We start from the raw sequence: 57,671 nt of genomic DNA on the forward strand, positions 1-57,671 counted from the left end.
TCGTGGAGCGCGGCACGCCCCAGACGCTCTTCACCCAGGCCGAGCACCCCTACACCCGCGCGCTGGTGGCCGCCGTGCCGCAGATCGTGCCCCGCCCTGCTCGCGTGGTCAGTGCGGGGGCCGCTTCGCTGCGCCCGGCCGGGCCGCGGGTGTAGTAAAAAGACTGCTGGCCGCCACGTGCGCGCGCACCCGCCGATCGCCTCCGGTCCGACGGGCCGCCGCCCGCCCGGCGCTCGGCCGGCCCGCCCCCTGGTTTGTTCCTTTTCGGAGATTCCGCCCATGCTGAACCGTCGCACCGTCCTCGCCACCGGCGCCCTGGCCACCGTGCCGCTCGCCACGTCCCTGCAGGCACTGGCCCAGGGCAAGAAGGACGCCGTCACCCTCGCCATGACGCTGGAGCCCCCGGGGCTGGACCCGACGGCCGGCGCGGCGTCGTCCATCGGCGAGATCACGCTCTACAACGTGTTCGAGCCCCTCACCAAGATCAATGCGGACGGCAGCGTCTCGCCGCTATTGGCCGAAAGCTGGGAGGTCTCGCCCGACCTCAAAACGTACACCTTCAAGCTGCGCGCGGGCGTCAAGTTCCACAACGGCGCGCCGTTCAACGCGGCGGCCGTGAAGTTCTCGTTCGACCGCGCCGCGGGCGACAAGAGCACCAACAAGGACAAGCGCACCTTCGCCAACCTCAGCACCCAAGCGGTGGACGACCTCACGGTGGTGGTGATCAACAAGGACATCGACCCCGACCTGCTCTTCGTACTGGGCCAGGCCACCGCGGTGATCGTGGAGCCCGGCAGCGCAGAGACGAATGCGACCAAGCCCGTCGGCACAGGCCCCTACAAGCTCGAGGCGTGGAGCAAGGGCGCATCGGTCACGCTGGCGCGCTGGGACGGCTACCGCACGGCGAACGCCGTGCACATCCGCCGCGCGACCTTCCGCTTCATTTCCGACCCTGCCGCGCAGGTCGCGGCGCTGATGGCGGGCGATGTGGATGCGTTCCCGCGCGTGACGCCGCGCAGCGTGGCGCAGTTCAAGGCGAACCCGCGTTTCCAGGTGATCGTGAGCGGGTCGCGCGCCAAGACCATCCTGGCCATCAACCAGCAGAAAAAACCGCTGGACGACGTGCGCGTGCGGCGCGCCATCGCTGCCGCCATCGACCGCAAGGCCGTCATCCAGGGCGCGGGCGATGGCCTGGGCGTGCCCATCGGCAGCCACTACGTGCCGGGCGCGTTCGGCTACCTGGACACCACGGGCATCAACCCCTTCGACCCTGAAAAAGCCAAGAAGCTGCTGGCCGAGGCCGGCGTGAAGACGCCGCTCGAGCTGACCATGACGCTGCCACCCACGCCCTACGCACGCCAGGGCGGCGAGGTCATCGCGGCGCAGCTGGCCAAGGTGGGCATCGTGGCCAAGCTGCAGAACGTGGAGTGGGCACAGTGGCTCAGCGGCACCTACGGCAACAAGAACTACGACCTCACGCTGATCTCGCACGTGGAGCCGTTCGACCTGGGCAACTTCGCCAAGCCCGACTACTACTGGGGCTACAACTCGCCGAAGTTCAACGCGCTGTACGAGCAGATCAAGAACGCCGCCCGCCCTGCAGACCGCGCCCGCCTGCTGGGCGATGCGCAGCGCCTGCTGGCCGAGGATTCCGTGCATGCCTTCCTGTACCAGCCGCAATGGGTGACGGTGGCCAACAAGAACCTGCGCGGGCTGTGGAAGGACATGCCGATCTTCGTGAACGACCTGTCGGCGATGTCCTGGGCCTGAGCGTGAACGAGCCCGCCATGCCCCATGCCGCGACCGATTTGCACGACCTGCCCGCCCACGCACTGATCGACGCCTACCGCACCCGCCGCCTGTCCCCCGTGGAGGTCACGCAGTCGGTGCTGGACCACATCGCGCGGTGGGAGCCCCACCTGTGCGCCACCTACCTGCTGCGCCCCGACGCCGCGCTGGCGCAAGCCCGCGCGAGCGAAGCGCGCTGGCAGCGCGGCGCGCCGCAAGGCCCCCTGGACGGAGTGCCCGCCACCATCAAGGAAAACATCGCCACCCAGGGCGACCCCACGCCGCTGGGCACGGCCGCCACGGTGCTCACGCCCGCCGCGGCCGACGCCCCGCCGGCTGCACGCCTGCGCGAGGCCGGCGCCGTGGTCGTCGCCAAGACCACCATGCCGGACTACGGCATGCTGTCTTCGGGGCTGTCGAGCTTCCATGCGCTGGCGCGCAACCCGTGGAATTTATCCAAAGGGCCGGGCGGCTCCAGCGCGGGTGGTGGCGCGGCGGCCGCGGCGGGCTACGGGCCGCTGCACATCGGCACCGACATCGGCGGCTCGCTGCGCCTGCCCGCCAGCTGGTGCGGCATCTTCAGCCTCAAACCCAGCCTGGGCCGCATTCCCATCGATCCGCCATACACCGGGCGCGCCGCCGGCCCGATGACACGCACCGTGGCCGACGCCGCGCTGATGATGCAGGTGCTGAGCCAGCCGGACGTGCGCGATAGCATGGGCCTGCCCTTTCAGCCCATCGCCTGGAGCGACTTCGCGCGCGGGCCCGAGCGGCTGCGCGGGCTGCGCCTGGGGTTGCTGCTCGATGCGGGCTGCGGCCTGCCCGTCGATCCCGAAGTGCGCGCCGCCATCGAGCAGGCCGCGCGGTGGTTCGAGGCAGCCGGCGCACACGTCGAGCCCATGGCGCCCTTCATGACGCAGGGCATGCTCGACGGCATGGACCATTTCTGGCGCATGCGCTCTTACACCGATCTGCAGACGCTGCCCGAAGCGCGGCGCGCGCAAGTGCTGCCGTACATCCGGGCCTGGGCCGACAGCGCCGCGGGCCTGTCGGGCACCGCGGTGTTCCACGCCAGCCAGCAGTTCCACGTGACGCGGGTGGCCACGGTGCAGGCCTGCAGCGCGTTCGACTACGTGCTCTCGCCCGTGGCACCCATGCCGGCGTTCACGGCCGAGCTGCCATCGCCCACCAACGACCCGCTGCGCCCGCTGGAGCACATCGGTTTCACCGTGCCGTTCAACATGTCCGAGCAGCCGGCCGCGTCGGTGAACTGCGGGTACACGGCTGCGGGGCTGCCGATCGGCCTGCAGATCGCGGGCCCGCGCTTCGACGACCTGGGCGTGCTGCAGGTGGCCCATGCCTTCGAGCAGATCCGCGCGCCGCAGCGGCCATGGCCCCAGCCCCCCGGGGCATGAAGGCAGGCGCCCTCGTGCGCCGCCTTCAGCCCTCCTTGTTCCTTTCCGCCCCGCTTTCCTTCACCCCTTCGCTTCCCCGACACCACGGCCCGACCCTGCAAATGGACACCTTTCTTCTGGCGATCCTCATCGCCACCGGCACCTATGCCCTCAATGCGCGGCAGCAACGGCGCCGCATCGCGCTGCTGGCGCGCCACCTGGCCAACTACCAGATCGAAAAGCTCATGGAGAACCTCACCGAGGGCTACCTGCGTGCGCTGGGCGAGAGCGACCCGCAGCGGCGCGACCAGATCTGGAGCCTGCTGACCACCACCGAATCGCAACTGACGGACCAGTTCAACCGCTTCACCGCCGAGTTCTCGCGCGTGGACCCGGCCATGACCCGCGTGAGCCGCATCCCGGTGGCCGTGCCTTTCGCGCACCAGCTGTTCGCCTCGGCCTCGTTCGACATGCGCAAGGCCCTGCTGGTGCACGCCCAGGGCATCGCCCGCGCGGTGCGCAACGAAATGGGCCGCGACGCGCGCGACAAGGCCTTCACGCTGTCGGCCGAGCTGTTCCTGATGCAGCACACCTGCCACTGGTTCTGCAAGTCGAAGACCGTCGCCTCGGCCCGCATGATGGCGCGCCACCAGACGCCTTACGACCAGCTCGTGGCCTCCGTGGCGCCCGAAACGCGCAAGGCGTACCTGGCACTGGTCAACGGCTGAGGGCTGCGCCGCCAGAGCCGCAAGAGCCGCCGATGCCCGCCCCGTCGTCATCCACGAATCCTTCACCGGCTCAGGGCACAGCCACAGCGCTGGCGCCGCGCGCTGCGTGGGTGATGCTGCTGGCGCTGGTGTCGGGCTTTGCGCTCAGCCAGGCGTTTCGCACCGTCACCGCGATCATCGCCACCGGGCTGCGGGCCGAGTTCGGGCTGTCGGCCGCGGCGCTGGGCGCGTTCGCGGGGGCCTTCGCCTTCGCGTTCGGCACCATGCAGCTGTTCATGGGCATCGGCATCGACCTGTTCGGCGTGCGGCGCACGCTGCTGGCGGTGTTTCCGCTGGCGGTGGCGGGCGCGCTGCTTTCAGCGATGGCGCCGGGCTACGGCACGGTGCTGCTGGGGCAGATGCTGATCGGCGTGGGCTGCGCGCCGGCCTTTCTGGTGTGCACCGTGTTCATCGCGCGGCATTTTCCGGCCCACCGGTTCGCCGTGGTGTCGGGCGTGGCGATGGGCGTGGGCGGCCTGGGCATGCTGTTCACCGGCACGCCGCTGGCCTGGCTGGTGCAGCAGGCGTCCTGGCGCTGGGGGTTCGGCGTGCTGGCCGGCCTGGGCGCGCTGGCGTGGCTGCTGATCTTCTGGAAAGTGCACGAGCCCCGGCGGCCCGAGGACGGCGCACCGCGCGAATCCGTGGGCGCCGCCGTGCGCGGGTTCGCGGCCCTCTTCCTGCTGCCGCACACGGCGGGCATCGTGCTGCTGGCGCTGAACACCTATGCCTCGTTCCTGGCGCTGCGCGGCCTGTGGCTGGGGCCGCTGCTGATCGAGCGGCACGGCTTTTCGCTGGTGCAAAGCGGCAACGTGGCCGTGGTCGTGTCGCTGGTGTCGCTGTTCAGCCCCGCGCTGTTCGGCCGGCTCGACCCGGGCCCCACGCGGCGCAGGCGCTGGATCACCGGTTTCACCGTCGCGCTGGCGGCGCTGTTCGTGGCCATCGGGCTGCTGCACCAGGCGTGGCTGGACGTGGCCGGCGCCATCGGCGTGGGCCTGCTTTCGGGCTACATGGTGCTGCAGTACGCCGACGTGCGCTCGGCCTATCCCGCCGCGATGACCGGCCGCGCCATGGCCGTGTTCACCATGGCGATGTTCCTCGGCGTGGCGCTGATGCAGTGGCTCACCGGCGTGGCCGCCGCGGTGGCCCTGGCGCACGGGGCCGATCCCTACACCGCGGTGATGCTCAGCATCGCAGCGCTGCTGGTGGCGGGCGTGCTGGCCTTCATGCGGCTGCCGGCGCCGGCCCACTCTTGAGCCGATGCAGCGGCGCGGCTGCGACAGGGATATGAACCAAATCGGCTTCCAGCGCAATAAACACTAGGGAGGATTGCTATTAATACAATAGCAAACTACAACGAGCTGGCGCTGGACCCATCGCCCCGGTACAGCCAGGGAACGTCCAGCACCCGCTCGCCCAGCAGCCGCAGCGAAGCGTCGCGCGCCCAGCGCACCGGGCCGGTGGCGTGGAAGATCCGCCCGTTGCGCGTGGCGCGGGCCTGCACGCGGGCGTTGCGCTGCCAGCGGTTGAGGGCGTAGCGGCGCAGCCGCAGGGGCACTTCGAGGTCGTGCATGGCCAGCGCGCGCTGCAGTTCGGCGGCGTCTTCGATCGCCATGCCGGCGCCCTGTGCGAGATAGGGGCGCATGGGGTGGGCGGCATCGCCCAGCAGGGCCACCCGGCCGCGGGCCATGTCGTCGGCGGTGCGCACCGGCGGGCGGTCGCACAGCGGCCACAGCCGCCAGCCGCCGCCCGCGTCGGCGACGCCACGCATCGCCTGCTGCAGGGCGGGACAGGTGCCGCGCAGCGCGGATTCGAGGCCGGTGGCATTCGCGGCGTGGTCCCAGCTTTCCAGGTCGTCGGGCGCGGGGCCTTGCACGATCACCACCAGGTTCTGCAGTTCGCCGCGGCGCACGGGGTACTGCACGGCGTGCAGACGCGGGCCCAGCCATGCGGTGACCTGGCGGGTACGCAAGACGTCGGGCAAGGCCTGCTGGGGCACCAGCGCGCGGTAGGCAAGGTGGCCGGTCACTCGCGGGGGCACCGGCCCCAGCAGGCTGCTGCGCGTGCGGCTCCACAGGCCGTCGGCGCCGACGAGCGCATCGCCCTCCACCTCTTTGCCGCGGCTGGTGCGCACGGTGACGACGCCCTCGGCATCGGTGAAGCCGTCGATGGCGTGGGCGAGCGAAATCTGCGTGTCGGTGTATTTGGTGACGGCGGCGAGCAGCAGCCCGTGCAGGTCGGCGCGGTGGATGGTGGCGTAGGCCGCGCCGTAGCGCTCGACCGATGTGGCGCCCAGGGGCAGCACGGCCAGTTCGGCGCCGCTGAGCGCACTGCGCACCTGCAACCGCTCGGGGAACGCCGCCACCGACTGCAGCCGGTGCTGCAGGCCCCAGGCCTGCAACCGCCGCACGACGTTGGGGCCCAGTTGCACACCGGCCCCCACTTCGCTGAACGCCTCGGCGCGCTCGTACAGCCGCACGTCGCACCCCGCGCGGGACGCTCCCAACGCCGCCGCCAACCCGCCGATGCCGCCGCCGGCGACCAACACCTGTTGTTTCTGCATGCGGGCGATTGTGCCCGCCGCGCCGTGGCCGCTCTTCACGCCAGATCAAGAAACGCCGCCGCGGCCGGGCCGCTGTGGCGCAGCCGGTTCAAAGCGCGGGACGCACCGCCCGCTCAAGCACCGTAGCGGGCGCGGGGCGCCCGAAGAGATAGCCCTGGAACGCGTGGCAGCCGTGACGCTGCAAAAACTGCAGCTGGCCTGTCGTCTCCACGCCCTCGGCCACCACGTGCAGGTCCAGGCTTTGCGCCAGAGCGAGGATGGTGCGCACGATGGCCGCGTCGTTGGGGTCGGTGAGCACGTCGCGCACGAAGCCCTGGTCGATCTTGAGCTGGTCGATCGGCAGGCGTTTCAAGTAGCTGAGCGACGAGTAGCCGGTGCCGAAATCGTCCAGCGAAAAGCCCACGCCCTGCGCGCGCAGCAGCTCCATGCGCGTGATCACGTCTTCCACGTCGGTCAGCAGCAGGCTTTCGGTCAGTTCGATCTTGAAGAGCCGCGGCTGCGCCCCGCTCTCGCGCAGCGCATGCAGCACCTGGTGCACGAAGTCGGGCTGGCGGAACTGGCGCACGCTCACGTTGATCGACAGCACGAGCTGTGCGGTGGCGGCGCTGCGGCTCCACGCCACCAGTTGCTGGCAGCCGCGCTCCAGCACCCACTGGCCCAGCTGGACGATGAGCCCGCTCTGCTCGGCCACCGGAATGAACTCGCCGGGCGACACGATGCCGCGCTGCGGGTGCAGCCAGCGCACCAGCGCTTCGGCGCCTAGCATCTGCCCACGCCGGTCCACGATGGGTTGGTAGTGCAGCACCAGCTCGCCCGCCTGCAGGCCGCGGCGCAACTCGGCCTCCAGCACGGCCCGCGCGCTGACGGCGGCCTGCATCTCCGGGTCGAAAAAACGCACTGCGTTTCGGCCGGCGGCCTTGGCCTGGTACATCGCCATGTCGGCATGCTTGAGCAGGTCGTCCACGCTGCCTGCGGCCTCGCCGAAGAGCGTGAGGCCGATGCTGGGCGTGCTGTGGTGGCTGATGCCATCGAGCAGGTACGGCAGGCTCAATGCGGTGCCGATCTTGCGGGCCAGCTGCGACGCATCGGCACTGGCGGCCCACGACTCGGCGGGCAGCCCTTCGGCCAGCACCACGAATTCATCGCCGCCGAAACGCGCGACGGTGTCGCTCTGGCGCACGCAGGCCTGCAGGCGCTGCGCGACCTGCACGAGCAGGCGGTCGCCCATGTCGTGGCCCCGCGTGTCGTTCAGGTCCTTGAAGTTGTCCAGGTCGATGAACAGCAGCACGCCGTGCCGCCGCGTGCGGCCGACGGCGACGGTGGCGCGGTAGAGCCGGTCGATCAGCATGCGCCGGTTGGGCAGGCCGGTGAGCGCATCGAAGAAGGCGAGCCGCTCGATCTCGGCCTCGACTTGCTTGCGATCCGAGATGCTGCGGCCGACGCCGCGATAGCCCTGGAAAGTCCCCGCATCGTCGAACACCGGCACGCCGCTGATCGACACCCAGTAAGCCGTGCCATCCGCCGACAGCCGCCGCAGTTCGAGGTCGCGAAACGGCTCGCGTGCATCGAGCAGGCGGCGGTGTGCGACCCAGTCTTCATCGGCCATGTTGAGGGCGCCGATCTCCCAGCGGGTGCGCCCCACGACCTCGCCCGGCGCCATGGCCTGTGTGCTGCGCCCGCTCACGAAATGGATGAAACGGTACGCGGTGTCCTGCTCCCAGTACCAGTCGGACGACAAATCGCTCAAGCTGCGAAAACGCGCCTCGCTCACCCGCAGTTCAGCCTGGGTGCGGACGTGCTCGGTCACGTCGGTGAAGGTGCGCACCATGCCGCCGTCGGGCAGCGGGGCGGTGTGCACCTCCAGCGTGCGGCCACTGCGCGTTCGGCGCCAGTACACGTCGGGTGGCGGCAGTTCGCCGCCGCTTCGCACGTACGCCTGGCCCTGCCGGTCGACGAGCCCGGCGCCTTCGCCGAAATCGCCCCGCTCCATCTGAACGCGCTTGACCTGCATCGGCGTGGGCCGTGCTTCGAACAGCGCGCGCGGCAGGTCCAGCAGTTCCAGCAGGCGGTCGTTGTAGACGGTGATGCGGCCATCGGCACCGACGGTGTAGAGGCCCTGGCTCATGCTCGCCAGCGTGGTCTGCAGCAGGGCCCGCTGCGCACGCAACTCTTCGGCCCACGGCAGTGCGAATGCGATGGCGGTTGCGGCATCGGTGACGCCAGCAGGGACGGTCGGGCGCTGTTCGAGCAGCACAGCCAGGCGCTGCGCAAGTTCCGGAAGGTGGGCATTGCCATCGGCGCGCAGCACGTAGTCGCCGGGGCCGTGCCGCAGCGCGCGGGCGGCCAACGTTTCTTGCGCCGGCTCCAGGCAGAGCATCAGTGGCCGATCACGGGCCTTCGTCACCCAGCCGGGAAGGGATATGGCATCCCGGGGCAGGCACAGCACCAGCGCATCGCCGTCAAAAGCAGCAGGGGGTTGCAAGGGGCTGCCTGGGCGGTCCGCCAGGCCCGGCAGATCGCGCACGTCCCAGTCGGGCCAATGGCGCACCAGCCATTCCCGGTCCGCAGGTGCACTGGCCGCGAGCGAATCGATCCAACCGATGCGGGCACGGGCCATGCCGGTCCGCAACGGTAGCAGCGCGACGGGAGCCACCGGCATCGCGGGCATGGGCGCGTCGAGGGGCAAAGCGACGTTGCCCGTGGCGGGCGCCACCGTGTTGCCGTCTGCCGGATGGCCCGCAACCATGCCTGCCAAAGGCGCGGCAGGCACAGCGGGCACCGCGCTCATGCCGCAGTGACCTCGGCAGCGGCCTCGGGCAGATCGCCCGGAAGTTGCTGGTCGCGCTCGAACTGCGCCACGACGCTCGGCCGCCCGAACAGGTAGCCCTGAAAGCCTTCGCAGCCGTGCAGTTTCAGGAAGGCCAGTTGGCCCGTGGTTTCCACGCCCTCGGCGACCACCTGCAGATCGAGGCTCTTGGCCAGCGCGAGGATGGTGCGCACGATGGCGGCGTCGTTGGGATCGGTGAGCACATCGCGCACGAAGCTCTGGTCGATCTTGACCTGGTCCAGCGGCAGGCGCTTCAAATAGCTGAGCGACGAATAGCCCGTGCCGAAATCGTCCAGCGAAAAGCCCACGCCCTGCTTCTTGAGCTGGGCCATGCGCTGGATGGCGTCTTCGATGTCGCCCAGCAAGAGGCTTTCGGTCAGTTCGAGCTTGAGGCGCTGGGGGTTGGCGCCGGTGCGCTGCAGCGTCTCCAGCACCTCGGCCGCGAACGTGGGCTGGCGAAACTGCCGCGCACTCACATTGACGGCGATGGTCAGGCGCTCGGTGTCGGGGTGCCGTGCCCAGCGCACCAGTTGTTCGCAGGCCGACTGGAGCACGAAGCGCCCCAGCGGCAGGATGAGGCCGGTCTGCTCGGCCAGCGGAATGAAGTCGGCTGGGCTGATCATGCCGCGCTCGGGGTGGCGCCAGCGCACGAGGGCCTCGGCCCCGCACAACTGCGTGCGGTGGTCCACGATGGGCTGGTAATGCACGGCTAACTCTTGCCGCGCCAGGCCCTGGCGCAGATCGGCTTCGAGGTGCGAGCGCGCATGCACCTGGGCCTGCATCTCGGGGTCGAAGAAGCGCTGGGTGTTGCGCCCTTCCGCCTTGGCCTGGTACATGGCCAGATCGGCGCGTTTCAGCAGCTCGTCCACGCTGCGGGTCTGGTCGCCGAACAGCGTGATGCCGATGCTCGGCGTGCTGTAGTGCTGCTGCGTGCCCAGCATGAAGGGCTGGTTGAGTTGGGCCAGCAGTTTGTCGGCCACATGCTCGGCCTGGGCGGCCGCTTCGGTCAGATCGGCGTCGAGGTTCTCCAGCATGACCACGAATTCATCGCCGCCGAAGCGCGCCACGGTGTCGGTGGCCCGCACGCAGGACACCAGCCGCGTGGCCACCTGCGCCAGCAACTGGTCGCCCATGTCGTGGCCCAGCGTGTCGTTCAGATCCTTGAAGTTGTCCAGGTCGATGAACAGCAGCGCACCCAGTTGGCCGCTGCGCTGGCAGGCCGCGCTGGCGCGCTGCAGGCGGTCCAGCAGCAGGCGGCGGTTGGGCAGGCCGGTGAGGGCGTCGAAGAAGGCCAGCAGTTCGATCTGCTGCTCGGCCTTCTTGCGGTCGGTGATGTCGCGGCACACGCCCAGCAGCCCGGTGACATGGCCGTGCAGGTCGCGGATGGGCGTCTTGATGGTTTCGAAATACCCCTCGTACCCGTCTTCCTTGAAGGTGAGCGTTTCCTCATACACCAGGGGCTGCCACGCGGCCATGGCGCGCTGGTCGAGTTGGCGCACGCGCTGCGCCTCGGCAGCCGGCATGAGTTCGTCGTCGGACAGGCCGATGATGTCGCGCTCGCGCCGCCCGATGAAGCGCTCGAACACCGGGTTGCACGACAGGTAGCAGCCATTGGCGTCCTTGAGGAACACCACGTCGGGAATCGCGCTCACCAGGCTGGCCAGGCGGGTGCGCTGCTGCGTCAGTTCGAGCGCCATGCGCTTTTGCTCGGTCAGGTCGAATGCGAAGACCACCACCGCCACGGTGCGGCCATCGGCGGAGATTTCCGGCACCAGCGTGGTGTGCCAGAACTGGGCGCCATGGCTTTTGGGAATGCGGTGCTCGAACACCACCGTCTCGCCCTGCAGCGCGCGGTCGAAGTGCGGCTGGATGGGCTTCATCAGATCGTCCGCCAGCACATCCGCGATGCGCTGGCCTTGCAGTTCCTCGACGGTGCGCCGCAGCCAGTGCGCCTGAGACGGGTTGATATAGACGATGCGCAGGTCGCGGTCCAGGCGGGAGACGCCGCCCGGCAGATGCCTCAACAGGCTGGCCAGTTGCACTTCGTGCGCACGGCTCAGGTCCTGCGCCTCGCGCTGTTCGGTGACATCGGTGAGCACGCCGTCCCAGATCACGCGGCCCTTGTCGAGCGGACGCGGCGTGGAGCTCATGCGCATCCAGCGCCATTGGCCGTCTGCACGCCGCATGCGGACCACCGCCTCGCCGACCTCCATCGCGCGGTAGGAAGCCTCGTCGGACGCCGCGCAGGCCAGGCGGTCCTCGGGCGCCATCTGTTCGAAGAACAGCGTGGCGTCGTTCACCACGTCTTCGGCCGATATGCCGTTCAGCCGCTCGATGGCGTCGCCCATGTGCACGAAATGCCACCGGCCGTCCGCTTCGCGCACCCGCTGGTAGAGCACGCTGTCGGGCAGGTTACGGCCCAGCAACTGCAGCCGGCCTTCGCTTTCGCGCAGCCGCGCTTCTGCGTCCTGGACGCGCGCAAACGGCATGCGAATGCCCGCGATGAACACGGCCTGGAACATCAACGCATAGCCCAACACCCGCATCGCATGCGCGAACGTGTCCACGAAGAGTGGATGCAGGGGATAGATCAGCATGGAAAATTCCGCCACCGCCAGTGCGGTCGCCGCGCTGGCCATGATGCGGCGCCGTCCCGTGCCGCGAACGGCCGGCGCGCTGCGGTCCACCCGGTACATCGACCACGCGGCAAACGCCAGGACCGCGCCCAGCAGACCATTCGCTGCCATGGTGACCAGATCGTCGGACGCCAGGGCAAGCTGCTCCGGAAGGCCGCTGGAGGCAGACCACACCAGTATCAAAGACACTCCGGCAGACCCGACTGCCCACGCCCGGGCCGGGCCGCGCGCAGACACCCGCAGCGCGAACAGCAGCAAAGTCAGCGCCTCCACGGCATGGCCCATCCAGCCGAAATAGGCGGAGACGTCCTCGCGCGCCATGGAGCCCATGCTCTCCATCTGGTGGAGCAGGACCGCATGCAGGAAATTGCAGACCGCTGCCGTGGCCAGCCCCGCCACGAGCACGTTGGCGCGCCCCTGCTGGCTGTCGTCGAGCATGTGCAGCGACACCGCCACGGCCAGCAGGCCAATCAGCACCACCACCATGTCGAGAAAGGGCTCCAGGCCATGCAGCCCTTGCAGTCCTGGTCCCAGCAGCTGAACCACGGGCACGAGCAGTAATGCCAGCACCGCCACCACCAGCATCAGGGTGACCGCAGGCGCTTCCGACAAAAGCGCCCGCGCGATGGCTCGGGTGACCGGGCGGTGGGGTGGGGACGTCATGGGGGCGGGTTACCTCTGAGCGGGTTACCTGAACATATCGTCACAAGTGTATCGGGCCCACCGCCCAAATGGTCGGATAACCCCCGCTCAAGCACTCAGGAGTTGACGCAGCACGTAAGGCAGGATGCCGCCAGCGCGGTAATAGTCCACCTCGATCGGCGTGTCGATGCGCAGAGTGACCGTGACCTGCTGGCGCGAGCCGTCGGCACGCCGAATCGTCAGCAGCGCATCGCTTTGCGGCGTCAGGGCTGGGTCGGGAACCACGTCGATGGTCTCGTTGCCGGTCAGGCCCAGCGACTCCCAGGAATCGCCCGACTTGAACTGCAGCGGCAGAACGCCCATGCCCACCAGGTTGGAGCGGTGGATTCGCTCGAAACTCTTGGCGACGACCGCCTTGATGCCCAGCAACTGCGTGCCCTTGGCGGCCCAGTCGCGGCTGGAGCCGGTGCCGTATTCCTCGCCCGCAAAGATCACGGTGGGCGTCTCTTCGGCGATGTACTTCATGGCGGCATCGAAGATGAACATCTTCGTGCCCTGCAGCGGTCCGTCGTTCTGGAACAGGGTCACGCCGCCCTCTTCACGCGAGCCATCGGCGGTGGCTGGGATCATCAGGTTCTTGATGCGGACGTTGGCGAAGGTGCCACGCATCATCACGTCGTGGTTGCCGCGGCGTGCACCGTAGCTGTTGAAGTCCTGCTTCATCACGCCGTTGTGCAGCAGCCACTGCCCTGCCGGCGAGGTCTCCTTGATGGAGCCGGCGGGCGAGATGTGATCGGTGGTGATCGAGTCGCCGAAGAGCGCCATGATCCGCGCACCCACCACGGCTTCCGACGCCTTCGAGCCATCGGCACCGTCCGGCCGCGCCTGGGCTTCCAGCGTGAATTTCGCGAAGAACGGTGGCTCGGCGATGTAGGTGCTGGCAGGCCAGTTGTAGGTGTCGCCCGTCACGCCCTTGATGTTGTTCCACAGCGCGCCCGGATCGGTCTTGACCTTGCCGTAGTTGTCGCGGAAGGCCTTGCCGTTCATGGCGAAGCGCCTCAGCGCATTGATTTCATCACTCGTCGGCCAGATGTCGCCCAGGTACACATCGCGCCCGCCTTTGCCCTTGCCCACCGGCTGCGTCATCAGATCGCGCAGCACCGTGCCGGCGATGGCGTAGGCGACGACGAGCGGCGGGCTGGCCAGAAAGTTGGCCTTGATGTTGGGGTGGATGCGCGCCTCGAAATTGCGGTTGCCCGACAGCACGGCCGCGCACACCAGATCGTTGCTGGTGATGGCTTCGTTCAGCTCCGGTGCCAGATCGCCTGCGTTGCCGATACAGGTCGTGCAGCCGTAGCCAGCCAGCGCGAACCCGAGCTTTTCGAGGTACGGCAGCAGCCCGGTTTCGGTCAGGTATTCGGTCACGATGCGGGAGCCCGGTGCGAGCGAGGTCTTGATGTGCGGCTGCACCTTGAGCCCCGCTTCCACCGCTTTCTTGGCCAGCAGCCCGGCCGCGAGCAGCACGCTGGGGTTGGACGTGTTGGTGCAACTGGTGATGGCCGCAATCAGCACATCGCCGTTGCCGATGGTCGGGTCCGACCCCTTGGCAGGCAGGCGCACGGCGGCGTCTGCATGGGTGACGGCCAGAGGCGGCTTGTTGTGCTCCATCTCGACCAAAAAGCGCGGCCCGCCTGCCGGTGCGGGCTTTTCCGCCGGAACGGCTTCGCTCACCCCTTCGTCGCCCCGGTGGATGTGATGGCGCGTGTGCAGCAGTTCCGCCGGGCGGTTGAAGCCGTTCTCTCCCGCCGGCTTGCTGAACAACGAAACGAAGTCGCTGCTGACCTTGCCGAGTTCGATGCGGTCCTGCGGGCGCTTTGGTCCCGCCAGGCTGGGCGTGACATCGCCCAGGTTCAGGCGCACCACCTTGGAGTAGTCAATTTCGCCCGCCAGAGGCACCCCGAAAAGGCCCTGTGCGCGGAAGTAGGCTTCGAAAAACTCAATCTCGGCCTGCGTGCGCCCGGTGCCCCTGAAGTAATCGATCGTCTTCTCGTCGACGGGGAAAAAACCCATGGTCGCGCCATATTCAGGCGCCATGTTGCCGATCGTGGCGCGATCGGGCAGGGACAGCGTGCGCGTGCCCTCGCCGAAGAATTCCACGAACTTGCCCACCACCTTGTGCTGGCGAAGGATCTCGGTCACCGTCAGCACCAGGTCGGTGGCGGTGACACCCTCGCGCAACTGGCCGGTCAATTCGAACCCCACCACGTCCGGGGTCAGGAAATACACCGGCTGGCCCAGCATGGCCGCTTCGGCCTCGATACCACCCACGCCCCAGCCCACCACGCCGATGCCGTTGATCATCGTCGTGTGGCTATCGGTACCGACCAGCGTGTCGGGGTAGTAGACATCGCTGTCCCCCTTGTGCACGCCACGCGCCAGATATTCCAGATTGACCTGGTGGACGATGCCGAACCCTGGCGGCACCACGCCGAAAGTGTCGAAGGCTTGCATGCCCCACTTCATGAATTCGTAGCGCTCGCGGTTGCGCTGGAATTCGAGTTTCATGTTCAGGTCGAGCGCCTTTTTCGTGCCGTAGTAATCGACCATGATCGAATGGTCGACCACGAGGTCCACCGGCACCAGGGGCTCGATCTTCTTGGGCTTCTTGCCCAGGCGCTGCGCCACGCTGCGCATGGCCGCCAAATCGGCCAGCAAAGGCACGCCCGTGAAATCTTGCAGCACCACCCGGGATACGACGAAGGGAATCTCGTCCTTGCGATCGGCAACGGGCTGCCACCGCGATAGCTGTTCCACATGTTCCGCCGTGACCTTGCGGCCATCGCAATTGCGCAAAACCGACTCCAGCACGATCCGGATCGAAACCGGCAGGCGTTTTACCGACGGGAATTGTTTGGCCAGCGCCTGAAGCGAATAGAACTTTCCGCTTTTGCCGGACCCGGTCGTGAAACTCTTCAGGGTGGATGCGAAAGCGTGCCGGGGAACCTGGGGTGACATCGAGGCCATGTAGTGCTACTCCTGTGGGGACGAGAGCACCTATTCTGGCAGTCCTGCCTATCGATGCAATCGTGGGGTAATCAATGGCGAAAAGCGCTGACATCGAATGCTCCCACTGACGAAGATGGCTCTCGCCGTGATAGATGCCGTCCTACGCGATGGGAATGCTTTTGCAAGTAGCGCAAAAGCATATTCGCGAATCTTAAAAACCCCCGTCCAAATACCACTGCATGGAATTTCGCTTTTTATTTCCGAGCTATCTCTTGAATTCAATGCGCGATCACGGCTTGCCATAGCCATCATTAATCACGCCACTTCATGCATTCTCAGCGAGAGAGGAAAAGAACCGATATGCCTGCCGTGAAAGGACGCCGCTCCCAAATCCGGCCGATGAAGTATTCACAGCCATAAAAAAAGCCCGCCAAGGCGGGCTGTTACTGCCGATCAATGACCGGCACAGGGCGCAGGCAAGATGCCTCGCACGCCCTTCACACACAGGACTGAATCAAATGGCGAATTGCTCGCGGTCTTGGTTTTGAATCCACTTGGGAGCCTTGCCACGCCCCGTCCAGGTTTGTCCGGTGGCAGGGTCACGGTATTTGGGCGCGACCTTGACGCCGGCGCTGGCACTGCGAGCGCGCCCAGCAGGAAATACATCCTGAGCGGTCAAACCGTACTCGGCCACCAGATTGCGAACCTGATTGATGGCATCAGACAGTTCACGGCGGCGTGCTTCGCTGATTTGCTGCTCAAGTTCTTCACGTTGTTTCAGCAGGTCTTTGTAGCTAGAGCTCATGGTGATGTTGCGGTGATTAATATCGAAGGCTGCATTATAGGGAGCTTTCAATATCGTGCGGCGAAAAATATAAAAGCAATCTGACGATTCAATGGATCACCGAATTTTCCCATTCCACGGAACTCTGCCATCGGAGCCATATCGAAGAGCGCCGCCAGAACCTGAAGGGCTCAATTGCCGTGCCATTACCTCCATTCGATGGCACGCAGTCACAATGCGGGTTTACACACGTTGGGATGGCGATGGCGCTCTACTGCATCGGAGATATTCAAGGCTGCGACACGGCATTGCAGCGCCTTCTGGATCACATCGGTTTCTCGCCCAGCCGGGATACCGTGTATTTGTTGGGCGACCTGGTGAATCGGGGGCCAGCCTCCGCTGCGGTGCTGCGTCGCTGCATGCAAGCCGGAGACAGCCTGCGAAGCCTGCTGGGCAATCACGACCTGCACCTTCTGGCGGCAGCCCACGGTGCACGCAAGCCTTCCCGCCGCGACACCCTGGAGCAGGTCTTGCAAGCCTCAGACCGCGAAGCCCTGCTCGAATGGCTGAGGCAGCAACCGCTCGCCCGTAAACATGTGCTGGCAGGGGAGTCCCTGTACATGGTGCATGCTGGCGTACTGCCGTCGTGGTCGGCCGAGGATGCGCTTCGTTACGCGGGCGAGGTGCAGGATGTTCTGCGCGGACCGGATCTGCCCGCTTTTCTCCATGCGATGTACGGCAACACCCCCGACCGCTGGGATGATGCGCTGACCGGCACCAACCGCCTGCGCGTCATCGTGAATGCGCTCACGCGCCTGCGTTTCTGCACGCCGGAGGGGGTGATGGACTTCGAGAGCAGTGAAAGCGCCAGTTCAGCGCCGGCGGGCCTGGTTCCCTGGTTCGAGGCTCCGCGCAGGAAAACCCAGGGCACGCTGATAGCGTTCGGCCATTGGTCCACTTTGGGCTGGATGAACCGACCGGATCTGCTGGGGTTGGACACGGGGTGCGTCTGGGGAGGCTGCCTCAGCGCGGTGCGGTTCGGCAGCACGCTTTCAGAGCGGGAGCACTGCCATGTTCAATGCGAGGAAGCGCAAAAGCCTGGTGTTTGAAGGCTGGAGAAGGCGAACGCCGGCACGAAGCTGGCGCCGGCCTGTTCGCAAACTCTGCCTGTCTTTCCCTCAAGCCGATTCATCCCGGCCTGAAGGAAACCGATTCACTGGGAAGATGTTTCGGACTGTTCCTCGGCCTTGAACAGCGCCGCCACCTTGCGTTTGGGCTTGATGTTGGCCGAGATGCCGCTGCGTGCCGGCTGGGCCTTGGCTGCCGATTCCCAATGCGGTGCGGCATCCGCGGACGGGGCTTCGTACGGCTTGTCGAAGAAAGGATCGCGGGGCGCTGGCGCGGCGCGGTAGCTGCTGCGGGGCTCACGCGAATCGCCACTGCGCTCGCGGCGGGGGCCTTCACGTTGGCCGTCTTCCCGCCAGGCCCGTTGCCCGTCGTTGATGCGGCCGCGGGGCCGGTCTTCCTCGTACTCCAGGGCTTCGAGGTCGATCTTCTTCTTGATGAGCTTTTCGATGTCCGCGACCAAGCGCGTATCGCTGTTGGACACCAGCGTGACCGCCAGGCCGGAGGCTCCCGCACGGCCCGTACGGCCGATGCGGTGCACGTAATCTTCGGCATTGAACGGCACGTCGAAATTGAACACGGCCGGCACATCCTTGATGTCCAGCCCACGCGCGGCGACATCGGTGCACACCAGCAGATCGACTTCGCCCTGCTTGAAAGCGTCGAGCGCCTTCAGCCGCTCATCCTGGCTCTTGTCGCCGTGCAGCGCCGCGGTCTTGAGGCCTTCGCGTTCGAGGCTTCGCGCCAGTCGAGCGCAGCCCAGCTTGCTGTTCACGAAGATGAAAGCCTGCTTCAATCCGCGCGTCTTCAGAACCTGATGGATGGCGCGGCGTTTGTCGTCGTCGTTGGCGCTGTAAAAGCGCTGCTCCACCGTGGACGCCGTCTCGTTGGGGCGCGCCACTTCGATCGTGATGGGGTCTTGCAGATAGCTGCCTGCGAGGCGCTTGATCTCGGGCGAGAACGTGGCACTGAACAGCAGCGTGGTGCGCTGCTTGGGCAGGTAAGACAGGATGCGCTGCAGGTCCGGCAGAAAACCGATGTCCAGCATGCGGTCGGCTTCGTCCAGCACCACATATTCGACTTGGTTGAGCACCGCATTCTTGGCTTCGATGTGGTCCAGCAGCCGTCCGGGCGTGGCCACCAGCACTTCGACGCCTTTTTTCAGCTCCAGCGTCTGCGGCTTCATGTCCATGCCGCCGAACACCACCGTGCTGCGCAGCTTGGTGTACTTGGCGTACAGGGCCACTTGCTGGGCCACCTGGTCGGCCAATTCGCGCGTTGGCAGCAGCACCAGGGCGCGCACCGGGTGGCGTGCCGGAGAGGTGGAACTGTTTTCGTGCTTGAGCAGGCGTTGCAACAACGGCAAGGAGAACGCTGCCGTTTTTCCGGTGCCCGTCTGGGCGGCGCCCATCACGTCCTTGCCGGTCAGGACGACCGGGATGGCCTGCTCCTGGATGGGAGTCATGGACTCGTAGCCCATTTCGGCCACAGCGCGTGCCAGCGGTTCAGCCAGCGATAAATTGGAGAAAGAACTTGTCATTTAGCCCGCTATTGTCGCACCAGGGGCTGCAACAGGCGTTTTTTCGGGTAGGCGTTTGGCCGCGGCGCCAACCTTGCTATTCAATCAATAGCAACAAACGCTGGCTGAGTAAGCGCTGCAGCATTCCAGCACCGTTGCGCCAGCGCAGCAGTTGCTGCGCGCGCACTACAGACTGCGGGCCGAGAACGTGTCGCAAGCCTTCACGCTGCCGTTTTCCAGGCCGGTGTGGAACCACCGCTGGCGCTGGGCGCTGGTGCCGTGGGTGAAGCTGTCGGGCACCACCGCACCACCGCCGGCGCGCTGCAAGGCGTCGTCACCGATCTTGGCCGCCGCATTCATGGCTTCTTCGACGTCGCCTTGCTCCAAAATTTGCCGGGCGCTCTGTGCGTGGTGTGCCCAGACGCCGGCAAAGCAGTCGGCCTGCAGTTCCAGGCGGACCGACAACTGGTTGTATTGCACCTTGCTGACGCGGCCGCGCATCTCATCCACTTTGGCGCTGATGCCCATCAGGTTCTGCACGTGGTGACCGACCTCATGGGCGATCACGTAGGCTTGCGCAAAGTCCCCGGGGGCACCCAGGCGGTTCTTGAGGGTTTCGTAGAAGCCCAGGTCGATGTACACCTTGCGGTCGCCCGGGCAGTAGAACGGCCCCATGGCAGCTTGCCCGGTGCCGCAGGCTGTGGGCGTAGAGCCGCGGAACAGCACGAGTTTTGGGTCCTGATAGGCACTGCCGCTCTGGCGGAAGATACCCGTCCACACGTCTTCGGTATCGGCCAGAACGGTAGAGACGAAGCGCGCCATCTTGTCGTCCGCGGGTGGACGGTGCGCAGGGGCCTGTTGAACCTGGGCAGGGGCGCCCCCGCCACCGCTCAGCAATCCCAGGATCGTCAGGGGGTTGATGCCGAAGATCCAGCCGCCCAGCAGCGCGACCACGATGGTCCCGATCCCGATGCTGCGCCCACCGAACACCGGCATGCCGCCGCCCCCGCCTCCATCGCGGCGGTCCTCGACGTTGTCCGACTCGCGATTGCCTTCCCACTTCATACGGTTCTCCTGCGTGCCGATGCGGGCACAACGCGCCGGATATTACGCCCGTGCCGAGCGCCCGGCACATGGCGTGTTCTGCCGGAGCGCATCAAGGCTGCTGCTCGCCGAAGGCAGGGGCGTCTGCGGTGGCATAGGCTGTCGCGGGCGAAGCCTGCAGGCCCCTTGCCACCCAACTCGACTGGCGCTCCGCCGCATGCTGCACTTGCCCCTGCACCACCCAGCCCAGCGCAGCCAGCTGCCCCACGATCACGGCAGCGCCGAGAACGATGGGCCAAGGGCGCCGTGGAGCCGTATCGCGGACGGGAGGATGGAAATCGTCGTGCATGGAAAGCCTCTTGATGGGGATGAACTGGATGCTAGCCATGGCACTGCGGCCAAAAACCCGGTCAAGGGCGTGCCCGAGCGTAGGACGCCAGCGGTGGAGCCGCGTAGGGCTTGAACACACAGGGAGAACCGATGTACGCAGAGATTCAGCCCCGCGACAGGACCACTGCACCGGGTTCACCTCCGCCCTCGTGCACCTTTCAGATCAGCGGGAACACCAGTGCACGCTGGCGGCGGCTGGCTCGGCATCCTCGAAGTATTCGGAAAGCTCCTGCACCAGCGCCTGCAGAGCGCAACCCGGCATGGCTCGGGCTCGCTCGATCTGCTGCAGTGCGTAGCTGCGATCACCCAGCATCATGGCCGCGCTGATGCAGTGGCCCCGCGCGGCCATCTGCAGCAGGAACGCATCGAGCGTTTCAGCCGGCCAGTAACGGGACAAGCCTCCGGAGCCGTGCAGCACCTGCGAAAGGCCCGTGCGCTCGGCCTGAAAAGACGAAACAGCGTGTTGGATAGCGGGCATGGTGGACTCCTCGGAAGCGTTCTGCGCAACGTTTACAGCATCCAACCAGATGCAACACAGAACCTTGGGCGAATGGTAAGGAGCCCCGTTCAGGGAGGCTTGCAGCGAAAAAGCCGACGCGGTGTAGGACGCAGCCGCTGCGCCGAACACTGCCGATCAGGCCTTGGGCAGGGTCACCCCGCTCTGCCCCTGATACTTTCCACCCCGGTCTTTGTAACTCACGTCACAGACCTCGTCGCTTTCGAAGAAAAGCACCTGCGCGCACCCTTCACCCGCATAGATGCGGGCCGGCAACGGCGTGGTGTTGCTGAATTCGAGGGTGACATAACCCTCCCATTCGGGCTCGAACGGCGTGACGTTCACGATGATTCCGCAGCGGGCGTACGTGCTCTTGCCCAGGCAGATGGTCAGCACGTTGCGGGGAATGCGAAAGTACTCCACCGTGCGCGCCAGCGCGAAGCTGTTGGGAGGAATGATGCAGCTGTCGCCCTCGAAGTCGACGAAGCTCTTTTCGTCGAAATTCTTCGGGTCCACCACGGTGCTGTGGATGTTGGTGAACACCTTGAATTCCGGGGCGCAGCGGATGTCATAGCCATAGCTGCTGGTGCCGTAGCTGATGATCTTTCGGCCTTCGGCCTCGCGCACCTGGTTGGGCTCGAAGGGCTGGATCATTCCGGTCTGCTCCGCCATGCGGCGAATCCACTTGTCGCTTTTGATGCTCATTGCTCACTCCTGCTGGGCCGCCATTGTAGATAGAGCCTGCCATGCGGGACACTATATTTTTCATAGCTGCCCGCGCTTTACCAACGTGCGCCAGAGGCCTATTTGGCTTGAGAAATCACGGTGCGCTCGATGACGCGGTCGTCCCCCAGCACGATCATGGCGAACAGCAGTTCATCCAGATTGGCCGCCTGCGCGGTCTTGCGAGCCAGCAGCGGCGTGGCGCCCGGGTCAAGCACCACGAAGTCGGCCTCGCAGCCCGGCTGCAGGTTGCCGATCACGCCGGCCAGCCCCAGCGCGCGCGCTGCACCGGCCGTGTGCTGCCACCACAGGGCCTGGGGCGAGAGCGACAGGCCGGGCTTGGTCTGGCCTTCCCGCCCCACGTAGTAGGCGGCGAGCATGGTGTGAAACGGGCTGAAACTCGTGCCGCCGCCCACATCGCTCGCCAGCCCGTAGCGAAACCCGACCCGGTCGGCGCCCGCGTAGTCGAAGAAGCCGCTGCCCAGAAAGAGATTGCTGGTGGGGCTGACGGCGGCCACGGCCCCCGTGTCGCGCATCAAGGCGCGGTCGGCATCGTCGAAATGGATGCAGTGGGCGTACACGGCGCGCTCGCGCATCAGCCCGAAATCGTCGTACACCGCCAGATAGCTGCGCGCCGCAGGGAACAGCTCGCGGGCCCAGCGGATTTCGTCCTTGTTCTCGGCCACGTGCGACTGGATCCATACCTCGGGGTAGCGGGCGGCCAGTTCTCCCGCGCCGCGCAATTGGGCCTCTGTGCAGCTGGGCGCGAAGCGCGGCGTGATGGCATAGCTCAGCCGGTCCTTGCCGTGCCAGCGGCCGATCAACGCTTCGGTGTCCAGCAACGACTGCCGGGTTTCGTCGCGCACGCCGTCGGGCGAGTGGCGGTCCTGCAGCACCTTGCCGGCGATCAGGCGCAACCCGCGCGCCTGGGCCTCCTGCATCAGCGCATCCACAGAAGCCGGGTGCGAGGTCGCGAAGGTGAGCGCGGTGGTCACGCCGTTGCGCAGCAGTTCGTCGAGGAACACGGTGGCCACGCCCGCGGCATAGCCCGGGTCGTAAAAGCGCGATTCGTGGGGAAAGGTGTAGTTTTCAAGCCATGGCAGCAGGCCGTCGGCGGGCGAGCCGATCACGTCGGTCTGCGGGAAATGCACGTGCATGTCGACGAAACCCGGTGCGATGATGCGGCCGGGCCAGTGCACCACCGGCCACTGCGCGTACTGGGGGGCGAGTGTTTGCCAGGCGCCAGCGGCCAGCACACGCTGTCGCCCTTGGGCATCGGAACCGACGGCCAGCAGGCCATCTTCTTCATACAGGGCCGAATGGTCGTCGGCAAAACGCAGCAGGCCGGAGCGATAGATTTGCATGGCGGCAGCTTACCGCCGTGCAGCCCGCTTTTCATGCGCCGCAGCGCATGGGCGCCATACCGCTGGCGCTACACCGCCAGCCGGTCCCACTCCAAAGCGTCCAGGCGCTTCGCCGCTGGCGGGCCGGCAGGCATCCGGCCCAGTTGGCCCGCGACGCATTGGGCGTGCAGCGCCAGCCGCTCGATGGCGGACACGTAGAACAGCGCACCCTGCGTCAACGCGCCGATGGCGAACAGCCCTGGCTGGCCGGCCACCTGCAGGTTCTGCGCATCGACCGCGATTCCCCCGAATTCATGCTGGCGGATCAAGCCCCGGTCGATCAGGTTTTCAAGCAGTGGCGAGTCGATTCGCGCCAGATTGCCCGCCACGCCGGTCGCATCCAGAATGCCGTCGAGTTCCAGCGTTCCGCCCGCCATGGCTACGCAAAATCCCGGCCGCCCCACGGCCAGTTGGGTGGCCCGGTAGCCAGAATGGACCGTCAGCCGACCGCTTTCGAGCAACGCCTGGACCTTGCGCGCGTTGTCCAGCGGCATGGGATGCCGGTAGCTCATCCAAAGGCCCTGGTATTTGCGGAAGAAACGGCGCTTCTGGTCTGGCCGCAGGGCAGTCCAGCAGCGATCGATGTCGTCTTTGGTAGCGTCCAACTGCCATTGCCAGTCGCGCACGGACTGGGCCGCCGCGATTTCGCGGCCGATGCGCGCGAGCGGATCGCGGATCGTCATGAGGCCCGGGTATTCAGGCGCGTAGGGCCCGCTCTGGCGAAACCACCGCAAGAAGCCGCTCAGCGTGTCGCCGGCATAGCGTGGCCTCGGGCGGACCGGGGGCACGGCGGGCACGGCTCCGCGGACCAGCGGTAACTGGCCGGAATGGGAGTACATGTGAATGCGCTCCACGCCGAGCCGGCCCAGCAACAGCGCCATGTCGATGGCCGTGAGCTTGGTGCCCAGAATGCCGATGCGTGCGTTCCGCGGCAGCGCTGCCTTGATGGCGCCCAGGTCGTGGTAGGGGTTGGCGTGGTAGTGCGCAACGCCCGGGAATGGCGACCGTTTCTTCAAATGCCCCATCGCCAGCACGACCTGGTCCACCGGCCAGGCGTGGTGCGCAGTGGCCACCTGGAAACCGCTGGCTCCGCGCTCGATGTCGGTCACCGCCTGCGCGATGCGCACGAGCTTCACGCCGCGCGCGGCGAGCGCGTCTTCGGCCTGCCGGGCGATGTGCTGCAGATAGGCGCCCATGAGCGACCGGCGCACGTAGGTTCCCTGTGTCCCCTGTCCGCCCGCTGGCGCATTGCCCGCGCATTCCAGCCAGCGGTCGAACCCGTCGGGCTGGCCGACATTCACGCTCAGCAGGGACGACGCCATGTTGAGAATGAACTCGCCATCGTTGGTGTCCTGCCCATAGGGCAGGCCTGGACCGAACCCGCCCGCCTCGTCGAAAAGCAGCACCTCAGAAATCCCGGCGTGGTGGGCCGCGCGGCTCAGCGCCTGCGTGACGAGGGTGCCGCTGCAGCCGCCCCCGATGATTGCGATCCTAGCCATGGTCGTGGACCTCCCGGGAGGATGTCCGGGCGGATGCCGGGCCCCGATGCGGCGAATGCCGTGGCCGCCACATCACCCGCGCTCCATCGCTGTGGCAAGCACCGGCACGCGAACTCTCGGGGCCGAGGTGGCATGCGACGGCGCGCCGTGCTTTGCGAAATGCTGGCGCAGCAGCATGTCCGCGCGCAGCGAAGGGGCCGCGGTCTGCAGCAAAGCCACCAGTTCGATCAGAGACGCCGGAGCGCCCTCCAGATACCTGCGGATGGAATGACCATCGTGCAGTCGCACCGGGTCCTCCCGCAGCACCACACCTGACAGGCGGAGCAGCAGCTTTTTTTGTTCGCCCTTGCGCAGGATCCAGTGGGCTTCGGTATAGCGGAACGTTTCGTCGCCCCGGTGCGGGATCAAGGGCGCCAGGCTCCAGGTGCCGTTAACGCTGCCGCAGAGGTAGTCCGGCGTGGTGGTGCCCGCCACGCTGCGCACATCGTTCAGCGCCGTGACATCGACGATGGGCGTGCCCAGGACGGACAGGTTCACATCGCAGGCCGACGCGAACGACAGCGCGACGGCGCGGTTGAAAATTTCTTCCTGCTCCTGCACCGAATACCCCAGCCGCTGAAGGTCTGCCCGCGCGGCATTGTCGATTTGCTGGATCGTCGCGATGCCCGAGCTGTGCGCTAGAAAATGCAGCCGCGCCAGATCTTCGATGCCCTGGAACGACAGCCGACCCATCGGGCGCCCATCGCGGTTCAGCGGAAGGCCCGCCGCGTCGCGTTCCACCAGCCCTGCCGCGTTCCATGCCAGTGCCTGCGGCTGCGCGACGAGACGGGGCAACACCACGCGCTCGTAGATGAGGCGGGACGAATGGCTGACCACCTGCGCATGGACCTGCGTGTTCAGCGTGAACCGGTTGTGCAGCATGCTGGATTCGATCAGCACCGTGCCGCAGGCGTCGATGCCGGCATGGGCGATGCCCAGCACCTCGGCGGCCGGCTGCGTGCGCTCCAGGAACCGCGCGAAGGTAGCCGTGAGCCCGGTGGACAGCTTCAAACCCTCCGGGTAATGGGTGGTGGGCGTGCTGGGCAGAACGACCCACGCTCCGCGGGCCACCGCAGCCTGCACCGCTGCCATCTCCATGTCGGGCGCCATCGCCAGGGCCACGCTGCGCGGTGCATCGCGGTACATACGGATGCCTGCGATCTTGGCCTCGGCTTCAGCACCCGCCCCCGCACGCAATGCCACGGCACGCTCGTGAATGGCTTCGAACAGCACGGCCATGGCCGCGCTGTAGCCCGGATGGCTGCGCACCGCGGTGTGCACGATGTCGGTCCGGTCTTCGGTATAGCGGCACGGAATGGAGGTGAGGAACTCCAGAAACCGCAGGTCCTGACCCTTGAACTGCGCGGGGCGCACCTGATAGGCGTGCGGCGCCAGGCCTGAATCAGCGGCCATCGCCTGCAGCGCCGCATCCCACAGCCCGCCGGGACGCTGCTGGTCGGCCAGCAGTTCGCGCACGAAGTTCAGGGCCTGCAGCGGATAGACGTTTCGAAAGGCGCCCGCCCCTTCGGCCGGATATCGGTCTCGCTCTTCCACGAAGAAGCGCGCATACAGACCGTGGTCGCGCAGGGCCGCCAGCGCGAGGTCGCCCGCCGCTGCGACCTGCCGATCCGCGGGCAGACGGGCCGCATCGGCTTCCAGTGCCGCCAGAAACCGCCACTCCCGCGCCGCGTAGGCGGGCTGAAGCGGCGCCAGCGCAGCGAGCACCGGGCCAGCGATCGCTCTCGGACGGGCCAGGGGCTCCGTGGCCGCCAGCGGCTGCAGCCGCGCAATCGCCTCCTGCAGCAGTGCGACGTCCGGATGGGGCATGTCCAGCGCCATGCGCGCTTCCTCGGCGGTCAGCACGGTGGCGCCCAGGGCCTGCAATTGCTCTCGCACATAGCGCACCTGTTCCGCCGTGGTGCCGCGGCGCCAGCCACTGGCCATTTCCGGATCGGGCACGTTCAACGCGTCTTCCAGGCCCACCCGAACGCCGTCGAGGCCAAGAGCCACCGCCAGGCGTGCCAGCAGAACGATCATCGGGCCGGGCACCAGGGCCGACACCTTGGCGCCCGGGCATTCGCTGCGGATGCGGTCCACCACCGGCCGCAGCCATTGCACAGCCCGGGCCAGGGCCTGCTCGAAGGCTTCCGCGGAACCTTCGGCCAGCAAGCGCAGGATGTCTTTTCGCTCCGCCACGGGCAGCAAGGAGTCGTCCACCACGCCGCCCTGCGGCAGGCGCCGGTGCTGGTCCACGCCCACCACCAGCATGAACAGCACGGGCGAGCCCACCGATCGCAGGCTGGCTTGGTGCTCGCCCAGCGCGCCGTCCAGGATGGCGCTGTTGAACACTTCGACCTCCGGCCGCACCTTCGATTGCCGGCAGTGCGCGATCTGCGCCGCCAGGAAAGCCGGCGGGTTTTCATAGCCGCCGCCCGCCTGGAAGATCACCGGCCCCGGGCTTAAGGACCCCATTTCCGGCGCACGCTGCTGCGCGCCATAGGCCCGCAGGTGCACCCGGCGCACAGGACTTTCGAAATCGGCGGCACCGCCGCGCACGCTGGTGGACAGGTTGAGGATGGCCGCGGGCGCCAACTGGTGCAGCCGCGGCACGATGGCCGCGTACTGCGCCTCGTCGATGTGGTTGGACTGCCGTCCCAGGCGCACCGGGCTGTCCACGCCGGGCACTTGCACCGTCCGCTGGCCGCTGCAGTCCCGCGTGTGCAGGTGCACGATGGCGGCGCCTTCGCGCACCGCCGCCACACTGTGCGCGACGATGGCCTCCGGCGTGATGGGCAGGTGTGGCGATGCCGTGCGCCCGGGGTTCCAGCGGCCTTCGCCGCACTCCACCCAGCCGCGCCCGCGCAGCATCTCCAGCACCTGCGGCGCGTCATTCTCCAGCGCGGCCACCAGCGCAGGCGGCAGGTAGCTCTCGATGCGTTCCCCGCACCATTCCAGGTCGCCGCGGCCGGCCGCTGTCCAGCCCTGGGCGGTCAGCGTCAGCACGAGTTCGCGCGCAGTTTTCACCGAGGCGATGCAGCGCAAAACAGCGCCCGGCAGATGGCGGTGCACATCGGCATCGCCCGCGCGGCGCTCCTGAACGGATGGCGCATCGGCAGCGCCAGCCGGCACCTGGGCCTGCAGGCGGTCGCTCAACGCCAGGCCACCGGCGGGCACCGGCTCCCAACCATCGGCATCCAGATGGGCGGCCAAGCCATGGCCTTGCGCCTCTGCGGCCTTGATGGCGTAGCCGGGCAGAAATTTCGGTGCCTCGGCCAAGGCGTGCTGTGGAACGGCGCCCACTGGCGCAGCCGTGATGAATATTCGCATCGACCTTCCCCTTTTTTTTGTGGATTCGCCGGGGGCGCCACGCTGACAGGGCACTCCAGGCGACGCGCGCCGGGCTGGCACGTCGGTCGCATTACAGCAACGGCCGTGCGGCAGCGACACTACCCATTCGGGTAGTTGCCAGACCCTTGCGGATGTGCAGCCCTCCACGCAAAAAACGGCAACGGCCCGGTGCCGCAATCACTGCCGCCACCAGGCCGTCGGGGGATCGAAAAGCGCGCGCTGCGCGCTATGCCGCGCTCGACGCCTGCGCGGCAGCCTGCTGGGCGCAGACCTCGCGCAGCGCGGCCACGAACAGCGATTGCTCTTCGTAGCGCGCGCCTTCGACCCGCTGGAACAGTGTGATCGGCGGCAGCGTCCAGCCAAACCGGTGGGCGACGATGCCCACGCCCGCGATGCGCGCCAGTTCCTCGGCGATGTCCGCGGGCACGATGGACACCGCTTTTTCGTTGGCGGCGATCAACTCCCCGATGAGCTTGGACGACAGGCTTTCGACGAACGGCGCCGGCGGTGCAACGCCTGCGCGCAGGAAAAAATCGGTGATCTGCTCGCGCATGGGCGTCTGGCGCGCGCCCAGAATCCACTCCAGCCGGGCCAGTTCCTGCCAGGCCAGCGGCTGGCGTCCGAGCCGGGCGGCCAGGCGGCGGTGGGTGATGAGGCGCGGCTCCTGGTGGTACAGCACCTCGTGCTCCAGGCCCTGCATGTCGAGCACGGCAGAGGCGCGGCCGATCACGCAGTCCAGCTCGTGCTGGCGCAGGCGCTCCAGCAGGCGGTCGCTGGTGCCTTCATGGACGGTCACGGTGATCTGCAGACCCTGCGGACGCGTGCGGCCGATGGCAGCGGCCAGCAATCGACCCGACACGAAAGGAATCACACCCACCTGCAGGTGCGCCGCGCGGCCCAGGCCCACGGCTTCGATATCCCGCACCCAGTGGCCCAGGTCTTCCAGCATCGCCCGGGCCCGGGCGATGACCATTTCGCCCAAGGCGGTGGGCGCCATGCCGCGTGCCGAGCGCTGGAACAGCGCGCCGCCGAACATGGCTTCCAGCTCGGCCAGCGCATGCGTGACGGCCGGCTGGCTGGTCGCCATGTGGTGCGCCACCCGGGTGAGCGAGCCATGCTCGGCAATCATTCGCAGCAGCACCAGATGGCGCATCTTGAGCCGCGACGCGAGCCGGGCTTCCATGTCGGGCAGGCTCACGGAGCACCTCCTTCGGTATGTCGATTTACTTATGAGGCAATACTAATTTAGAAAGATTGGTTCATGAGACTTCTCCACAATCCGGGCCCATATGGCGTCGGTCCTTCGCAGGCACGGCGCCTTTCGAAGGAACACATGGGGGAGAAGCGCGCAATGGAGACGATCTACTGGGTGGTGGGCATCGGGGCCGTGGTGGCGGGGTTCGTGCAGGGGCTCTCGGGCTTTGCGTTCGGCATGGTGGCCATGTCGTTCTGGGCCTGGACGCTGGAGCCGCGGCTGGCGGCGGCGCTGGCGGTGTTCGGCGCGCTCACGGGGCAGATCGTCGCGGCGGTGTCGGTGCGGCGGGGGTTCGACGTGCGCACGCTCGCACCGTTCGTGCTGGGCGGGCTGCTGGGCATTCCGCTGGGCGTGGCGCTGCTGCCGCGCCTGGACATGGTGTGGTTCAAGACGCTGCTGGGCGTTTTACTGGTGCTGTGGTGCCCGACCATGCTGATGGCCAAGCGCCTGCCGCGCATTCGCGCGGGCGGCCGCGTGGCCGACGGCATCGTCGGGATGGCCGGCGGCGTGATGGGCGGCATCGGCGGCTTCACCGGCACGCTGCCCACGCTGTGGTGCACCCTGCGCGGCTACGAGAAGGACCAGCAGCGCGCGGTGATCCAGAACTTCAACCTGTCGATGCTGATGGTCACCATGGCCACGTACCTGGGCACCGGCATGGTCACGCGCGACATGCTGCCGTTCTTCGCCATCGTGGCGCCGGCCATGCTGGTGCCCACGCTGCTCGGCACGCGGCTGTACATCGGCCTGAGCGACGTGGCCTTCCGGCAAATCGTGCTGGGGCTGCTCACCGCGTCGGGCGTGGCCCTGCTGGCTTCGTCGCTGCCGCAGCTGGCCGGGCGCTACCTCTAGGCGCTGCGGGCGCTTCGCCCATCGGCGCCGCCGCAGCCTTGGCGCCTGGCCGGGCTTTCAGCGCTGCACGCCTTCGACCAGCCAGTTCATCTGCAGGATCTGCGCGTCGCTGAGCGTCTGGCCTGCGGGAATGACCTCCCGGCCCGCGTTGTCGCGCACCGGCGAGGCGTCGGCGCGGAACGGGTGAAACCGCCCCTGCGCGATATCGTCCTGCCGCGCCAGCACCTCGGCCTTGACGGCAGGCGGCACCTTGGGTCCGAAGCCTTCGACGCGGATCATGCCTTCGCGCACGCCGCCCCAGAGGTTGCCGCTTTTCCACGTGCCGTCGGCCACGGCGCGCACCCGCTGGGTGTAGTAGCCGCCCCACTGGTGCGTGACGGCGAGGATCTGCGCGTCCGGCCCGGTGCGGCGCATGTCGGAGTGGTAGCCGATGGCGAGCTTGCCGCGCTCCTGCGCCGCGGCCATCACGGCGGTGGAGCCGGTGTGGAAGGCCACCACGTCCACGTTCTGATTGAACAGCGCCATGGCCGCGTCGCGCTCCTTGGGCGGGTCGAACCACACGTCCAGCCACACCAGCTTGACGGTCGCCTTCGGATTCACCGAGCGCAGGCCCAGCGTGAACGCGTTGATGCCCTGCAGCACTTCGGGGATCGGAAAGCCGGCCACGTAGCCGGCCACGTTGGTGCGCGTCATGCGCCCGGCGGCGATGCCGGCGAGGTAGCGGCCCTCGTAGTAGCGGGCGTTGGCCGTGGCCACGTTGGGCGCGGTCTGGTAGCCGGTGATGGATTCGAACTTCACGCCGGGATAGTCCCGCGCCACCCGCAGCGTGGGCTCCATGTAGCCGAAGCTGGGCGTGAAGATGATCTGGTGCCCCGTGGCGGCCAGGTCGCGGATCACGCGCTCGGCGTCCGCGCCCTCGGGCACGTTCTCGACGAAGGTGGTGCGCACGCCGCTGCCCAGCGCGGCTTCGACGGCCTTGCGGCCCTCGTCGTGCTGCCGGGTCCAGCCGGCTTCGGTGATGGGCGAGACATAGACGAAGCCCGCTTTGACCGGCGCGGCCGGCACCGCTGGCGCGCCGTTGGAGGCAGCACCAGCAGCGGGACCGTTCGGGCGGGTCTGGCTGGGTTGGGAAAAGGCGGTCGAAAGCAAACAGCAAGCGGCCACGAGCGTGGCAGCGAGGTTTTTGTACATGGTGGTCCTCTACATGGTCCCGGGGATGAAAAACGCGAAAGGCGGCCGGGACAGCCGCCTTTCGGGGAGCGAGATTGTAGTCAGGCCGCCCTGGTTCGCGGGCGCGCAGGGCCATGCTCCCACCTGCAGGGCAGACACTGGCGTTCCAGGATTTGAATGAAAAGTGCCTCCAGCGCAATCAATACGCCGGTGTATCGCTATTAATTTAATAGCACCCAGGTTTTACGGGCGGCAGAACGCCGAACGCGCTCGCGGTGGACTGGCTCAGCCGAACCCCGCCGCCAGCACCTCGCGTGCCTCGCGCACGAACTCCGACTCCCCGGTCCGTGGCGGCAGCAGGAAGAACCCCGCCTGCGGCAAGACCGGCAGGCCGTGGGGTGCCGGCAGCGGCCGCACGCCGGCACACAGCGCCGAGGCATTGAGGCAAGCGACGCCCAGGCCCGCCGCCAGCGCGGACTGCAGCCCGGCCACGCCCGAAGCCAGCAGCGCGATGCTGTAGGGCACCCGGCGGCGCTGCAGCAACGACACGGCGAACTGGTGCAGCGAGCAACTGTCGGGCAGGGCCAGCAGGCGCAGCGGCTCGCCACGGGTGCGCATGAGGCCGGGCGCGGCCATCCAGTGCAGGGCTTCCTGGCGCAAAAGGCGCGGGCTGGACCCCGCGCGGCCCTGGGCCGTGGGTTTGGCGCGGGTCGCCTTCGTGCGCACGGCCGTGCCGGCGCCCGGTCCGCTGCCGTGGCGCGACGGCGGCAGTGCCATGGTGAGGGCCACGTCGAATTCACCGTCGGCATACCCCGCCTCGACCAACCCGCTTTTCTGCACGGTGACCTGCAGCCGCACCTGCGGGTACTGCGCCTCCATGCGCGCCAGCAGGCCGGCCAGTTCGGCAGGGCGAAAGTAATCGGTGATGCCCAGGCGCAGCGTGCCCTGCAGCGCCACGCCATGCAGATCGCGCCAGGCCTCTTCGCTGAGCGCCAGCAGCTTGCGGGCGTGGCCCAGCAGCCGTTCGCCGGCCGCCGTCGGCTGCACGCCGGCCTTGGACCGCAGCAGCAGGGACTGCCCGGCCTGCTCCTCCAGCTTGCGCAGTTGCTCGCTGACGGCGGACTGCGACAGAAACACCCGCGGCGCCCCGGCCGTGAGGCTGCCCGCGTCGATCACGGCGGCGAAGGTGCGAAGCTGGTCGAGAGGAAAGGTGTTCATGGCGGCCCAAAGCGATCCAACGGAAAAACCGATGGATGGTATCCGTACATCCCGCTTTTCAAAAGGATGTGGCGCGCAAAGAATCACCGCATTCGTCCACCACCCTGAGCAACGCACCATGCCCCATACCGTCATCCACCTCTCCGGCCCTGCCGATGCCGCCCTCGCCCGCCGCGCGACCGACGCCGTCGCAGAGATCACCCAGCGCGTGCTGGGCAAGGCACTGCCCGTCATCGCGACCACCGTGCAGTTCATTGCGGCCGAACAGTGGTTCGTGGGCGGTGCCTCGCTGGCGGAACTGGGCCAGAGCGCGTTCCACCTGGACATCAGCATCACCGACGAGACCAACACCAAGGCCGAGAAGGCGCGCTATCTGCGCGAGGTCTACGCAGCGTTCTCCGACCTGTTGCCGCGCCTGCACGAGGTCAGCTACATCCACCTGATCGATGCCCGCGCCGCAGCGTACGGGTACGGCGGGCGCAGCCAGGAATGGCGGCACCAGCAGGCCGGCGTGTAGCGCCCCGGCGCCAAACCGATGGCGCTCAGCGCATCGGGATGACGAACACCCGGCGGCGCGGCTCGCAGCCCGGCCCGTCGTAGGGAGCACTGTCCCGCTCCCAGCCCGCGCCCGGCGACACCTGGGCGCAGACGCGCTTGCCGTCGATCTTGCTGCGCCAGAAGTACCAGGGCGCAGGCGCCGCCCCCACCGCGCCGACGAGGCATGCAGCCGCCACCAGCGCGGCGCAGCAGCGCAACGCCACAGCCCCGGGCTGGCGGATGGAGCAACGGTCGGGCAACGAAGTCATGGCTGCGAGAAAAGGTAAGAACCGGGCTGAAATGCGCCCCGGGTGCATTGTGGCCCTGCCGCCTTCATCACCTCACATCACGTCACGGCGACCGAACAGGCACCGGCGCACCCGCAGCGCCTTCCGGCCAGGGCGCCGAGACGATCCAGCCCTCCAGCGCGTCCAGGCCCGGCGGCAGGCCATACAGCGCGTCGCCCTGCTGGTGGCGCTGCAGCGCCCACGCGGCCTGCACCAGGCACAGCACGGCGTCCAGCCGGTCGCCGCTGGCGTCGTCCACCAGCGCGTCGCGCTGCGCGTGCGTGAGCTTGAGGCGCAGCCCCAGCCGCGTGGCGCCGTTCTCCAGCGCGGTGACCAGGTCCTTGCGGGCGATGAGGCGGTCGGGCGTCTGCTTGGCGCGGTCGTCGCTTTTGTAGCTGCGCCGGGCCAGGATCTCGCGGGCCAGCAGGCCGGGATAGGCCTCCAGCGCCACGCGGGCCGGGTCGCCGTCGTGCAGGCCGGGCAGATGCACGCCGGCGTCGAGCAGCAGTGGCACGCCGGCGTGCAGCATGTAGGCGACGGGCGGGTTGACCCATTTCATCGACGGGCTGGAGCCCGCGGGGCCGTCGGTGGCACGGTGCGCGAACTTCCCTCCCACCGGCCGCGCGTCGCAGAACGCCGCGAAGGTCTCGCGAATCTGGGCGCGGCTCAGGCGGCGGTAGTGCTCCATGCTGGCATGCCAGGTGAGCGGCCAGTTCAAGTGCGAGAGCAGCTCGCGCGGCAGGCCGAACGGCAGGTCGAACCCGCCCACCCAGGCGCGGGGCTCGGCCAGCCATTGGCCGAACCCGGCCAGCGTGTCGAAACGCTCCAGCCCCGTCAGCACCACGCGCGGGCCGGCCAGTTGGCCGGTGGCCACCACGATGGGTTTGGCTCGGCTCGGGCTGCTGGAGAAGTCGCAGCCGATCAGCACTGGCGGCAACGGCAGCGACGGCAACGTCGGGGTGGCGTTCGACGGGTCCATGCCCGGCTAGCCCAGCGCCAGCGCGGTCACGCCCGCAGCGATCAGCACCGCGCCCGCGATGCGCGCCGCACGGTCGCCTTCGCCCAGCAGGTGCCCGCCGATGAGCGCCGCGAACAGCATCGACACCTCGCGCGCCGGCGCCACGTGCGACAGCGGCGCCTCCTGCATGGCATAGAGCACCAGCACGTAGGCGATGGGGCTCACCAGCGCCACCAGCAGCGCGAAGCGCCACTGCGCGCGCCACAGCACGCGCGCGGCCGGCATGTCGCGCAGCACCACGGGCGCCAGCACCGCCACGCGCACGAAGTTGCCCATGTAGTCCACCAGGATCGGCGACATGCGCAGCACCTTGACCGCGTAGCCGTCCACCACCGTGTAGCTGGCGATGAACGCGCCGGTGAGCACGCCGTAGCGCATGCCCGCATGCACCCGTTGCCGTGCCGCCGGGTCGTGTGCCGCGCGCAGCAGTGCCGGGCCGCCGGCGATCAGGAACACGCCGCCCACCACGCCCGCGATGCCGAAGCCCCCGAGCAGCGAGATCTGCTCGCCCAGGAACGTGATCGCGACGAACGAGGACAACAGCGGCCCGGAGCCGCGCGCCAGCGGGTACACCACGGTGAGGTCGGCCTTGCGGTAGCCGCGCAGCAAGATGACGTAGTACGCCACGTGCAGCAGCCCGCTCGCCACCACGAAGCCCCATTCCTTCGCGCCCCATTCGGGCACCGCGTCGCGCCCGAGCCACCAGCCCAGCGGCGCCCAGATCACCATCATCAGCACCGAGGTGAAGAAGGCGAAGCGCGAATCGCCGCCGGCCTTCTTGGCCGCGATGTTCCAGCAGGCGTGGATGAGGCCGGCCAGCAGGATGAGCGCGAAGGCGTTGAAGGTCACGGCGCTGAAAGAAGAAGAAGAAAAAGAAAACCGGAAGGAAGCGAGACAGCGGAGGAAGGCCCGAATGCAAGAGGCCGCAGCGCATGGTGCCTGCGGCCTCGGGGCGCCAAACAGCGAGAAAGGCGGTGAAAAACCGCGAAAAAAACCGCCGCTGCTAGGCGCGTCCGATGATGGACGCGGTGGCCATCAGCTCTTCCAGCAGCGCGAACGACACGCGGCCCGACACCGAATACGGGTCCAGCTCGGGCTTTTCGGAGTATTTGAGCAAGATCGAATGGTTGATCTTGGTGAGGTTGACCTGGCCCATGGTCCAGCCGCCGAAGCGCCGCTCGTGGATCTCCTCGAAGTGCAGCAGTTCCACGTTCTTGTGGCGCGGGTCTTTCTGGATGTGGCCGTAGAGGTCGCTCACGGCGGAGCGGCCGCCCTCGATCGCCTGCAAAAAGACGCCCCCGCCGTAGCAGAGCACGCCGGTGATGCCGCAGGTGGGGTTGTGCTGGCGCGACTGGCTGAGGATGGCTTCGATCGCATCGGGAGACGGGTCCACGGCGCGGCTGGCGTAAAGCAGGCGTACGAGCATGTCAGGTCCTTCCGGGAATGAGCGAGAGGAATTCGCGGCGCAGTGCGGGGTCCTTGAGGAACACGCCGCGCATCACGGAGTTGAGCATCTTGCTGTCCATCTCGCGCACACCGCGCCAGGACATGCAGAAGTGGCTGGCTTCCATCACGATGGCCAGGCCGTCGGGCTGGGTCTTTTCCATGATGAGGTCGGCCAGTTGCACCACGGCCTCTTCCTGGATCTGCGGGCGGCCCATGACCCAGTCCACCAGCCGCGCGTATTTCGACAGGCCGATGACGTTGGTGTGTTCGTTGGGCAACACGCCGATCCAGATCTTGCCCATGACGGGGCAAAAATGGTGGCTGCAGGCGCTGCGCACGGTGATCGGGCCGACGATCATCAGCTCGTTCAGGTGCTCGGCGTTCGGAAACTCGGTGATCGGCGGCTGCTGCGCGTAGCGGCCGTTGAAGACCTCGTTGAGGTACATCTTGGCCACGCGCCGCGCGGTGTTCTGGGTGTTGTGGTCGGTGGCGGTGTCGATGACCAGGCTGTCGAGCACGCCCTGCATCTTGGTTTCGACCTCGTCGAGCAGCTGCTCCAGCTCGCCGGGTTCGATGAACTCGGCGATGTTGTCGTTCGCATTGAAGCGCTTGCGTGCCGCGGCCAGCCGTTCGCGGATTTTGGTGGAAACGGGCGTGCCCTCTTCGGGCGGCGCGTCGTTCGAGTCGGCGGCGAGTTGTCTGAACATGGGCGGCATCGTACCAGCGAATGCCCGCCATGGCTTGCTGAGTGTTTTTGGCCTCCAGCGCATATTCCCCTAGGGGGTATAGCTATTAAAATAATAGCAACATCCCGAGGCTGCGCCGGCTCAGTAGCGGTTGCCGGTCACCCAGAGCGCGGCCCGCATGATGGCGAAGGCGATGCGGTCCAGCGCGCGCTGGCGCCAGGGGCGCTCGGCGTAGGCGCGCGGGTCCATGGGCTGGCCCGCGTGCTCCATGGCGTGCACCAGGCGCTCGCGCAGGTCGGCGGCGAAGCCCGCATCCTCGATCACCACGTTGGCCTCGCGCGCCAGCAGCAGCGACAACGGATCGAGGTTGGACGAGCCCACCGTGGCCCAGGGGTGTTCGCCCAGCGCATCCACCACCGCCACCTTGGCGTGCAGGAAGCTGGGCGAGTATTCGTGGATCTCCACGCCGGCCTTGAGCAGCGCGCCGTACACGGGCCGGGCCGCGTGGTACTGCATGAAATATTCGTAGCGGCCCTGCAGCAGCAGGCGCACGCGCACGCCGCGGCGGGCGGCCAGCACCAGCGCGCGGCGCAGCTTGCCGCCGGGCACGAAGTACGCGTTGGCGATGATGATCTCCTGCCGCGCATTGCCGATGGCGCGGCGGTAGGCCCGCTCGATGCGGCTGCGGTTGCGCAGGTTGTCGCGCAGCAACAGCGCCGCGCGCATGCCGGGGCCGGCGTCCGCCGTGCGCTCCTGCGCGCGCCGGGCGGCGCTGGCCGCCCGCAGGTGGCGCAGCGCATCGGCCAGGCGATGGCGGCGCGCATCGCGCACGGCTTTGAGGCGCCACCAGATCTGCTCCATGGCTTCGTTGGCCTGTTCCACCAGCCGCCCCTCGACCCGCACCGCGAAGTCGAAGCGAGGCGCTTCCAGCACGCCGTGGTTGGGGTCGTGCAGATCGTCCAGCACGTTGATGCCGCCGCAATACAGCACGCAGCCATCGACCACGCACAGCTTGCGGTGCAGCCGGCGCCAGCGGCGCGGCAGCAGCAGGCCCAGCCGCCCGACCGGCGAATACACCTGCATCTGCACGCCGGCCGCCTCGAAGCGCTCGGGCCAGGGGCCCGGCAGCGTGCCGGTGCCCACGCCGTCCACCACCAGGTGCACGCGCACGCCGCGCTCGGCAGCGCGCACCAGCGCCTCGGCGATGCCGGCGCCGGTGCCGGTGCAATCGAAGATGTAGGTCTCGAACTGGATGTCGGACAGCGCGGCGTCCATGTTCGCCACCAGCGCGGCGAACAGTTCTTCCGATCCCTGCAGCAGGCGAACGCGGTGGTCTCCCCCCAACCCGGCGGATTGCGACATGGTCAACGCCCCCCGCGGTTCACAGGCGGAACTCGGCGATCAGCGGCAGGTGGTCCGACATGCGCCACCAGATGCGCCCGCGCGGCACGTGCAGCCCGAGCGGCGTGAGCCCGCGCACATAGACGTGGTCGAGCTGCACCATGGGCAGGCGCGCGGGGTAGGTGAAGGTGCGGGGCGCTTCTTCGTATTCGTACAGCCCGCAGGCCGCTAGCGCGCGCTTGACCTGCAGGCCCCAGTCGTTGAAGTCGCCGGCCACCACCAGCGGCTCGTCCGGCGGCACCTCGCGGGCGACGAAGCGCTGCAGTTGCGCCACCTGGCGCACGCGGCTGCCGGGAATGAGGCCCAGGTGCACCACGATGGCGTGCACGCGGCGGCCGTGGATCTCGACCTCGACATGCAGCAGGCCGCGCTGCTCGAAGCGGTGGTCGGAGATGTCTTCGTGCCGGTGCCCGATCACCGGCCAGCGCGTGAGCAGCGCGTTGCCGTGCTCTCCGTGTCGGGTGACGGCGTTGGTGCGGTACACGGCCTCGTAGCCCTCAGGGGCCAGGAACTCGGCCTGGGGCATGTCGGGCCAGCGCTGGAAGTATTGCTGCTCGCGGCGGTGCATCTTGCGCACCTCCTGCAGGCACACGATGTCGGCATCGAGCTGCTCCACCGCGTGGCCCAGGTTGTGGATCTCCAGGCGGCGGGCGGGGCCGAGGCCCTGGACCCCTTTGTGGATGTTGTACGTGGCGACGCGCAGGATGTCGGAAGATTCCATGGCGCGATTGTGTCGCAGGCGCGCGTCGCTTCGGTGTCAGCCGGGCAAAGGGCCGCTTTTCCTCACGCGTGCGGACGGGCCGCCGCCTACACTGTGGACTTTGCTCCACCCGGGATCCGCGCGCACTGCCATGGCCAACGCCAAAGAACCAGACTCCACGGAATCCCAGGCGCTGGTGATCGACAGCAACGCGACCTCGCGCAGCATCCTGGTGGCGCAGTTGCGCGAATACGGCATCCAGCGCGTGGTGCAGTGCAGCCGGGTGCAGGACGCCCGCAGCCGGCTGGAGCACACCGTGTTCGACTACGTGCTGTGCGAGCAGTATTTCGCCGAATCCGGGCAGTCGGGCCAGACGCTGCTGGACGATCTGCGGCGCGCGCAGATGCTGCCGTTTTCCACCGTGTTCTTCATGGTCACCGCCGAGGCCTCGTATGCCGCGGTGGCCGAGGCGGCCGAATCCGCGCTGGACGGCTACCTGCTGAAACCCTTCACGCCCAGCGCGCTGTTCGAGCGGCTGGGCCTGGCCCGCCTGCGCAAGACGCACCTGCGCCCCATCTTCGACGCCATCGGGCAGGAAGACTTCGAGGCCGCCGCGCAACTGTGCGTGGAGCGCTTCGAGGCGCGCAAGCCGTACTGGCTCTATGCCGCGCGCATCGGCACCGAGCTGCTGCTGCGGCTGGCGCGCCACGACGAGGCCCGCACGCTGTTCGAAGCCGTGATCGAGGCGCGCGCCCTGCCCTGGGCCAAGCTCGGCGTGGCGCGGGCGCAGATCGAATCCGGCCAGGCGCCCCGCGCCATCACCACGCTGCAAGGGCTGATCGGCGAAGACGCCTCGTTCGCCGATGCCTACGACGTGCTCGGGCGCGCGCAGGTCGAGATGGGCCATTTCGACGACGCCATGGCCACGTACCGCACGGCCAGCAGTCTCACGCCCGACTCGGTGGTGCGCCAGCAAAAGCTCGGCATGATGGCCCACTACATGGGCGACCGCGAGACGGCGGCCAAGGCCCTGTCGCGCGCGGCGGTGCTGGGCATCGACTCCAAGCTCTTCGACTACCAATCGCTCGTGCTGCTGGCCTTCTCGCACTCCGCGGGCAATGACCGCAAGGGGCTGGAACGCTGCATGGCGGATTTCGCCCGCATTCTGGAGCGCCATGGCGACAGCCGGCGCGTGCAGCGCTTCAGCGAAGTCGTGCGCACGCTGCAGCAGATCCAGCAGCGCCAGTTCGCCCAGGCGGTGGCCGAGGTGCGCGCCATGGCACGCGAGATCGGCAGCGGCGATTTCGACTACGAAGCCGCCTGCAACCTGAGCAGCCTGCTCGCCGTGCTGGCCGCCACGTCCATCGACCTCAGCGAGGGCGTGGCCTGGGTCACCGCCATCGGCATGCGCTACGCCAACACGCGCGGGCTGTGCGAGCTGATGGCCAACGCTTGCCAGGCCTATCCCGACTATTCGGACATCGTTCGCGGCTGCCTGCCGCAGATCAACAAGACCGCCGAGAACGCCGTGGCGATGAGCCTGGCCGGCGACCCCGGCGGCGCGGTGGCGCAGCTGCTCGAAAGCGCACACACCACGCTCAACACCAAGCTGCTCGACATGGCGCAGCAGATGCTGACCCGGCACGCCGCGCGGTTCGACGACGCGGCGGGCCGGCAGGAAGCCATCGATGCGCTGCGCGCCCGGTGCGGCACCACCACGCCGCGCGCAGTGCTGGGCCAGGCCACCGAGCGCAAGCCGGGCGGGCTGTTGCTGCGCGTTTCCAGCGCAGCCACTGCGCCCGTTCCGCCCGGCATGCCGGGAGGCGCCGGCAACGGATCGCTGCCTTCCACGTCCTCGCCGTTTCCATCGGCCGCCGAGCCGGCCGACCTGGCCGCAGTGCTGCGCCTGCGGCCGATGTAGCAGCGCGCCCCGCTCAATCGGGCGGCGCGAACCGGGGCAGCATCAGGCACGCCTCGGCGTTGGAGGGTGAAAAGCAGGCCAGCGCGGCATCGCGCCACGGCAGCCACCGCCAGGCCACGTGCTCCCGCGGGCTCAACACGACCGGTGTGCCGGGCGGCACGCACAGGCCGAACAGCCGCTCGCGGTTGCGCACCACGCCCGGGGCGTAGCGGTGCCGCCATTGCGGCCAGATGTCGTACACGTTCTCCAGCGCCCAGTCGGTGAGCACGCAGCCGGTTGCGCGGGCGTCGATGCCGGTTTCTTCCTGCACCTCGCGCACCGCCGCGTCCTCGAAGGGCTCGTCGGGCCAGTCCTTACTGCCGGTGACCGACTGCCAGTGGTCGCCGCCGCCGGCGCGGTGGATCAGCAGCACCTCCAGCGCCGGCGTGTGGATCACCACCAGCACCGATTCCGGAATCTTGAAGCCGCCGGGCAAACCCGTCACGCCGCAGCCGCCAGCAGGGCCTGCAGTTCCTGCGGGGGCGCATCCACCAACGCACCCGCCGCGCACTGCTGCAGCCATTGCGGCGAGATGCGGCAGAGCATGGCCCGGCCGGGCGACTGGCTCGCCGTCGCAGCGGTCGCCACGGGTACCACCGCATCGACCAGCGCCGGCGCGCCGGCTGCCGTGCCCACACTGACCGGCTGCAGGGTACGCCGGTCCAGCTCGAGGATGGCGCCGAGCGCATCCACGCGCAGCGCGAACTCCTGCACACGGCCATCGTCCAGCGTGGCGCGCACCACCACGATCTGCCGGTTCGGGTCGCCCCCGCGCGGCGCCGGCACGGGCGCCCCGCCCTCGGTGGGCGCGATCAGGCTGCGCAGGTCCACCACCGGGCAGACGCGCTGGCCGATCTGCGCCAGGCCGAGGAAAGGGGCCCGCAGACCGCCCGCGTGCAGCACGGTCACGTCGGGCGCGGCCTCCACGACCGAGGCGGATTCCAACCCGAACCACTGCGCGCCCATGCGAAACGATGCGAGTTGTACGCCATGCGCCGCGTCGGCCCGAACCCCGGGCTGCGTGGACAGGGCCGGCGCCAGCGGAACGGCGGCGTGGTGCTGGCACACGTGGCGCAACACCGTGCAGCCCAGGCCGTGGTCATAACCGTCCTGCGCGCGGAATTCTCGGTAGCCTTGGCCGCGCGCGAAGCCCAGCGCGTACAGGTGGGGGCCGAGCACCGCCATGCGGGACTCCGCGTGGCCCGCTGCCAGTTCGGGCAGCGCCGCCACCACTGCGTCGCCTGCCGCGCACACCACCGCGCCTTGCGCGTCCACGAACGCCAGAACGTCCTGCGGGCCTGCGCCCACGGCGCAGTCGGCCAGGATGGAAGACAGCTGCTCCGCCGCGTCCCACACGATGGCGATGCCGCCCAGCAGCGGCCCGGCAGCGCTGCGGCTGCCAGCGCCGGTGCGGGCCTCGGTGTGTCCGGCCGTGCGGCCGTCGCCCCTCACCGCCGCGGCATAGACGAATGTCGGGCCCTGGCCGTAGAAACGGCTCGGCCCGTAGCGGCTCACCACGTAGCCCTGGCTGCCCTGAAGGCGCAGGCAGCGGCCCACCCATTCCTCGTCGAGCTGGGCACCCACGTGCTCGGCCTGATCGGGCCGCGACACGGCCACCACGCGGCCCTCGCGGTCGAACAGCACCAGGCTGGCGTACACCGTGTAGAGCCGGTTGATCTCCTGCAGCACCGCCGTGGCCTGGCCGCAGCCGCGCGTGCCCGCTTCCAGCGTGCGGGCGAACTGCGGCGTGAGCGCCCACCAGCGGCAGTCGTTGGCGCGTTCGTACAGGTTGCGGTCCAGGATCTGCATCGCCAGCGAGGCCCGGCCCCGCGCATCGCTCAGCAGCGATCGCATCACGACGCCGTACAGGTCCTGCAGCGCGCCGGCAAAGGCCAAGGCAGTCTTTCGGGCAGTCGCACCGATCTCGGACAGCAGGGTCTTGGCGAACTGCAGTTCACGCGGCACCGCGGCATCGCCGCCCAGCTGGTGCAGGTCCAACAGGCCGTTCCACACCGACCGTTCGAGCGCCGACTGGATGGCGGCCGAGCGGCCGGGAATGTCGCGCAGTTCCTGCGACAGCACGTCGGCATGGCCGGCCAGCTCGACGGGGAAAGCTTCGGCCGGGTCTTGCGCGGCCTCGTCGAAGGCCACGTCCAGCGGCAGCAGCGCCACACCGCGCCAGCCCGGCCCCGCATAGCCCTGAAACCCCTGGGTATCGCGCACGGCCATCAGGTAGCGCCGGCTGGCGTGGCTGACCGGCTGCACGCCCGCCGCCGCGGCCTGCGGCAGCTTCCAGCCGGATGGCAATTGCAACGGGTCGCTGGAGACGAGCACGCGGCCCTCGGCGTCCACGAGCGCCAGGACCGCATCGCCGCCCTGGCCCGGCAGCGCGCCGCCGTCCTGCACCGAATCGAAAATGGCCGGCATCTCATCGGCCAGCTTGAACTGCAGGCACAGCACGCCCACGGGCTGGCCCTCAAAGTCGACCCGGCGGGCGTACATGAGCGTCTTGCCGGCCTCGCCGCTGAAACCGTGCACCGCGTAATGCTCGGCATAGGGCGCATGGCTTTGCAGCACCGCTTGCAGAAAGGCGCGATCGGCCTCGGCCTGCGGTGCCGGTGTCAGCGGCTCCACCGCCTGCAGCTGGGCGCACGGCCGGCCCGCGGTGTCGAACAAAAAGATGTTGCCGTACACCGTGTACTTGTCGGCGTACTCGCGCAGGCGGGCTTCGATGGCGGGGCGGGTTTCCGGCGAGGGATCGCCCAGGAAGGCGGCCACGCCCACGTCGGTGGCGAAGAACCCGATGTCGGCCGTGCGCTCGAAGAGATTGCGCACCAGCACGTCGATGCACACCTGGGCGCGCGCCGCGATGTCGGCAATGCGGTTCTTGAGGGCCTCGCCCGCGAGGCCGCGCAGCAGGTCGGCCGACAGCGCGGCGAAGTCCCTGCGGGCCTGCGCCAGGTCGGCGCCGGAAGACGCCTTGGCGGACAACAGCGACAGGGAAGACAGCAGGGACAGGTGGTCCCACGCGTTCTCGACCAGTCTCAACTCTTGCCGCTGATGCTGCGCCGCAGGCATGTAGCGCAGCCACTGCTCGGGGGCGGCCGTGAAGGGAGACGCGTGAGACACAGGAAGTCCTTTTGCCTGGGCGATGGCCCAGATTGTGATGCATGCCCCAAGGGCGCTGCACACCGTCGGCATGGGGGTTTGCCCTCTGCCGCACAGGCTGGCTGGACGGATTCGACCGTGTCGGCCGACCCTCCGCAGCGCGCGGTGCGATGCGCCTGCCGTGAGCACGATGCATGCCACCTGCCCGGCGCCGTCACTGCCGGGGGTGGGCTCGATGCCATGCCATCCCGGCGCCAGCCGGCTCCGTGCCGCCCGCCTCTACAGCCCGCCGGCACGCCCTCTCAGCCGCCCGAGGCTTTGCGCGCCGTCGCCACGGGGGGTGGCATTTCCTTGGCCTGCAGCGCGCGCACTTGGGTGACCAGCTGGTTGTGCGCATCGAGGAATGCCGCCGCGATCACCTTGCCCTCGTTGGTGTTGCTCCAGCCGGCGCCTGCCGCGCCCCCCAGCTTGCCGAACACCAATCCACCGACGCCCAGGTCGGTGGAGCGTGCCGCGCCCGTGGATGCCGCCACCTGTTCGGTGGTTTCGTTGTCCGACAGCAGCAGCGCGGTCTGGGCTTCCTTGAACTTCACCTGTTCGACCAGGCCCGCCAGGCCCGCGATGTCGCGCAGCACCGGAATCATGGCGATGACGCCGGACAACCCCCGGCCCGCATCCTGCTCGCTGAACGTCAGGCTGGGAGTGAGCGTGTACTGCGCCTCGTAGCCCCGGCCCTTTTGCACCGTGGAGTTCTTGCGCAGCACGCCCGCGTCTTTCAGGTCCTGCTCCTGCACCGTGCCGCGCAGGCCCGCCGAGCGGTCCACGACGCGAAAGCAACCGCTTTGCTGCGCCAGCAATTTGACCAGCGGCACAGGCGAGGCAGGCAGCTGGTAGCCCGAGCCCATGATGTAGCCGTTGGGGTTTTCGGCCAAGGCCAGCGTGGCCACGGGCGCGTCGCACCGCACCAGTTCGCGCGCCGCGTTCTTCGCGCCTTCAGGGCCCGCCGAGCCCGAGACGACCGATCCGCCCTGCCCCAGTTCGGTCTTCTTTTCGCCACAGCCAGCCAGCGCGGCCACCAGGGCCAGGGCCAGCCAAGTCATTGCACGGATTTGCATAAAGGCCTCTTCCAAACGAAAAACAAAAAAGCGGCAGGAACATGACGCTCCTGCCGCTTCGAGTGGGACGGTTTCAACGAACCCCGCTCATCCGGATCAGACGGCCTTGACGGCGTCCGGGTTGCGCAGGCGGATGTGCAGCTCGCGCAGCTGCTTTTCATCCACGGGGCCGGGGGCCTGGGTCAGCAGGTCCTGGGCACGCTGGGTCTTGGGGAAGGCGATCACGTCGCGGATCGACTCGGCGCCGGTCATCAGCGTGACGATGCGGTCCAGGCCGAACGCCAGGCCGCCGTGCGGAGGCGCGCCGTATTGCAGGGCGTCCAGCAGGTAGCCGAACTTGTTGCGCGCTTCCTCGGGCGTGATCTTGAGGGCGTCGAACACCTTCTGCTGCACGTCGGCCCGGTGGATACGGACAGAACCGCCGCCCATTTCCCAGCCATTGAGCACCATGTCGTAGCCCTTGGAAATGCACTTTTCGGGCGCGGTGACCATCCAGTCCTCGTGACCGTCTTTGGGCGCGGTGAAGGGGTGGTGCACGGCCGTGTAGCGCTGCGACTCTTCGTCGAACTCGAACATCGGGAAGTCCACCACCCACAGCGGCGCCCAGCGGCTTTCGAACAGGCCGTTCTTCTTGCCGAACTCGCTGTGGCCGATCTTGATGCGCAGCGCGCCGATGGCGTCGTTGACGACCTTTTCCTTGTCGGCGCCGAAGAACAGCAGGTCGCCGTCCTGGGCGCCAGTGCGCTGGAGAATCTCGGCAATGGCCGCGTCGTGGATGTTCTTCACGATGGGCGACTGCAGGCCATCGCGGCCCTTGGCCAGTTCGTTGACCTTGATGTAGGCCAGGCCCTTGGCGCCGTAGATCTTCACGAACTCGGTGTAGCCGTCGATCTCGCCGCGCGACAGGCCGCCGGTTTCACGCGCGCCGCCGGGCACGCGCAGGGCGACCACGCGGCCGCCCTTCATGTTGGCGGCGCCGGAGAAGACCTTGAAGTCCACGTCCTTCATCACTTCGGTCAGCTCGGTGAATTCGAGCTTCACGCGCAGGTCGGGCTTGTCGGAGCCGAAGCGGAAGGCCGCTTCCTGGTACGTCATGACCGGGAACTCGCCCAGGTCCACGCCGATGGTGTTCTGGAACACCGTCTTGATCATGCCCTGGAAGATGTCGCGGATCTCTTCTTCCGTGAGGAAGGAGGTCTCGATATCGATCTGGGTGAATTCAGGCTGGCGGTCGGCGCGCAGGTCTTCGTCGCGGAAGCACTTGGTGATCTGGTAGTAGCGGTCGAAGCCCGCCACCATCAGCATCTGCTTGTACAGCTGGGGCGACTGGGGCAACGCGAAGAACTGGCCGTCGTGCACGCGGCTTGGCACCAGATAGTCGCGCGCGCCTTCGGGCGTGGACTTGCCCAGCATGGGGGTTTCGATGTCCACGAAGCCGTTGGCATCGAGGAACTTGCGCACTTCCATCGACACGCGGTAGCGCAGCATCAGGTTGCGCTGCATGTAGGGGCGGCGCAGGTCCAGCACGCGGTGCGTGAGGCGGGTGGTTTCCGAGAGGTTTTCCTCGTCGATCTGGAACGGCGGCGTGACGGACGGGTTGAGCACGTTCAGCTCATGGCACAGCACTTCGATCTTGCCGCTCTTGAGGCTGTCGTTGGTCGTGCCTTCGGGGCGCTCGCGCACCAGGCCCTTCACCTGCACGCAGAACTCGCTGCGCACGCCCTCGGCGGTCTTGAACATCTCGGCGCGGTCGGGGTCGCACACCACCTGCACATAGCCTTCGCGGTCGCGCAGGTCGATGAAGATCACGCCGCCATGGTCGCGGCGGCGATTTACCCAGCCCGACAGGGTGACGGTTTGGCCCAGGAGGGCTTCGGTGACGAGACCGCAATAGTGGGAACGCATGGCCATTGGAGAGTCTTCCTGCGCCCTCGTGGAGCGCGACAAAGGTTTTGCGCGCGCCCGCAGCGAGCGGGCGTGCGACGAGGGTGTTTATCGGGAATCGGGCAGCGTGAGGTCCGGGGGCGCAACCACCCCCATGGAAACGATGTACTTGAGGGCCGCATCGACGCTCATCTCCAGCTCGATGCAGTCGCTCTTGCGCAGGATCACGAAGTAGCCGCCCGTCGGGTTGGGGGTGGTGGGCACGTACACGCTGACGTATTCGTCGCGCAGGTAAGCGGCCACTTCACCGCTCGGCGTGCCGGTGATGAACGCCACGGTCCACACGCCTTCGCGCGGCCACTGCACCAGCACGGCGGTGCGAAAGGCGTTGCCGCCTTCGGAAAAGAGCGTGTCCGACACTTGCTTGACGCTGGAGTAGATCGAGCGCACCACCGGGATGCGGCTGACCAGGGCATCGCCCCACTCCACCAGCTTGCGCCCCGCGAAGTTGCTGGTGAGCGCACCCACCACCAGCAGGATGCCCAGAGTGAGCAGCACCCCGAAGCCCGGGATGTGAAAGCCCAGCAGCTTGTCGGGTTGCCAGGCGCCCGGCAGGATCTGCAGGGTCTGGTCGAGCGTGCTCACGATCCAGTTCAGTACCCAGGCGGTGATGACGCCGGGAACGATGACCAGAAGGCCCGTGAACAGCCATTTGCGCAAAGCGGACATCAGCGGCCGTTCTTCAGTTCTTCTTGGTGTCGGAGCTGCTGGCGGCCGGCGCCGGGGCAGGCGCGGGAGCCGCCGCTTCCTTCTTGGGGGCGCTGTCGCCGCCGGACGCTGCGGCAGGCGCCGCGCCGTCGGAGGCCGCCGCATCGGGCTTGGCGCTGCCGGCGCCGCTGTTGCCGCCGCGGAAATCGGTCACGTACCAGCCGGAGCCCTTGAGCTGAAAGCCGGCGGCGGTCACCTGCTTGGAGAAGGCTTCGGCCCCGCAGGCCGGGCACACCGTGAGCGGCGCGTCGGACATTTTTTGCAGCACATCCTTGGCGTGGCCGCAGGAACCGCATTTATAGGCATAGATAGGCATCTTGAGCGTGTGCGATGGAAAGTGCAAAACCTTCAATTATAGGCACGCGCCTCGAGCCCCCTCACGCCTGTTCCGCCCCTACCACGGGGTGGTGCGAAGCGCGCACGTTGCGCAGCCCCTGCGGTGCCAGCGAGCCGGCCAGCATGCCCACGGTGGCGGCCAGCACGCCCGCCAGCTGCGCCGGGAACACGGCGCCCATAGGCGTGGCCAGGAACAGCAGCCAGGTGGACAGGCCCGCTGCGATCGCCAGGAGGGCGCCCTGGGTCGTCGCGCGCTTCCAGTAGAGGCCGAAGACCAGCGGCACGAAAGCGCCCACCAGCGGCACCTGGTACGCGCCCGACACCAGTTCGTAGATCGACGTGCCCTGCATGTGGATCGAATAGGCCAGCACGAAGGCGCTGAACACCAGCGTGCTGATGCGCATGGTGCGCAGGCGGTCGCGGTCGGTGCCGTTCGGGCGGAACTGCCGCCAGATGTTTTCGGTGAAGGTAACGCTGGGCGCCAGCAGCGTGGCCGACGCGGTGGACTTGAGGGCCGACAGCAATGCACCAAAGAAGAACACCTGCATGATGAAAGGCATCTTCTGCAGCACCAGGGTGGGGAGCACCTTCTGCGGATCGTCCTTGAGCAGTTCGGCCGTCTCGGCGGGCATGATGATCAGCGCGCTGGCCACCAGGAACATCGGCACGAAGGCGAAGAGGATGTAGCAGATGCCGCCGATCACCGGGCCGCGGGTGGCGGCCTTGATGTTGTTGGCCGACATGACCCGCTGGAACACGTCCTGCTGCGGAATGGAGCCGAACATCATGGTGATGCCGGCGGCCACGAAGAACAGGATGTCGTGCAGCTTGGGCTCGGGCAGGAAGCGGAACAGGTCGCGGCTGCTGGCCAGCTCGATCACCTTGTCGGCCCCGCCCGCCATGTTGCCAGCGAACACAGCGATGATGGCCAAGCCGCCCACCAGGATGATCATCTGGATGAAGTCCGTCACCGCGACCGACCACATGCCGCCGAACAGCGTGTAGGCCAGGATGGAGACCACGCCGATCGTCATGCCCATCGGAATGCCGATGGCCCCGCCGGACAGCAGGTTGAACACCAGCCCCAGCGCGGTGACCTGGGCCGACACCCACCCCAGATAGCTCAGCATGATGATGAGCGAGCACACGACCTCGACCACGCGCCCGTAGCGCTCGCGGTAGTAGTCGCTGATGGTGAGCAGCGTCATGCGATAGAGCCGCGCCGCGAAGAACAGCCCCACCAGAATCAGGCAGAAGCCCGCGCCGAACGGGTCTTCCACCACGTTGCCCAGCCCGCCCTCGATGAACTTCGCCGGAATGCCCAGCACCGTCTCGGAGCCGAACCACGTGGCGAACGTGGTCGTCACGATCATGTAGAGCGGCAGATGCCGCCCGGCGATGGCGAAGTCTGCCGAGTTCTTCACCCGCCGCGCCGCCAGCAGGCCGATGGCGATGGTGATCAGCAAATAGACAATGACCAGGGTCAACAGCACGGCATGCTCCTCGTATGTCGCGTAGGGAGAAGAAAGGAAGAGGAAGAGAGAGGCGGAAAAAAGGGATCGAGTAAAACCGAAGCGCCTAGAAGAGCCGCACGCGGATCAGCAGCTGCATCGCCAGCAGCCCCAATACAAATCCCATGCCACCGTAGATCAGGCTCTGCAAAAGCCGGTTGGTGCGCTTCTGGGCGGCCAGCAGTTCCAGCAGTTCACGCCGGTGGTCGTGCGGCCGTTCGCGCAGGTAGCCGTGCAGCAGGCGCGGCAGTTCCGGCAGCATCTTGGCAAAGCGCGGCGCTTCGGCGCGCAACTCGCGCCACAGCCGCTGCGGGCCCATCTGGTCGAGCATCCACTTTTCAAGGAACGGCTTGGCGGTGCTCCACAGGTCCAGATCGGGGTCGAGCTGGCGACCGAGGCCTTCGATGTTGAGCAGCGTCTTTTGCAGCAGCACGAGCTGCGGCTGGATCTCGACCTGAAAGCGCCGCGAGGTCTGGAAGAGCCGCATCAGCACCATGCCGAGCGAAATCTCCTTGAGCGGGCGGTCGAAGTACGGCTCGCACACGGTGCGGATCGCCGCTTCCAGTTCGTTCACGCGCGTGGTGGGGGGCACCCAGCCGCTTTCGATGTGCAGTTCGGCCACGCGCTTGTAGTCGCGGCGGAAGAACGCCGTGAAGTTCTGCGCGAGGTATTCCTTGTCGAACTCGGTCAGCGTGCCGACGATGCCGAAGTCCAGCGAGATGTAGCGCCCGAAGGTCTCGGGCTCCAGGCTCACCTGGATGTTGCCGGGGTGCATGTCGGCATGGAAGAAGCCGTCGCGGAACACCTGGGTGAAGAAGATCGTGACCCCGTCGCGCGCCAGCTTGGGGATGTCCACCCCCGCAGCGCGCAGCCGTTCGATCTGGTTGATGGGCACGCCCTTCATGCGCTCCATCACCAGCACCTCGGCGTGGCAGAAGTCCCAGAGGATCTCAGGGATCAGCACCAGCTCGAGGCCCTGCATGTTGCGGCGCAGCTGCGCCGCGTTGGCGGCTTCGCGCACCAGATCGAGCTCGTCGTGCAGGTAGTTGTCGAACTCGGCCACCACCTGGCGGGGCTTGAGCCGCTTGCCATCGGCCGAGAGGCTTTCCACCCACCCGGCCATCAGGCGCATGAGGCCCAGGTCGTTCTCGATGACCGGCAGCATGCCCGGACGAAGCACCTTCACGGCCACTTCGCGCTCCACGCCCTTGCGGTCGCGCACGACCGCGAAGTGCACCTGGGCGATGGACGCGCTGGCGATGGGTACCCGGTCGAACGACACGAACACCTCGGCCAGCGGACGGCGGAAGGCGCGCTCGATGGTGGCCACGGCCACATCGGGATCGAAGGGCGGCACGCGGTCCTGCAGGCGGGCGAGTTCGTCGGCGATGTCGGGCGGCATCAGGTCGCGCCGGGTCGAAAGGACCTGGCCGAACTTCACGAAGATCGGGCCCAGCCGCTCCAGCGCTTCGCGCAGGCGCTGCCCGCGGGGGGCATCCAGATTGCGGCCGACCGACACGATGCGCGCCACCAGGCGCAGCCAGGGCTTTTGGAAGCTCGTCAGGACCAGTCCATCCAGCCCGTAGCGCAGCACCACCCAGACGATGGTGATGCCGCGAAAGAAACGCCTCATGGCGCGGAGCGATCAACGCCGCCGGCACCGCCCGCGGACGAGGCCCGGCGCGCGCCGACGAACTGGCGCAGCGCCTGTGCGGCGCGCCGGGCGACCGAGCCGACCGCATGGGCCGGCGCATCGCCGATCACGCGGGCCAGGTCCTCCTCGACGTCCCAGCGGACGTGGTCCACCAGCCAGTTGATCTCGGCCGCCAGCTGCACGTCGCCTTCGATGCGGATGCCAGGCTTGTCGCCGCGCAGCGCGGTCTGGGCCAGGGACAGGGGCGAGGTGTCGGTCACTTCCAGGCGCAGGTCCGGCACCAGGGTTTCGGGGGCCAGATCGAGCAGCCCCGCCGGCGTGATCTGCAGGGCCATCGAATACACGCGCCACTGCACGCGGGCCACCCGCCCCTTCTGGCGGACGAGGCGGTCCATGGCCTCGGGCTCCTGCATGAGCACATGGTTGAGGAACAGCACCATGCGGTGCTGCACCTCGTGCACCAGCCACTGCGGTGGCTGCGGGCCTGCGGCGATGCGCTCGAAAAGCCCATCCAGGAATGAAAAAGGGGACTGTGTTGCCATAGTCCCCGATTATTCCCCGAACTGGGCGCGGCACCGAGGGCTTTACCCCCGCGCCCGCCGCGCCATTGCGGCCGAGCCTTATTGCAAGGCTTGCACGCCGGCCACCAGCCAGCCGCTGTTGCCGGTCTTGGCCTTGGTCATGTTCCACACTTCGCGGAACGGGCTCGGGCCGGCCGAGAGCTCTTCACGGATCATTCCGGAGAACTCCACGCTGGCCATGTAGCCGTCGCCCAGGTCTTCGATGCCCAGCAGTTGCGCTTCCAGCATGACCACGTCGGTGTGGTTGGGCTGGCTCGCGCCGCGCAGCGACTCGCGCTCGCTCAGCTGGGTGCGGATCTCATCCACCATGCTGTCGGTCATCATCGAGCGCAGCGCGGCGATGTCCGAACGGTCCCAGGCGCCTTGCAGCGTGATGAAGTTGCGCTTGGCCGCATTCAGGAAGCCTTCGGTATCGAAGCCCTCGGGCACGCCCCAGTTCTGCGAGCCGGCCAGGGCCGAGCCAATCACCACGCCGGAGCCGCCGCCGCTCTGGCGGGAGGCGTCGAACGCCATGCTGCTGCGCTCGAACGGCCGGGCGGACGCGTCGTTGCCGACGTTCTGCGGGCTGTACTGGCGGGGCATCTGCGCCTCGGCGGGCGACGTGGCGCCGGCACCGGCCCCTGCGCCCTGGAAGGCGAAGGGCGAGTTGCCCGTGCCGCTTTCGGCAGGCTTGCGCGAACGCATGAACATGCGGAACACGGCGAACGCGCCGAGTGCCAGCAGCGCGATCAGCAGGAACTGGCCGAAGCCCGCGCCCAGGCCGAGCGAGTGGGCCAGCCAGGCCAGGCCCAGGCCCGCGGCCAAGCCGCCGAGCATCGCGCCCCAAGGCTTCTTGGCGGCAGCCGCAGGAGCCGCTGCCGCGGCGCCGGGCTTGGCGGCAGCAGCGCTGTTGACGTTCTGCGCGGGTGCGCCAGGAGCGGCAGGCGGCGGCGTGGCGGATTCGCGCTGCGTCACGTTGCTCGACTGCTTGCCGACGGACTTGCCGCCACTCATGCGGCGGGCATCCGCGTCGGCATGCACCATCACCATCATGGCGACCAGCGCCATGGACCAAATTTTCATCATGTCATCTCCAATTTATAGATCGGTGCCCGCTGCCAGCGAACACGCCAAAAGGCTCAGCACTTGATTCCAACATGCAAAGCAACGATTCCCCCCGTCATGTTGTGATAGTCCACATGCCCAAAGCCATTTTTCTGCATGAGGGTTTTGAGTTCTTCCTGGCCCGGATGCATGCGGATCGACTCGGCGAGGTAGCGGTAGCTGGCGTCGTCGCCCGCCACCATCTGGCCCAGGCGGGGCAGCACCTTGAAGGAATACCAGTCGTAGGCTTTCTCCAGCGGCTTGGCCACCTTGGAAAATTCCAGCACCAGCAGACGCCCGCGCGGCTTCAGCACGCGGCACATCTCGGCGATCGCCTGGTCCTTGTGGGTCATGTTGCGCAGTCCGAAGGCCACGCTCACCGCATCGAAATGGCCGTCGGGGAACGGCAGGCGTTCCGCGTCGCACACCAGCGTGGGCAGCACCACGCCGGCGTCGATGAGGCGGTCGCGCCCCACGCGCAGCATGGCTTCGTTGATGTCGGTATGCACCACCTGGCCCGATGCGCCAACCTTCTTGGCGAAGGCCTTCGCCAGGTCGCCCGTGCCGCCTGCGATGTCCAGCACACGGTTGCCCTCGCGCAGGTTGGCGACCATGACCGTGTAGGCCTTCCATGCGCGGTGCAGGCCACCGGACATGAGGTCGTTCATGACGTCGTACTTCGATGCGACGGAGTCGAAGACGCCGCGCACGCGGCGCGCCTTTTCTGCCTCGTCGACCGACTGGAATCCGAAATGCGTGGTGCTCATTCCGCGATGCTAGGCGCGCAGGCCCCGCTCGTACAGCGACAACCCCGCACCTGCATGGGGCATCTGTCGCAATTTGGACGCTCTGCACGCGCCCGATGAGCGCGCAGGTCCACCGCGGAGGTCAGTGGCCGCAGCCTCCGTGGCCATGCGAATGGCCACCCCCACCGCCGCCACTGCCGCGTTTGGCCGGCATCGGCGTGTCGCGGTCGGCGCCTGTTTCGGCCAGCCGGCGCAGGTAGTCGGCCCACAGCGCTTCCTGGCGCTGGCCGAGTTCGTAGAGGTAATCCCACGAGAAGATGCCCGTGTCGTGCCCATCGGAGAACGTGGGCTTGACCGCGTAATTGCCCACCGGCTCCAGGCCCGTGAGCGTGACGTGGCGCTGGCCGGTCTGCAGCACTTCCTGGCCCGGGCCGTGGCCCTGCACCTCGGCGGAGGGCGAATACACGCGCATCAGCTCGAACGGAATGCGGAAGGCCGCGCCGTCCGAGAACACCACCTCGAGCATTCGCGACGCTTCGTGCACCGTGATGGATTGCGGCGTGGGCGCGCCGGCTTTCAGACCTGCCATGAAAAAATCCTCTGTGCGTTTTGCGGGGTGCCTGCTGCGCGGCCCGGTGGAGCCGGCGCAGGAGCCTTTGCGGGATTGTCCCACCGGGCCCTCGCGGCCCCGCACGGGCTCCGCATCGGGCCCGCGCAGGCTCAGGCGAGTTGCGCCAGCCGTTCAGCCATCTCGGCCTCGGCAGCCGCCAGGCGCCCGGCCACTTCGGCCTCGCGCTCGGGCGCCCGCTCACGCTGCGCAGCCGCCCACACGGCGCCGGGAAAGTGGCTGTCCCACGCAAACCGGGCGATCACGTGCCAGTGCAGGTGCGGGACCATGTTGCCGAGCGCGGCCAGGTTGATCTTGTCCGGATGCAGATGGGCGCGCAGCGCGCTCTCCACTGCCGCCACCGCTTCCATGCAATGCACGCGGTCTGCCGGAGCCAGATCGGTGAACTCCGCCGCATGCGCCGCCCACACCACGCGGTAGAAGGCCGGAAAGCCCGCCTCCTGCGCGCGGATCACCCGCAGCTTGGGGCCGCGCCAGACCAGCGCGCCGCCATCGCCATCGCACAGCGGGCAGGGGCTCGACACGGAGGCCGCGCTGGCCGCCATCAAACGAGCACCCGCTCGATGCCGCCCGCGTTGGCGCGCTGCACGTACTCGGGCATCCAGTTGTCGCCCAGAATCTCGCGCGCCATCTCGACGACGATGTAGTCGGCCTCCAGCAGGCCGTTCTGCAGGTCGTCCTGGTAGCGGTTCAGGCCCTGCAGACAGCTTGGGCAGCTGGTCAATATCTTCACGTTCTCCGTCGGTGCCACGGCGCCGCTCGCGCGCAGCGCGGCCTCGCCCTTCTTGATTTCCTCCTCCTTGCGAAAGCGCACCTGGGTGGAGATGTCGGGCCGGGTCACGCCCAGCGTGCCGGACTCGCCGCAGCAGCGTTCGCTCTTGGTGACCTGCGGGCCGACCAGCGCCTTCACCGTCTTCACCGAGTCCTGCAGCTTCATCGGGTTGTGGCAGGGCTCGTGGTACAGGTAGGCGCCCTTGCCCTGCAGCGTCACGCCCTTTTCCAGCAGGTATTCGTGGATGTCGATAATGCGGCTGCCCGGAAATATCTTGCCGAAGTCGTAGCCCTGCAACTGGTCGTAGCAGGTGCCGCAGCTCACCACCACCGTCTTGATGTCGAGGTAGTTGAGCGTGTTGGCCACGCGGTGAAAGAGCACCCGGTTGTCGGTGATCATCTTCTCGGCCTTGTCGAACTGGCCACTGCCGCGCTGTGGGTAACCGCAGCACAGGTAGCCCGGCGGCAGCACGGTCTGCACGCCCGCGTGCCAGAGCATGGCCTGCGTGGCCAGGCCCACCTGGCTGAAGAGGCGCTCCGATCCGCACCCGGGGAAATAGAACACGGCCTCCGTCTCGGCCGTGGTCGTGGCCGGGTTGCGGATGATGGGCACGTAGTCCTTGTTTTCGATGTCCAGCAGCGCACGCGCCGTCTTCTTGGGCAGGCCGCCCGGCAGCTTCTTGTTGATGAAGTGCACCACCTGCTCCTTCACCGGCGCCGCGCCCACCGTGGCCGGCGGGCGTGCCGTCTGGCGGCGGCCCACCTTGCGCAGCAGGTCCACCGCGATGCGCTGGGCCTTGAATCCCACGCCGACCATCGCGCTGCGCAGGAGCTTGATGGTGTCGGGGTTGGTGGCGTTGAGCATGGTCATCGCCAGCGCGTTGCCTGGGCGGAACGTCTTCTTGCCCATCTTGCGCAGCAGGTTGCGCATGTTCATCGTCACGTCGCCGAAGTCGATCTTGACCGGGCACGGCGTGTAGCACTTGTGGCACACGGTGCAGTGGTCGGCCACGTCCTCGAACTCCTGCCAGTGCTTGATCGACACGCCCCGGCGCGTCTGCTCTTCGTACAGGAAAGCCTCCACCAGCAGCGACGTGGCGAGGATCTTGTTGCGCGGGCTGTACAGCAGGCTGGCGCGCGGCACGTGGGTGGCGCACACGGGTTTGCACTTGCCGCAGCGCAGGCAGTCCTTGACCGAATCGGCGATGGCGCCGATGTCGCTCTGCTGCATGATCAGCGACTCGTGGCCCATCAAGCCGAAGCTCGGCGTATAGGCGTTGGTCAGGTCGGCGAACATCAGCGAGTTGCGAGCCGAACCGGGCTCCCGCGCAGTATCCACTAGGACACCTTGCTCCTTATTTCGTAGCAACTTGCCTTTGTTGAACCGGCCTTCTGGGTCCACGCGCTGCTTGTAGTCGGCGAACGGGCGCAGTTCGTCGTCGGTCAGGAACTCCAGCTTCGTGATGCCGATGCCGTGCTCGCCCGAGATCACGCCGTCCAGGTGGCGGGCCAGCACCATGATGCGGGCCACGGCTTCGTGCGCCGTCTGCAGCATGCGGTAGTCGTCGCTGTTGACGGGAATGTTGGTGTGCACATTGCCGTCGCCAGCATGCATGTGCAGCGCCACCCACACGCGGCCCTTGAGCACGCGCTGGTGGATGGCCGCCGTCTCGTCCATGATGGGTTTGAACGCGGCGCCCGCGAAGATCTTGGACAGCGGCTCGCGCAACTGGGTCTTCCAGCTGGCGCGCAGCGTGTGGTCCTGCAGCTGCGGGAACAGCGGCTCGACATCGCGCAGCCAGCCGGTCCACAGCGCACGCACCTCGCCCACCAAAGCCACGGCCTGCGCCACGCGGTCTTCCAGCAGTTCGGCGGAGGGAATCTCGTGCGCGTCGTCCTGCCGGCCCAACGGCAGGTTGCCGCGCAGGAAGAAGTCTTCCAGCGCATCGCACAGCGTCAGCTTGTTGCGCAGCGACAGTTCGATGTTGATGCGCTCGATGCCGTCCGTGTACTCGGCCATGCGCGGCAGCGGGATCACCACGTCTTCGTTGATCTTGAAGGCGTTGGTATGGCGGCTGATGGCGGCCGTGCGCTTGCGGTCCAGCCAGAACTTCTTGCGTGCTTCGGGGCTGATGGCGATGAAGCCTTCGCCCGAGCGCGAATTGGCCAGGCGCACGACCTCGCTGGTCACGCGCGCCACGTCGTCGGCGTTGTCGCCCGCGATGTCGCCGAACAGCACCATCTTGGGCAGCCCGCCGCCGTGCCGCTTGCTCTTGGTGGCGTAGCCCACGGCTTTCAGATAGCGGTCGTCCAGGTGTTCCAGGCCCGCCAGCAGCACGCCGCTGCGCTGCTGCTCGGCGAACATGAAGTCCTTGATCTCCACGATGCTGGGCACCGCGTCCTTGGCGTTGCCGAAGAATTCGAGGCACACGGTGCGCGTGTGCTCTGGCATGCGGTGCACCACCCAGCGCGCGCTGGTGATGAGGCCGTCGCAGCCCTCTTTCTGAATGCCCGGCAGGCCCGACAGGAACTTGTCGGTCACGTCCTTGCCCAGGCCCTCCTTGCGGAAGGTCCTGCCGGCGATATCGAGGCGCTCGGTGCGGATCGGCGTCTTGCCGTCGGCCTCGAAATACTGCAGATCGAAGCTCGCCACCTCGGCGTCGTGGATCTTGCCCATGTTGTGGTTCACACGGGTCACTTCCAGCCACTGGGCGTCGGGCGTCACCATGCGCCAGCTGGCCAGGTTGTCGAGCGCCGTGCCCCACAGCACGGCCTTCTTGCCACCGGCATTCATGGCGATGTTGCCGCCGATGCACGATGCCTCGGCACTGGTCGGGTCCACGGCGAACACGTAGCCCGCGCGCTCGGCCGCATCGGCCACGCGCTGGGTGACCACGCCGGCCTCGGTCCACACGGTGGCGACTTCGCGGTCCATGCCCGGCAGGCGGCGCATTTCCACCTCGGTC

46 protein-coding genes (2 of these 46 running past the window's edge) are annotated in these 57,671 nt (G+C 67.8%); 9 read left to right on the plus strand and 37 right to left on the minus strand.

Going from position 1 to position 57,671, the window contains the following annotated elements:
* The 5 genes from BLT03_RS05550 to BLT03_RS05570 form a co-directional block, all read left to right on the plus strand.
* Positions 1-155, plus strand: partial view of an ATP-binding cassette domain-containing protein gene (locus tag BLT03_RS05550; RefSeq protein ID WP_175537692.1) — the end only. Its footprint begins 754 nt before the window's first position; only the last 155 of its 909 coding nucleotides appear in the window; its start codon lies off the left edge, out of view; it ends in the stop codon at positions 153-155.
* A 124-nt stretch (positions 156-279) separates the two neighbouring features.
* A complete protein-coding gene (locus BLT03_RS05555) occupies positions 280-1,770 on the plus strand; it encodes an ABC transporter substrate-binding protein (RefSeq protein WP_092741193.1) in 1,491 nt (496 codons plus the stop codon).
* A 17-nt stretch (positions 1,771-1,787) separates the two neighbouring features.
* Entirely contained in the window at positions 1,788-3,203 is a 1,416-nt protein-coding gene (locus tag BLT03_RS05560) for an amidase (RefSeq protein WP_092741951.1), read from the plus strand.
* A gap of 101 nt (positions 3,204-3,304) precedes the next feature.
* A complete protein-coding gene (locus tag BLT03_RS05565; RefSeq protein ID WP_092741195.1) occupies positions 3,305-3,910 on the plus strand; it encodes a hypothetical protein in 606 nt (201 codons plus the stop codon).
* 32 nt (positions 3,911-3,942) lie between these two features.
* A complete protein-coding gene (locus tag BLT03_RS05570) occupies positions 3,943-5,202 on the plus strand; it encodes an MFS transporter (protein ID WP_092741197.1) in 1,260 nt (419 codons plus the stop codon).
* Positions 5,203-5,297: 95 nt separating this feature from the next.
* Here the strand turns inward: BLT03_RS05570 and BLT03_RS05575 are convergent, their stop codons facing one another.
* The 5 genes from BLT03_RS05575 to BLT03_RS05595 form a co-directional block, all read right to left on the minus strand.
* Entirely contained in the window at positions 5,298-6,509 is a 1,212-nt protein-coding gene (locus BLT03_RS05575) for an FAD-dependent monooxygenase (protein WP_092741953.1), read from the minus strand.
* Between the two features lie 88 nt (positions 6,510-6,597).
* Positions 6,598-9,126, minus strand: a complete 2,529-nt coding sequence (locus BLT03_RS05580; protein ID WP_092741955.1) for a putative bifunctional diguanylate cyclase/phosphodiesterase — start codon at positions 9,124-9,126, stop codon at positions 6,598-6,600.
* A 167-nt stretch (positions 9,127-9,293) separates the two neighbouring features.
* A complete protein-coding gene (locus tag BLT03_RS05585; protein ID WP_434802337.1) occupies positions 9,294-12,584 on the minus strand; it encodes an EAL domain-containing protein in 3,291 nt (1,096 codons plus the stop codon).
* Positions 12,585-12,722: 138 nt separating this feature from the next.
* Entirely contained in the window at positions 12,723-15,638 is a 2,916-nt protein-coding gene (locus tag BLT03_RS05590; RefSeq protein ID WP_092741200.1) for an aconitate hydratase, read from the minus strand.
* A 496-nt stretch (positions 15,639-16,134) separates the two neighbouring features.
* Positions 16,135-16,425 (minus strand): H-NS histone family protein, encoded by a 291-nt coding sequence (locus tag BLT03_RS05595; RefSeq protein WP_092741202.1) that lies wholly within the window; start codon positions 16,423-16,425, stop codon positions 16,135-16,137.
* 242 nt (positions 16,426-16,667) lie between these two features.
* Between BLT03_RS05595 and BLT03_RS05600 the strand changes: the two genes are divergently transcribed.
* Positions 16,668-17,513: a symmetrical bis(5'-nucleosyl)-tetraphosphatase gene (locus tag BLT03_RS05600; protein WP_092741957.1), complete on the plus strand. Its 846-nt coding sequence runs from the start codon at positions 16,668-16,670 to the stop codon at positions 17,511-17,513.
* A gap of 104 nt (positions 17,514-17,617) precedes the next feature.
* Here the strand turns inward: BLT03_RS05600 and BLT03_RS05605 are convergent, their stop codons facing one another.
* From BLT03_RS05605 to BLT03_RS05645, 9 genes are all read right to left on the minus strand, one after another.
* A complete protein-coding gene (locus tag BLT03_RS05605) occupies positions 17,618-19,069 on the minus strand; it encodes a DEAD/DEAH box helicase (protein ID WP_092741204.1) in 1,452 nt (483 codons plus the stop codon).
* Between the two features lie 165 nt (positions 19,070-19,234).
* Positions 19,235-20,113, minus strand: a complete 879-nt coding sequence (gene ypfJ / locus BLT03_RS05610) for a KPN_02809 family neutral zinc metallopeptidase (protein ID WP_092741206.1) — start codon at positions 20,111-20,113, stop codon at positions 19,235-19,237.
* 91 nt (positions 20,114-20,204) lie between these two features.
* Positions 20,205-20,441, minus strand: a complete 237-nt coding sequence (locus BLT03_RS05615) for a hypothetical protein (RefSeq protein ID WP_139160331.1) — start codon at positions 20,439-20,441, stop codon at positions 20,205-20,207.
* A 204-nt stretch (positions 20,442-20,645) separates the two neighbouring features.
* The gene (locus BLT03_RS05620) at positions 20,646-20,960 is read right to left on the minus strand and encodes a hypothetical protein (RefSeq protein ID WP_245711256.1); all 315 of its coding nucleotides are present in this window, start codon (positions 20,958-20,960) and stop codon (positions 20,646-20,648) included.
* Between the two features lie 156 nt (positions 20,961-21,116).
* Positions 21,117-21,683: a dCTP deaminase gene (dcd, locus tag BLT03_RS05625; protein ID WP_092741210.1), complete on the minus strand. Its 567-nt coding sequence runs from the start codon at positions 21,681-21,683 to the stop codon at positions 21,117-21,119.
* Between the two features lie 98 nt (positions 21,684-21,781).
* Positions 21,782-23,065 carry a guanine deaminase gene (gene guaD / locus BLT03_RS05630; protein WP_092741212.1) on the minus strand — a complete coding sequence of 428 codons (1,284 nt, stop codon included), beginning with the start codon at positions 23,063-23,065 and terminating at the stop codon, positions 21,782-21,784.
* 68 nt (positions 23,066-23,133) lie between these two features.
* Positions 23,134-24,603, minus strand: coding sequence for an FAD/NAD(P)-binding protein (locus BLT03_RS05635; protein WP_092741214.1), 1,470 nt, complete (start codon positions 24,601-24,603; stop codon positions 23,134-23,136).
* A 72-nt stretch (positions 24,604-24,675) separates the two neighbouring features.
* The gene (locus BLT03_RS05640) at positions 24,676-27,969 is read right to left on the minus strand and encodes a beta-keto acid cleavage family enzyme (RefSeq protein ID WP_092741216.1); all 3,294 of its coding nucleotides are present in this window, start codon (positions 27,967-27,969) and stop codon (positions 24,676-24,678) included.
* A gap of 247 nt (positions 27,970-28,216) precedes the next feature.
* Positions 28,217-29,173, minus strand: coding sequence for a LysR substrate-binding domain-containing protein (locus BLT03_RS05645; RefSeq protein WP_092741959.1), 957 nt, complete (start codon positions 29,171-29,173; stop codon positions 28,217-28,219).
* 168 nt (positions 29,174-29,341) lie between these two features.
* Here BLT03_RS05645 and BLT03_RS05650 point away from each other — a divergent pair, with 168 nt between their 5' ends.
* Positions 29,342-30,097: a sulfite exporter TauE/SafE family protein gene (locus BLT03_RS05650; protein WP_092741218.1), complete on the plus strand. Its 756-nt coding sequence runs from the start codon at positions 29,342-29,344 to the stop codon at positions 30,095-30,097.
* Between the two features lie 57 nt (positions 30,098-30,154).
* On the opposite strand, the gene BLT03_RS05655 is transcribed toward BLT03_RS05650, so the two are convergent.
* Both BLT03_RS05655 and BLT03_RS05660 read right to left on the minus strand, forming a co-directional pair.
* Positions 30,155-31,288: a BMP family ABC transporter substrate-binding protein gene (locus BLT03_RS05655; protein WP_092741220.1), complete on the minus strand. Its 1,134-nt coding sequence runs from the start codon at positions 31,286-31,288 to the stop codon at positions 30,155-30,157.
* A 264-nt stretch (positions 31,289-31,552) separates the two neighbouring features.
* Positions 31,553-32,485, minus strand: coding sequence for a LysR substrate-binding domain-containing protein (locus BLT03_RS05660; RefSeq protein ID WP_092741222.1), 933 nt, complete (start codon positions 32,483-32,485; stop codon positions 31,553-31,555).
* A 118-nt stretch (positions 32,486-32,603) separates the two neighbouring features.
* On the opposite strand from BLT03_RS05660, the gene BLT03_RS05665 reads away from it, so the two are divergent.
* Positions 32,604-33,002, plus strand: coding sequence for a tautomerase family protein (locus BLT03_RS05665; protein WP_092741224.1), 399 nt, complete (start codon positions 32,604-32,606; stop codon positions 33,000-33,002).
* 25 nt (positions 33,003-33,027) lie between these two features.
* On the opposite strand, the gene BLT03_RS05670 is transcribed toward BLT03_RS05665, so the two are convergent.
* The 7 genes from BLT03_RS05670 to BLT03_RS05700 form a co-directional block, all read right to left on the minus strand.
* Positions 33,028-33,291 (minus strand): hypothetical protein, encoded by a 264-nt coding sequence (locus tag BLT03_RS05670; protein ID WP_092741226.1) that lies wholly within the window; start codon positions 33,289-33,291, stop codon positions 33,028-33,030.
* Positions 33,292-33,373: 82 nt separating this feature from the next.
* Entirely contained in the window at positions 33,374-34,288 is a 915-nt protein-coding gene (locus tag BLT03_RS05675; RefSeq protein ID WP_092741229.1) for a DUF429 domain-containing protein, read from the minus strand.
* A gap of 6 nt (positions 34,289-34,294) precedes the next feature.
* Entirely contained in the window at positions 34,295-35,176 is an 882-nt protein-coding gene (locus BLT03_RS05680) for an EamA family transporter (protein ID WP_092741231.1), read from the minus strand.
* 154 nt (positions 35,177-35,330) lie between these two features.
* A complete protein-coding gene (locus BLT03_RS05685) occupies positions 35,331-35,753 on the minus strand; it encodes a BLUF domain-containing protein (RefSeq protein ID WP_092741233.1) in 423 nt (140 codons plus the stop codon).
* A 1-nt stretch (position 35,754) separates the two neighbouring features.
* Positions 35,755-36,480: a GTP cyclohydrolase I gene (gene folE / locus BLT03_RS05690; protein WP_092741961.1), complete on the minus strand. Its 726-nt coding sequence runs from the start codon at positions 36,478-36,480 to the stop codon at positions 35,755-35,757.
* Between the two features lie 120 nt (positions 36,481-36,600).
* Entirely contained in the window at positions 36,601-37,821 is a 1,221-nt protein-coding gene (clsB, locus tag BLT03_RS05695; RefSeq protein ID WP_092741235.1) for a cardiolipin synthase ClsB, read from the minus strand.
* A 19-nt stretch (positions 37,822-37,840) separates the two neighbouring features.
* Positions 37,841-38,581: an endonuclease/exonuclease/phosphatase family protein gene (locus tag BLT03_RS05700; protein ID WP_092741237.1), complete on the minus strand. Its 741-nt coding sequence runs from the start codon at positions 38,579-38,581 to the stop codon at positions 37,841-37,843.
* A gap of 130 nt (positions 38,582-38,711) precedes the next feature.
* Here BLT03_RS05700 and BLT03_RS05705 point away from each other — a divergent pair, with 130 nt between their 5' ends.
* The gene (locus BLT03_RS05705; protein ID WP_092741239.1) at positions 38,712-40,481 is read left to right on the plus strand and encodes a response regulator; all 1,770 of its coding nucleotides are present in this window, start codon (positions 38,712-38,714) and stop codon (positions 40,479-40,481) included.
* Between the two features lie 13 nt (positions 40,482-40,494).
* Here BLT03_RS05705 and nudB read toward each other — a convergent pair whose 3' ends face one another.
* The 14 genes from nudB to BLT03_RS05775 form a co-directional block, all read right to left on the minus strand.
* On the minus strand, positions 40,495-40,965 hold the full coding sequence (gene nudB / locus BLT03_RS05710) for a dihydroneopterin triphosphate diphosphatase (protein WP_434802331.1): 471 nt from the start codon (positions 40,963-40,965) through the stop codon (positions 40,495-40,497).
* The gene (locus BLT03_RS05715) at positions 40,962-43,649 is read right to left on the minus strand and encodes a chemotaxis protein CheW (protein ID WP_245711257.1); all 2,688 of its coding nucleotides are present in this window, start codon (positions 43,647-43,649) and stop codon (positions 40,962-40,964) included. Before BLT03_RS05715 ends, nudB begins: the two co-directional genes overlap by 4 nt.
* A 281-nt stretch (positions 43,650-43,930) precedes the next feature.
* Positions 43,931-44,743, minus strand: coding sequence for a CsgG/HfaB family protein (locus BLT03_RS05720; RefSeq protein WP_092741245.1), 813 nt, complete (start codon positions 44,741-44,743; stop codon positions 43,931-43,933).
* A gap of 96 nt (positions 44,744-44,839) precedes the next feature.
* Positions 44,840-46,654, minus strand: coding sequence for an aspartate--tRNA ligase (aspS, locus tag BLT03_RS05725; RefSeq protein WP_092741247.1), 1,815 nt, complete (start codon positions 46,652-46,654; stop codon positions 44,840-44,842).
* 81 nt (positions 46,655-46,735) lie between these two features.
* Positions 46,736-47,356, minus strand: coding sequence for a DUF502 domain-containing protein (locus tag BLT03_RS05730; protein ID WP_092741249.1), 621 nt, complete (start codon positions 47,354-47,356; stop codon positions 46,736-46,738).
* Positions 47,357-47,369: 13 nt separating this feature from the next.
* Positions 47,370-47,711: an FmdB family zinc ribbon protein gene (locus BLT03_RS05735; RefSeq protein ID WP_092741251.1), complete on the minus strand. Its 342-nt coding sequence runs from the start codon at positions 47,709-47,711 to the stop codon at positions 47,370-47,372.
* Positions 47,712-47,772: 61 nt separating this feature from the next.
* A complete protein-coding gene (locus tag BLT03_RS05740; protein WP_092741253.1) occupies positions 47,773-49,224 on the minus strand; it encodes a high affinity choline transporter 1 in 1,452 nt (483 codons plus the stop codon).
* A gap of 85 nt (positions 49,225-49,309) precedes the next feature.
* Complete coding sequence (gene ubiB / locus BLT03_RS05745) at positions 49,310-50,875, minus strand: ubiquinone biosynthesis regulatory protein kinase UbiB (protein ID WP_092741255.1); 1,566 nt, start codon at positions 50,873-50,875, stop codon at positions 49,310-49,312.
* Complete coding sequence (locus BLT03_RS05750; protein WP_092741257.1) at positions 50,872-51,438, minus strand: hypothetical protein; 567 nt, start codon at positions 51,436-51,438, stop codon at positions 50,872-50,874. The genes ubiB and BLT03_RS05750 overlap by 4 nt, the downstream gene beginning before the upstream one ends.
* A 78-nt stretch (positions 51,439-51,516) precedes the next feature.
* A complete protein-coding gene (locus tag BLT03_RS05755; RefSeq protein WP_092741259.1) occupies positions 51,517-52,542 on the minus strand; it encodes a Tim44 domain-containing protein in 1,026 nt (341 codons plus the stop codon).
* A gap of 53 nt (positions 52,543-52,595) precedes the next feature.
* Complete coding sequence (ubiE, locus tag BLT03_RS05760) at positions 52,596-53,327, minus strand: bifunctional demethylmenaquinone methyltransferase/2-methoxy-6-polyprenyl-1,4-benzoquinol methylase UbiE (protein WP_092741261.1); 732 nt, start codon at positions 53,325-53,327, stop codon at positions 52,596-52,598.
* 121 nt (positions 53,328-53,448) lie between these two features.
* Entirely contained in the window at positions 53,449-53,895 is a 447-nt protein-coding gene (locus BLT03_RS05765) for a gamma-butyrobetaine hydroxylase family protein (RefSeq protein WP_092741263.1), read from the minus strand.
* 131 nt (positions 53,896-54,026) lie between these two features.
* On the minus strand, positions 54,027-54,458 hold the full coding sequence (locus tag BLT03_RS05770) for an HIT family protein (RefSeq protein WP_434802332.1): 432 nt from the start codon (positions 54,456-54,458) through the stop codon (positions 54,027-54,029).
* A 20-nt stretch (positions 54,459-54,478) separates the two neighbouring features.
* Positions 54,479-57,671, minus strand: the 3' portion of a protein-coding gene (locus BLT03_RS05775) for a DUF3683 domain-containing protein (RefSeq protein WP_092741267.1). Its footprint extends 722 nt past the window's final position; only the last 3,193 of its 3,915 coding nucleotides appear in the window; its start codon lies beyond the right edge, outside the window; the stop codon is at positions 54,479-54,481.

Source organism: Paracidovorax valerianellae, from assembly GCF_900102625.1.
Taxonomy (GTDB): Bacteria; Pseudomonadota; Gammaproteobacteria; order Burkholderiales; family Burkholderiaceae_C; genus Paracidovorax; species Paracidovorax valerianellae.

Coding starts and splice junctions, on each gene's coding strand:
- BLT03_RS05555 (WP_092741193.1), top strand. CDS start 280: ATGCTGAACCGTCGCACCGTCCTCGCCACCGGCGCCCTGGCCACCGTG.
- BLT03_RS05560 (WP_092741951.1), top strand. CDS start 1,788: ATGCCCCATGCCGCGACCGATTTGCACGACCTGCCCGCCCACGCACTG.
- BLT03_RS05565 (WP_092741195.1), top strand. CDS start 3,305: ATGGACACCTTTCTTCTGGCGATCCTCATCGCCACCGGCACCTATGCC.
- BLT03_RS05570 (WP_092741197.1), top strand. CDS start 3,943: ATGCCCGCCCCGTCGTCATCCACGAATCCTTCACCGGCTCAGGGCACA.
- BLT03_RS05575 (WP_092741953.1), bottom strand. CDS start 6,509: ATGCAGAAACAACAGGTGTTGGTCGCCGGCGGCGGCATCGGCGGGTTG.
- BLT03_RS05580 (WP_092741955.1), bottom strand. CDS start 9,126: ATGGCCCGTGCCCGCATCGGTTGGATCGATTCGCTCGCGGCCAGTGCA.
- BLT03_RS05590 (WP_092741200.1), bottom strand. CDS start 15,638: ATGGCCTCGATGTCACCCCAGGTTCCCCGGCACGCTTTCGCATCCACC.
- BLT03_RS05595 (WP_092741202.1), bottom strand. CDS start 16,425: ATGAGCTCTAGCTACAAAGACCTGCTGAAACAACGTGAAGAACTTGAG.
- BLT03_RS05600 (WP_092741957.1), top strand. CDS start 16,668: ATGGCGCTCTACTGCATCGGAGATATTCAAGGCTGCGACACGGCATTG.
- BLT03_RS05605 (WP_092741204.1), bottom strand. CDS start 19,069: ATGACAAGTTCTTTCTCCAATTTATCGCTGGCTGAACCGCTGGCACGC.
- ypfJ (WP_092741206.1), bottom strand. CDS start 20,113: ATGAAGTGGGAAGGCAATCGCGAGTCGGACAACGTCGAGGACCGCCGC.
- BLT03_RS05615 (WP_139160331.1), bottom strand. CDS start 20,441: ATGCACGACGATTTCCATCCTCCCGTCCGCGATACGGCTCCACGGCGC.
- BLT03_RS05620 (WP_245711256.1), bottom strand. CDS start 20,960: ATGCCCGCTATCCAACACGCTGTTTCGTCTTTTCAGGCCGAGCGCACG.
- dcd (WP_092741210.1), bottom strand. CDS start 21,683: ATGAGCATCAAAAGCGACAAGTGGATTCGCCGCATGGCGGAGCAGACC.
- guaD (WP_092741212.1), bottom strand. CDS start 23,065: ATGCAAATCTATCGCTCCGGCCTGCTGCGTTTTGCCGACGACCATTCG.
- BLT03_RS05635 (WP_092741214.1), bottom strand. CDS start 24,603: ATGGCTAGGATCGCAATCATCGGGGGCGGCTGCAGCGGCACCCTCGTC.
- BLT03_RS05640 (WP_092741216.1), bottom strand. CDS start 27,969: ATGCGAATATTCATCACGGCTGCGCCAGTGGGCGCCGTTCCACAGCAC.
- BLT03_RS05645 (WP_092741959.1), bottom strand. CDS start 29,173: ATGGAAGCCCGGCTCGCGTCGCGGCTCAAGATGCGCCATCTGGTGCTG.
- BLT03_RS05650 (WP_092741218.1), top strand. CDS start 29,342: ATGGAGACGATCTACTGGGTGGTGGGCATCGGGGCCGTGGTGGCGGGG.
- BLT03_RS05655 (WP_092741220.1), bottom strand. CDS start 31,288: ATGTACAAAAACCTCGCTGCCACGCTCGTGGCCGCTTGCTGTTTGCTT.
- BLT03_RS05660 (WP_092741222.1), bottom strand. CDS start 32,485: ATGAACACCTTTCCTCTCGACCAGCTTCGCACCTTCGCCGCCGTGATC.
- BLT03_RS05665 (WP_092741224.1), top strand. CDS start 32,604: ATGCCCCATACCGTCATCCACCTCTCCGGCCCTGCCGATGCCGCCCTC.
- BLT03_RS05670 (WP_092741226.1), bottom strand. CDS start 33,291: ATGACTTCGTTGCCCGACCGTTGCTCCATCCGCCAGCCCGGGGCTGTG.
- BLT03_RS05675 (WP_092741229.1), bottom strand. CDS start 34,288: ATGGACCCGTCGAACGCCACCCCGACGTTGCCGTCGCTGCCGTTGCCG.
- BLT03_RS05685 (WP_092741233.1), bottom strand. CDS start 35,753: ATGCTCGTACGCCTGCTTTACGCCAGCCGCGCCGTGGACCCGTCTCCC.
- folE (WP_092741961.1), bottom strand. CDS start 36,480: ATGTTCAGACAACTCGCCGCCGACTCGAACGACGCGCCGCCCGAAGAG.
- clsB (WP_092741235.1), bottom strand. CDS start 37,821: ATGTCGCAATCCGCCGGGTTGGGGGGAGACCACCGCGTTCGCCTGCTG.
- BLT03_RS05700 (WP_092741237.1), bottom strand. CDS start 38,581: ATGGAATCTTCCGACATCCTGCGCGTCGCCACGTACAACATCCACAAA.
- BLT03_RS05705 (WP_092741239.1), top strand. CDS start 38,712: ATGGCCAACGCCAAAGAACCAGACTCCACGGAATCCCAGGCGCTGGTG.
- BLT03_RS05720 (WP_092741245.1), bottom strand. CDS start 44,743: ATGCAAATCCGTGCAATGACTTGGCTGGCCCTGGCCCTGGTGGCCGCG.
- aspS (WP_092741247.1), bottom strand. CDS start 46,654: ATGGCCATGCGTTCCCACTATTGCGGTCTCGTCACCGAAGCCCTCCTG.
- BLT03_RS05730 (WP_092741249.1), bottom strand. CDS start 47,356: ATGTCCGCTTTGCGCAAATGGCTGTTCACGGGCCTTCTGGTCATCGTT.
- BLT03_RS05735 (WP_092741251.1), bottom strand. CDS start 47,711: ATGCCTATCTATGCCTATAAATGCGGTTCCTGCGGCCACGCCAAGGAT.
- ubiB (WP_092741255.1), bottom strand. CDS start 50,875: ATGAGGCGTTTCTTTCGCGGCATCACCATCGTCTGGGTGGTGCTGCGC.
- BLT03_RS05750 (WP_092741257.1), bottom strand. CDS start 51,438: ATGGCAACACAGTCCCCTTTTTCATTCCTGGATGGGCTTTTCGAGCGC.
- BLT03_RS05755 (WP_092741259.1), bottom strand. CDS start 52,542: ATGATGAAAATTTGGTCCATGGCGCTGGTCGCCATGATGGTGATGGTG.
- ubiE (WP_092741261.1), bottom strand. CDS start 53,327: ATGAGCACCACGCATTTCGGATTCCAGTCGGTCGACGAGGCAGAAAAG.
- BLT03_RS05765 (WP_092741263.1), bottom strand. CDS start 53,895: ATGGCAGGTCTGAAAGCCGGCGCGCCCACGCCGCAATCCATCACGGTG.